Annotated in this window: 53 protein-coding genes (2 of these 53 running past the window's edge); 39 read left to right on the top strand and 14 right to left on the bottom strand. The window is 66.1% G+C overall.

Features of this window, described 5'->3' with window-relative positions:
• From tsf to EEB15_RS10325, 19 genes are all read left to right on the top strand, one after another.
• Nucleotides 1-856, top strand: partial view of a translation elongation factor Ts gene (gene tsf, locus EEB15_RS10235; protein WP_141509748.1) — the 3' portion only. It extends 68 nt beyond the left edge of the window; 856 of the gene's 924 nt are visible here — the last part of the coding sequence; the start codon falls outside the window, past its left edge; the stop codon is at nt 854-856.
• 83 nt (nt 857-939) lie between these two features.
• Nucleotides 940-1,662, top strand: a complete 723-nt coding sequence (gene pyrH, locus EEB15_RS10240) for a UMP kinase (RefSeq protein ID WP_141509749.1) — start codon at nt 940-942, stop codon at nt 1,660-1,662.
• Nucleotides 1,663-1,679: 17 nt separating this feature from the next.
• Nucleotides 1,680-2,243 carry a ribosome recycling factor gene (gene frr / locus EEB15_RS10245; protein ID WP_141509750.1) on the top strand — a complete coding sequence of 188 codons (564 nt, stop codon included), beginning with the start codon at nt 1,680-1,682 and terminating at the stop codon, nt 2,241-2,243.
• A gap of 39 nt (nt 2,244-2,282) precedes the next feature.
• A complete protein-coding gene (gene uppS / locus EEB15_RS10250; protein WP_141509751.1) occupies nt 2,283-3,008 on the top strand; it encodes a polyprenyl diphosphate synthase in 726 nt (241 codons plus the stop codon).
• A gap of 15 nt (nt 3,009-3,023) precedes the next feature.
• Nucleotides 3,024-3,875 carry a phosphatidate cytidylyltransferase gene (locus EEB15_RS10255; protein WP_141509752.1) on the top strand — a complete coding sequence of 284 codons (852 nt, stop codon included), beginning with the start codon at nt 3,024-3,026 and terminating at the stop codon, nt 3,873-3,875.
• Nucleotides 3,876-3,879: 4 nt separating this feature from the next.
• Nucleotides 3,880-5,070, top strand: a complete 1,191-nt coding sequence (gene ispC, locus EEB15_RS10260) for a 1-deoxy-D-xylulose-5-phosphate reductoisomerase (RefSeq protein WP_141509753.1) — start codon at nt 3,880-3,882, stop codon at nt 5,068-5,070.
• A gap of 14 nt (nt 5,071-5,084) precedes the next feature.
• Entirely contained in the window at nt 5,085-6,530 is a 1,446-nt protein-coding gene (gene rseP, locus EEB15_RS10265) for an RIP metalloprotease RseP (protein ID WP_141509754.1), read from the top strand.
• Between the two features lie 58 nt (nt 6,531-6,588).
• Complete coding sequence (gene bamA / locus EEB15_RS10270; protein WP_141509755.1) at nt 6,589-8,883, top strand: outer membrane protein assembly factor BamA; 2,295 nt, start codon at nt 6,589-6,591, stop codon at nt 8,881-8,883.
• Nucleotides 8,883-9,392 (top strand): OmpH family outer membrane protein, encoded by a 510-nt coding sequence (locus tag EEB15_RS10275; RefSeq protein ID WP_141509756.1) that lies wholly within the window; start codon nt 8,883-8,885, stop codon nt 9,390-9,392. The genes bamA and EEB15_RS10275 overlap by 1 nt, the downstream gene beginning before the upstream one ends.
• A gap of 10 nt (nt 9,393-9,402) precedes the next feature.
• A complete protein-coding gene (lpxD, locus tag EEB15_RS10280) occupies nt 9,403-10,380 on the top strand; it encodes a UDP-3-O-(3-hydroxymyristoyl)glucosamine N-acyltransferase (protein ID WP_141509757.1) in 978 nt (325 codons plus the stop codon).
• Complete coding sequence (gene fabZ / locus EEB15_RS10285; RefSeq protein WP_141509758.1) at nt 10,377-10,817, top strand: 3-hydroxyacyl-ACP dehydratase FabZ; 441 nt, start codon at nt 10,377-10,379, stop codon at nt 10,815-10,817. The genes lpxD and fabZ overlap by 4 nt, the downstream gene beginning before the upstream one ends.
• Nucleotides 10,818-10,827: 10 nt before the next feature.
• A complete protein-coding gene (gene lpxA, locus EEB15_RS10290; protein ID WP_141509759.1) occupies nt 10,828-11,616 on the top strand; it encodes an acyl-ACP--UDP-N-acetylglucosamine O-acyltransferase in 789 nt (262 codons plus the stop codon).
• Between the two features lie 6 nt (nt 11,617-11,622).
• The gene (gene lpxB, locus EEB15_RS10295) at nt 11,623-12,765 is read left to right on the top strand and encodes a lipid-A-disaccharide synthase (RefSeq protein WP_233259446.1); all 1,143 of its coding nucleotides are present in this window, start codon (nt 11,623-11,625) and stop codon (nt 12,763-12,765) included.
• The gene (gene rnhB / locus EEB15_RS10300; RefSeq protein ID WP_141509760.1) at nt 12,737-13,447 is read left to right on the top strand and encodes a ribonuclease HII; all 711 of its coding nucleotides are present in this window, start codon (nt 12,737-12,739) and stop codon (nt 13,445-13,447) included. Before lpxB ends, rnhB begins: the two co-directional genes overlap by 29 nt.
• Nucleotides 13,444-14,223, top strand: coding sequence for an RNA methyltransferase (locus EEB15_RS10305; protein WP_141509761.1), 780 nt, complete (start codon nt 13,444-13,446; stop codon nt 14,221-14,223). Before rnhB ends, EEB15_RS10305 begins: the two co-directional genes overlap by 4 nt.
• A gap of 183 nt (nt 14,224-14,406) precedes the next feature.
• A complete protein-coding gene (gene carA / locus EEB15_RS10310) occupies nt 14,407-15,582 on the top strand; it encodes a glutamine-hydrolyzing carbamoyl-phosphate synthase small subunit (protein WP_141509762.1) in 1,176 nt (391 codons plus the stop codon).
• Nucleotides 15,583-18,837, top strand: a complete 3,255-nt coding sequence (gene carB, locus EEB15_RS10315; protein WP_141509763.1) for a carbamoyl-phosphate synthase large subunit — start codon at nt 15,583-15,585, stop codon at nt 18,835-18,837.
• Between the two features lie 119 nt (nt 18,838-18,956).
• Nucleotides 18,957-19,433: a transcription elongation factor GreA gene (gene greA, locus EEB15_RS10320; RefSeq protein ID WP_141509764.1), complete on the top strand. Its 477-nt coding sequence runs from the start codon at nt 18,957-18,959 to the stop codon at nt 19,431-19,433.
• Between the two features lie 4 nt (nt 19,434-19,437).
• Complete coding sequence (locus EEB15_RS10325) at nt 19,438-19,935, top strand: DUF4149 domain-containing protein (RefSeq protein ID WP_141509765.1); 498 nt, start codon at nt 19,438-19,440, stop codon at nt 19,933-19,935.
• Here EEB15_RS10325 and EEB15_RS10330 read toward each other — a convergent pair.
• The gene (locus EEB15_RS10330) at nt 19,913-20,389 is read right to left on the bottom strand and encodes a YhbY family RNA-binding protein (RefSeq protein ID WP_141509766.1); all 477 of its coding nucleotides are present in this window, start codon (nt 20,387-20,389) and stop codon (nt 19,913-19,915) included. The genes EEB15_RS10325 and EEB15_RS10330 overlap by 23 nt on opposite strands.
• 58 nt (nt 20,390-20,447) lie before the next feature.
• Between EEB15_RS10330 and EEB15_RS10335 the strand changes: the two genes are divergently transcribed.
• The 6 genes from EEB15_RS10335 (at nt 20,448) to EEB15_RS10360 (ending at nt 26,596) form a co-directional block, all read left to right on the top strand.
• Nucleotides 20,448-21,110, top strand: coding sequence for an RlmE family RNA methyltransferase (locus tag EEB15_RS10335; protein WP_141509767.1), 663 nt, complete (start codon nt 20,448-20,450; stop codon nt 21,108-21,110).
• A 150-nt stretch (nt 21,111-21,260) separates the two neighbouring features.
• Nucleotides 21,261-23,177: an ATP-dependent zinc metalloprotease FtsH gene (ftsH, locus tag EEB15_RS10340; protein WP_141509768.1), complete on the top strand. Its 1,917-nt coding sequence runs from the start codon at nt 21,261-21,263 to the stop codon at nt 23,175-23,177.
• 84 nt (nt 23,178-23,261) lie between these two features.
• Nucleotides 23,262-24,119, top strand: a complete 858-nt coding sequence (gene folP, locus EEB15_RS10345) for a dihydropteroate synthase (RefSeq protein WP_141509769.1) — start codon at nt 23,262-23,264, stop codon at nt 24,117-24,119.
• Nucleotides 24,116-25,450: a phosphoglucosamine mutase gene (gene glmM / locus EEB15_RS10350; RefSeq protein WP_141509770.1), complete on the top strand. Its 1,335-nt coding sequence runs from the start codon at nt 24,116-24,118 to the stop codon at nt 25,448-25,450. The genes folP and glmM overlap by 4 nt, the downstream gene beginning before the upstream one ends.
• A 3-nt stretch (nt 25,451-25,453) precedes the next feature.
• Nucleotides 25,454-25,993, top strand: a complete 540-nt coding sequence (locus EEB15_RS10355; protein WP_305000509.1) for an MOSC domain-containing protein — start codon at nt 25,454-25,456, stop codon at nt 25,991-25,993.
• Between the two features lie 78 nt (nt 25,994-26,071).
• Nucleotides 26,072-26,596 carry a hypothetical protein gene (locus tag EEB15_RS10360; RefSeq protein ID WP_141509771.1) on the top strand — a complete coding sequence of 175 codons (525 nt, stop codon included), beginning with the start codon at nt 26,072-26,074 and terminating at the stop codon, nt 26,594-26,596.
• On the opposite strand, the gene EEB15_RS10365 is transcribed toward EEB15_RS10360, so the two are convergent.
• Genes EEB15_RS10365 through EEB15_RS10380 form a run of 4 tightly spaced genes read right to left on the bottom strand, consistent with a single transcriptional unit; the run spans nt 26,593 to nt 29,454 of the window.
• Nucleotides 26,593-27,294 (bottom strand): MIP/aquaporin family protein, encoded by a 702-nt coding sequence (locus EEB15_RS10365; RefSeq protein WP_141509772.1) that lies wholly within the window; start codon nt 27,292-27,294, stop codon nt 26,593-26,595. The genes EEB15_RS10360 and EEB15_RS10365 overlap by 4 nt on opposite strands.
• A complete protein-coding gene (locus EEB15_RS10370) occupies nt 27,291-27,791 on the bottom strand; it encodes an arsenate reductase ArsC (protein WP_141509773.1) in 501 nt (166 codons plus the stop codon). Before EEB15_RS10370 ends, EEB15_RS10365 begins: the two co-directional genes overlap by 4 nt.
• Nucleotides 27,792-27,794: 3 nt before the next feature.
• Entirely contained in the window at nt 27,795-29,093 is a 1,299-nt protein-coding gene (locus tag EEB15_RS10375) for a circularly permuted type 2 ATP-grasp protein (protein ID WP_141509774.1), read from the bottom strand.
• 13 nt (nt 29,094-29,106) lie between these two features.
• Nucleotides 29,107-29,454: a helix-turn-helix transcriptional regulator gene (locus EEB15_RS10380; protein WP_141509775.1), complete on the bottom strand. Its 348-nt coding sequence runs from the start codon at nt 29,452-29,454 to the stop codon at nt 29,107-29,109.
• Between the two features lie 172 nt (nt 29,455-29,626).
• Here EEB15_RS10380 and EEB15_RS10385 point away from each other — a divergent pair, with 172 nt between their 5' ends.
• A complete protein-coding gene (locus EEB15_RS10385) occupies nt 29,627-31,939 on the top strand; it encodes a S8 family peptidase (RefSeq protein WP_158290059.1) in 2,313 nt (770 codons plus the stop codon).
• A gap of 30 nt (nt 31,940-31,969) precedes the next feature.
• Here the strand turns inward: EEB15_RS10385 and EEB15_RS10390 are convergent, their stop codons facing one another.
• From EEB15_RS10390 to EEB15_RS10400, 3 genes are all read right to left on the bottom strand, one after another.
• Nucleotides 31,970-33,658 (bottom strand): PglL family O-oligosaccharyltransferase, encoded by a 1,689-nt coding sequence (locus tag EEB15_RS10390; protein WP_158290060.1) that lies wholly within the window; start codon nt 33,656-33,658, stop codon nt 31,970-31,972.
• A 37-nt stretch (nt 33,659-33,695) separates the two neighbouring features.
• Entirely contained in the window at nt 33,696-35,873 is a 2,178-nt protein-coding gene (locus EEB15_RS10395) for a PhoX family phosphatase (protein ID WP_141509778.1), read from the bottom strand.
• 96 nt (nt 35,874-35,969) lie between these two features.
• On the bottom strand, nt 35,970-38,171 hold the full coding sequence (locus EEB15_RS10400) for a PhoX family phosphatase (protein ID WP_233259447.1): 2,202 nt from the start codon (nt 38,169-38,171) through the stop codon (nt 35,970-35,972).
• Nucleotides 38,172-38,435: 264 nt separating this feature from the next.
• On the opposite strand from EEB15_RS10400, the gene EEB15_RS10405 reads away from it, so the two are divergent.
• The 8 genes from EEB15_RS10405 to EEB15_RS10440 all read left to right on the top strand — a co-directional run bounded on the left by EEB15_RS10405 (nt 38,436) and on the right by EEB15_RS10440 (nt 45,940).
• The gene (locus EEB15_RS10405; protein WP_370283494.1) at nt 38,436-39,362 is read left to right on the top strand and encodes a DUF2817 domain-containing protein; all 927 of its coding nucleotides are present in this window, start codon (nt 38,436-38,438) and stop codon (nt 39,360-39,362) included.
• Nucleotides 39,363-39,442: 80 nt separating this feature from the next.
• Nucleotides 39,443-40,264, top strand: coding sequence for a GNAT family N-acetyltransferase (locus EEB15_RS10410; RefSeq protein ID WP_141509780.1), 822 nt, complete (start codon nt 39,443-39,445; stop codon nt 40,262-40,264).
• A gap of 30 nt (nt 40,265-40,294) precedes the next feature.
• Nucleotides 40,295-41,161 (top strand): UDP-2,3-diacylglucosamine diphosphatase, encoded by an 867-nt coding sequence (locus tag EEB15_RS10415; protein WP_141509957.1) that lies wholly within the window; start codon nt 40,295-40,297, stop codon nt 41,159-41,161.
• Nucleotides 41,158-42,264 (top strand): glycosyltransferase family 1 protein, encoded by a 1,107-nt coding sequence (locus EEB15_RS10420; RefSeq protein ID WP_141509781.1) that lies wholly within the window; start codon nt 41,158-41,160, stop codon nt 42,262-42,264. The genes EEB15_RS10415 and EEB15_RS10420 overlap by 4 nt, the downstream gene beginning before the upstream one ends.
• A 25-nt stretch (nt 42,265-42,289) precedes the next feature.
• Nucleotides 42,290-44,377: a polyphosphate kinase 1 gene (gene ppk1, locus EEB15_RS10425; protein WP_199236502.1), complete on the top strand. Its 2,088-nt coding sequence runs from the start codon at nt 42,290-42,292 to the stop codon at nt 44,375-44,377.
• Nucleotides 44,378-44,394: 17 nt separating this feature from the next.
• Nucleotides 44,395-44,856, top strand: a complete 462-nt coding sequence (locus EEB15_RS10430; RefSeq protein ID WP_141509783.1) for a histidine phosphatase family protein — start codon at nt 44,395-44,397, stop codon at nt 44,854-44,856.
• Nucleotides 44,857-44,868: 12 nt separating this feature from the next.
• Nucleotides 44,869-45,483: a hemolysin III family protein gene (locus EEB15_RS10435; RefSeq protein WP_141509784.1), complete on the top strand. Its 615-nt coding sequence runs from the start codon at nt 44,869-44,871 to the stop codon at nt 45,481-45,483.
• A gap of 4 nt (nt 45,484-45,487) precedes the next feature.
• Nucleotides 45,488-45,940 carry a hypothetical protein gene (locus tag EEB15_RS10440; RefSeq protein ID WP_141509785.1) on the top strand — a complete coding sequence of 151 codons (453 nt, stop codon included), beginning with the start codon at nt 45,488-45,490 and terminating at the stop codon, nt 45,938-45,940.
• 5 nt (nt 45,941-45,945) lie between these two features.
• On the opposite strand, the gene EEB15_RS10445 is transcribed toward EEB15_RS10440, so the two are convergent.
• Both EEB15_RS10445 and EEB15_RS10450 read right to left on the bottom strand, forming a co-directional pair.
• Complete coding sequence (locus EEB15_RS10445) at nt 45,946-46,335, bottom strand: hypothetical protein (RefSeq protein ID WP_141509786.1); 390 nt, start codon at nt 46,333-46,335, stop codon at nt 45,946-45,948.
• A 33-nt stretch (nt 46,336-46,368) separates the two neighbouring features.
• Complete coding sequence (locus tag EEB15_RS10450; protein WP_141509787.1) at nt 46,369-46,893, bottom strand: hypothetical protein; 525 nt, start codon at nt 46,891-46,893, stop codon at nt 46,369-46,371.
• A gap of 95 nt (nt 46,894-46,988) precedes the next feature.
• Between EEB15_RS10450 and EEB15_RS10455 the strand changes: the two genes are divergently transcribed.
• Nucleotides 46,989-48,476, top strand: coding sequence for a CYTH and CHAD domain-containing protein (locus tag EEB15_RS10455; protein ID WP_141509788.1), 1,488 nt, complete (start codon nt 46,989-46,991; stop codon nt 48,474-48,476).
• 22 nt (nt 48,477-48,498) lie between these two features.
• Here EEB15_RS10455 and EEB15_RS10460 read toward each other — a convergent pair whose 3' ends face one another.
• The 4 genes from EEB15_RS10460 to EEB15_RS10475 are packed head-to-tail and all read right to left on the bottom strand — an operon-like array spanning nt 48,499 to nt 52,697.
• Nucleotides 48,499-49,533 (bottom strand): transporter, encoded by a 1,035-nt coding sequence (locus tag EEB15_RS10460; RefSeq protein WP_141509789.1) that lies wholly within the window; start codon nt 49,531-49,533, stop codon nt 48,499-48,501.
• A gap of 13 nt (nt 49,534-49,546) precedes the next feature.
• The gene (gene ppx, locus EEB15_RS10465; protein WP_141509790.1) at nt 49,547-51,031 is read right to left on the bottom strand and encodes an exopolyphosphatase; all 1,485 of its coding nucleotides are present in this window, start codon (nt 51,029-51,031) and stop codon (nt 49,547-49,549) included.
• A 43-nt stretch (nt 51,032-51,074) separates the two neighbouring features.
• Nucleotides 51,075-52,211 (bottom strand): ABC transporter substrate-binding protein, encoded by a 1,137-nt coding sequence (locus EEB15_RS10470; RefSeq protein ID WP_141509791.1) that lies wholly within the window; start codon nt 52,209-52,211, stop codon nt 51,075-51,077.
• 3 nt (nt 52,212-52,214) lie between these two features.
• Nucleotides 52,215-52,697 (bottom strand): fasciclin domain-containing protein, encoded by a 483-nt coding sequence (locus tag EEB15_RS10475; RefSeq protein ID WP_141509792.1) that lies wholly within the window; start codon nt 52,695-52,697, stop codon nt 52,215-52,217.
• A 180-nt stretch (nt 52,698-52,877) separates the two neighbouring features.
• On the opposite strand from EEB15_RS10475, the gene pstS reads away from it, so the two are divergent.
• The 4 genes from pstS to pstB form a co-directional block, all read left to right on the top strand.
• The gene (gene pstS / locus EEB15_RS10480) at nt 52,878-53,918 is read left to right on the top strand and encodes a phosphate ABC transporter substrate-binding protein PstS (protein ID WP_141509793.1); all 1,041 of its coding nucleotides are present in this window, start codon (nt 52,878-52,880) and stop codon (nt 53,916-53,918) included.
• 130 nt (nt 53,919-54,048) lie between these two features.
• Nucleotides 54,049-55,011 carry a phosphate ABC transporter permease subunit PstC gene (gene pstC / locus EEB15_RS10485; protein WP_199236509.1) on the top strand — a complete coding sequence of 321 codons (963 nt, stop codon included), beginning with the start codon at nt 54,049-54,051 and terminating at the stop codon, nt 55,009-55,011.
• The gene (pstA, locus tag EEB15_RS10490) at nt 55,008-55,898 is read left to right on the top strand and encodes a phosphate ABC transporter permease PstA (protein WP_141509795.1); all 891 of its coding nucleotides are present in this window, start codon (nt 55,008-55,010) and stop codon (nt 55,896-55,898) included. The genes pstC and pstA overlap by 4 nt, the downstream gene beginning before the upstream one ends.
• Nucleotides 55,899-55,902: 4 nt before the next feature.
• Nucleotides 55,903-56,397 carry the 5' portion of a phosphate ABC transporter ATP-binding protein PstB gene (gene pstB, locus EEB15_RS10495; protein ID WP_199236503.1) on the top strand. It continues 291 nt past the right edge of the window, so 495 of the gene's 786 nt are visible here — the first part of the coding sequence; it begins with the start codon at nt 55,903-55,905; the stop codon falls past the right edge of the window.

A 56,397-nucleotide genomic window follows, 5' to 3' on the forward strand; every position in this document is an offset into this window, starting at 1 on the left:
CAAGAAGGCCCTGACGGAGGCCGACGGCAATTTCGACAAGGCGGAAGAGCTGCTGCGCGTCAAGCTCGGCAACAAGGCCGGCAAGGCCGCGTCCCGCATCACCGCGGAAGGCGTCATTACGGCCTTCATCGACGGCACCACCGGCGCGATGCTCGAGACCAATTCCGAGACCGACTTCGTCACCAAGAATGACAGCTTCCTCGCGATGGCCCAGGCCGCCGCCGAGCTCGTCGCAAAGCACAACCCCGCCGATCTGGCGGCCCTGGGCGCCCTGCCTTACAGCCAGGACAGCTACGGCCCCACGCTGGAAGACGTTCGCAAGGGCCTGATCGGCAAGATCGGCGAGAACATGACCTTCCGCCGCTTCAAGCAATTCTCCGGCGGCAACAAGCTGGCGTCTTACCTGCACGGCACGCGCATCGGTGTTGTGGTCGAGTTCGATGGTGACGAGGCCGCAGCCAAAGACGTTGCCATGCACGTCGCCGCCATGAAGCCCGTCGCGCTGACCAGCGCCGACGTGCCGGCCGACCTGATCGCCAAGGAACGCGCCGTCGCCGCCGGCAAGGCCGAGGAAGACCGCAAGACGGCAGAAGCCGCCGGCAAGCCGGCCCAGCCGGCCGAGATCGTCGCCAAGCGCATCGAAGGTGGCGTGCAGAAGTTCCTCAAGGAGGTTTCTCTGTTCAACCAGTCGTTCGTCAAGAACGACAAGCAGACGGTCGAGCAGATGCTCAAAGAGCGCGCCACCAGCGTCAAGTCGTTCACGCTGTACGTGGTCGGCGAAGGCATCGAGAAGAAGGTCGACGACTTCGCCGCTGAAGTGGCTGCGCAAGTCGCTGCCGCCAAACAGGGCGCTTGATCCTTCCAGCCGGGCCCCGCGGCCCGGCCATTCGCCTGCGAAGGCCGCTAAACTCACCCCAATTCAAAAACAAGGAGTCCTTCATGCCCGATGCCCAGCCGGCCCACAAGCGAATCTTGTTGAAGCTGTCTGGCGAGGCGCTGATGGGCGACGACGCCTTCGGCATCAACCGCGCCACCATCGTGCGCATGGTTGAGGAGGTCGCCGAAGTCGTACACATGGGCGTGGAAGTGGCCATCGTCATCGGCGGCGGCAACATCTTCCGCGGTGTCGCTGGCGGCTCCGTCGGCATGGACCGCGCCACCGCCGACTACATGGGCATGCTCGCCACCGTGATGAACGCGCTGGCGCTGTCCGACGCGATGAACAAGCAGGGCCTCATCTCCCGCGTGATGTCCGCCATCGCCATCGAGCAGGTGGTCGAGCCCTACGTGCGGCCCAAAGCGCTCCAGTACCTGGAAGAGGGCAAGGTCGTCATCTTCGCGGCCGGCACCGGCAACCCGTTTTTCACCACCGACACCGCTGCGGCGCTGCGCGGCGCGGAGATCGGGGCCGAACTCGTGCTCAAGGCCACCAAGGTCGACGGCGTCTATTCCGCGGATCCCAAGAAGGACCCGTCCGCAACCCGTTACAACAAGCTCTCGTTCGACGAGGCCATGGCGCAAAATCTGGGCATCATGGACGCCACCGCTTTCGCGCTATGCCGCGACCAGAAGCTGCCGATCAAGGTCTTCTCCATCTTCAAGCACGGCGCGCTCAAGCGCGTGGTGATGGGCGAGGACGAAGGCACGCTCGTCTACGCTTGAAGAGGAGACCCCAAAAAATGAGCACGATCGCTGAAATCACCAAGACCATGCAGGGCAAGATGGACCAGTCCATCGCCGCGTTCAAGAACACCATGACCAAGATCCGCACCGGCCGGGCCAACCCGGCGCTGCTGGATACGGTGCATGTGGAGTATTACGGCTCGATGATGCCGCTCAGCCAGGTGGCCAACGTGTCGCTGCTGGACGCCCGCACGATCAGCGTACAGCCCTGGGAAAAGGGCATGGGCGCCAAGATCGAGAAGGCCATCCGCGAAAGCGACCTGGGCCTGAACCCGGCTTCGATGGGCGACCTGATCCGCGTGCCCATGCCGCCGATGAGCGAGGAGCGCCGCAAGGAAATGACCAAGCTGGTGCGTACCGAAGGCGAGAACGCCAAGATCGCCGTGCGCAACCTGCGCCGGGATGCCAACGACCATGTGAAGAAGCTCGTGAAGGACAAGCTGGCGTCGGAAGACGACCAGAAGCGCTCCGAAGCCGAGGTCCAGAAGATCACCGACAAGCACATTGCCGAGATCGACCAACTGGTCCATGGCAAGGAGCAGGAGATCATGGCGGTATGAAGGCCCCCGGCGGCGTTCAAGAGCCATGACCTCTGCAGCATGACCCAAGGCGCGATCCCGAACCACGTTGCCATCGTCATGGACGGCAACGGCCGCTGGGCGACACGGCGCTACATGCCGCGCGTGGCCGGCCACAAGAAGGGCATGGACGCGTTGCGGGCATGCCTGCGCCATTGCGGCGAGCGCGGCATCAAGGTGCTCACTGTCTTCGCCTTCTCCTCCGAAAACTGGAACCGCCCCGCCGAAGAGGTGTCGGGCCTGATGGAGCTGCTGGCGCTGGCGCTGGCGCGCGAAGTGCCGCAGTTGAAGACCGAGGGCGTGCGCGTGCATTTCGTCGGCGATCGCGATGCGCTCTCCGACAAGGTGCGCGCCGGCCTGGTGCAAGCCGAAGCCGACACGGCAGGCAACTCGCGGCTCGTGTTCAACGTGTGCTTCAACTACGGTGGGCGCTGGGACATCGCCCAGGCTGCGGCCCGCCTGGCGGCCAAGGGCGAAGCCATCACCGAGAGGAGCCTCGACGCGGCACTGGCGCTCGCCCACGTGGCGGCGCCTGACCTCATCATCCGCACCGGCGGCGAGCGTCGCCTCTCGAACTTCCTCTTGTGGCAGGCCGCCTATTCCGAGCTGTACTTCAGCGACAAGCTGTGGCCCGAGTTCGACGACGCCGCGCTGGACGAGGCGCTCGCGGACTACGCGGCGCGCGAGCGGCGCTTCGGCCTCACGTCCGAGCAGATTGCACCGGCCGCCGACCGCAAAGCGGCCTGAGCCGCAAAGGCATTCATGCTCAAGCAGCGCGTCATCACCGCCATCGTCATGCTGGCGATCCTCCTGCCTGCGCTGTTCTGGCCTTCCCCGGTCCCGTTCGTCGCCGTGAGCCTGTTGATGATCGCGGCGGCGGGCTGGGAGTGGGGCAAGCTCAACGGGCTCGGGCAGGGCGCCTCGCTCGCCCTCGGCGGCGTGTGCCTCGCGCTGTGTGGCGCGGCGTGGTACGCCGGGCTGCTGGCGCGGCCGCTGCCTTGGCTCTGGGCACTGGTGGGCGCACTCTGGGTTCTCGGCGGAGCTTGGCTGATTCGCGTCGGTGTGCCAGGCTGGCCGAAAGTCCCTAAGGGCGTCCGCCTTGCCGGCGGCGTCGTGATGCTTTGGGCCGCGTGGCTCGCCATGGCCCAAGCCCGGGTGATCGGCGTCAACTTCCTGCTGTCGGTGCTGGTGCTGGTCTGGGTCGCGGACATCTTCGCCTACTTCGCCGGCCGCACCTTTGGCCTCAAGTTCACCAAGCGCAAGCTTGCCCCGGCGATCAGCCCCGGCAAGAGCTGGGAAGGCGTGTGGGGCGGCATGGCCGGCGTACTCGCGCTGGCCGTGGCCTGGACGCTGGCCGACCATGCCTGGTTCGCGGCCGTGCCCAGCCTTTACTCGCGTCTGGCGGAGCGGGGTTGGTGGCTGCTGGTCATCGCCGCGCTGTTCATGGCGGCCATGAGCGTGGTGGGCGATCTCGTCGAATCGCTCATCAAGCGCAGCGCGGGCGCCAAGGATTCGAGCAATCTGCTGCCCGGTCACGGTGGCGTGCTGGACCGCGTCGATGCGCTGCTTCCCACGTTGCCCCTGGCCATGATGTTGGCCACCTTTGCAACCTAGTCTGATGAAACAGCGAATCGCGGTTCTCGGCTCCACCGGTTCGGTCGGGGCGAACACCTTGGACGTGATCGCCCGGCATCCGGAGCGCTTCGAGGTTTTTGCACTCAGTGCGGCCAGCCAGGTTGACCTGATGGTTCAGCAATGCGCGCAGTTCCGGCCGCGGATTGCCGTGATGGCCGGTGAAGAGGCCGGGCGTGAACTCGCACGCAGAATCGAGAGCAGCGGCCTGGACACTCACGTGTCGTGGGGCACGGACGCATTGGAAGAGATCGCTTCGCATGAGTCGGTCGATGCCGTGATGGCCGCGATCGTCGGCGCCGCGGGTCTCGCATCCTGCATGGCGGCGGCGCGCGCGGGCAAGCGCCTGTTGCTGGCCAACAAGGAAGCGCTGGTGGTCGGCGGCGACCTGTTCATGCAGGCCGTGAAGCAAGGCGGCGCCAAGCTGCTGCCGATCGACAGCGAGCACTCCGCCATCTTCCAGTCGCTGCCCGAAGACCCGGCCACCTGGGACGCGCGTGTCGAAAAAATCATCCTCACGGCGTCGGGCGGCCCGTTCCGTACGCGCGAGCCGGCGACGCTGCGCAGCGTCACGCCCGAACAAGCGTGCGCCCATCCCAATTGGGTGATGGGCCGCAAGATCTCGGTCGATTCCGCCACCATGATGAACAAGGCGCTCGAGGTCATCGAAGCGCGCTTCCTGTTCGGGCTGCCGCCCGAGCGTCTGGAGGTGGTGATCCATCCCCAGAGCGTGATCCACTCGATGGTGCAGTACCGCGACACGTCGGTCGTCGCGCAATTGGGCACGCCCGATATGCGTGTGCCGATCGCGTATGGCCTCGCCTGGCCCGATCGCGTTGCGTCTGGTGCACAGGCACTGGACTTTCACGCGCTGGCCGACATGAGCTTCGAGGCGATGGACAGCCGCGGGCATGCTGAGCGTTTCCCCGGGCTGGCCCTGGCGTGGGAGAGCCTGCGCGCGCCATCGGGTACCACGGCGGTGCTCAACGCGGCGAATGAAATGGCGGTGGCGGCTTTCCTCGAGCGCCGCATCCGCTTTGATCAGATCCACCAGGTAAATCTTGCAACTTTGGAGGCGGTCACCCCCTCCAAGCCCGGGTCGCTGGAAGACTTGCTGGGGCTCGACGCGCTTTCGCGCGACAGCGCCGGACAGACCATCGCCCGCCTGGGCAACTGACCTGGATTGACTCGATGTTGACACTTGTTTCGTTCATCGTCGGCCTGGGCCTCTTGATCACGGTCCACGAATACGGGCACTACCGCACGGCGGTGGCTTGCGGCGTGGCGGTGCAGCGCTTTGGCATCGCCACCTTTCCGGTGACCCCGCCCGAGCCGGGCAAATCGTCGGCGCTGCACCGCTTCTTCTACTTCATCACCAAGCCGGTGTGGGAATGGCAGCCGCGCCGCCAGCACAAAGGCCAGAACACCGTCTTCGCGGTGGGACTGTTCCCGCTCGCCGGTTATATCCAGATGCTGGGCCAGAACGGCGACAAGGACCCGCCCGCCGCCGGGGTGGCCAGCGACTTCCGCAACAAGCCGGTTCTCCAGCGCATGGCGATCGTCGCGGCCGGACCGCTGGCCAACCTGCTGCTGGCGGTGCTGCTGTACGCCGGCGTCAATTGGTATGGTGTCGAAGAGGCCCGCCCGGTGCTGGGGGCCACAGTCGCGGGCTCCTATGCGCACAAGGCCGGCCTGCTGGGTGGCGAGAAGGTGGAGAGCGGGGCCTTCGACGGCGAGGCGCTGGAGCCGATCCAGACCTTCGAGGAGGTTCGCTGGCTGCTGACGCGCGGCGCCCTGGACGGGCGCGACGTCCGCTTCGCCGTGGATCGCGACGGCAAGAAGACTGAAACCGTGCTGCGCCTTTCAACCCTGCGCGCCAGCAACGCCGATGAAAAACTGTTCCGTGAAGTGGGCATCATGGGCCCGCTGGCGCTTGCGGCCATCGGCGACGTGAAGGACGGCGGTGCCGCACAGCGCGCCGGCCTGAAAAAGGGTGACGTGGTGCTGTCGGTCGGGGGCGAAGAGGTCATCGATGGGCAGCGGCTTCGCGAATTGATCCGGTCCTCTGTAGCCGACGGCAAAGGCGTGGCCAAGCCCTGGCAGGTGCGCCGGGACGGCAAGGTGCTCACGCTGGAAGTCCAGCCCGCGCCCGCCGTCGACGCGGGCAAGACCATCGGCCGGATCGAGGCATTTGTCGGCGCGCCACCCGCCATGGTCACCGTGCGCCACGGCGTGCTGGAAGGTCTGTGGAAAGGTGTGGTGCGAACAGCGGAGATGTCGGCCTTCACGCTGCGCATGATGGGCAAGATGCTGACCGGCCAGCTTTCGCTGAAAAACCTGAGCGGCCCGATCACCATTGCGGAATACGCCGGGAAGTCGGCGGATGTGGGCCTGACTTATTACTTGTTGTATCTCGCCGTATTGAGCGTGAGCCTGGGCGTGCTGAACCTGCTCCCCGTGCCGGTGCTCGATGGCGGACACCTGATGTATTATCTTTGGGAAGGCTTGACGGGCAAGAGCGTCTCCGACGCCTGGATGGATTACCTGCAGCGCGGCGGCACCGTGGTGCTGCTGGCCATGATTTCGGTCGCGCTGTTCAACGATTTCGCTCGCCAGATTTCCCGCTTCTTTGGTTAACCTTTGTGGCTGCTTCCGCTGCGACGCCCGCCCCGGCGTCGCGGGACAACCTTGATTCATGAAAAAACAATACAAGCGCTTTCGCCTGCGTACCGTTTCGGCCATGGTGGCCATGGCGTTCGTCGCCAACGCATGGGCCGTGGACCCGTTCACCGTCCGCGACATTCGCGTCGAAGGCTTGCAGCGCGTCGAGCCCGGCACGATCTTCGCGTCGCTGCCTTTCCGCATTGGCGAGCAATACAACGATGAAAAGGGCTCGGCCGCCATCCGCGCGCTGTTCGGCCTGGGCCTGTTCAAGGACGTGCGCCTGGAGGTGAACGGCGACGTCCTGGTGGTGATCGTCGAGGAGCGGCCGACGGTGGCCGACGTCGAATTCGCCGGATCACGGGAATTCGACAAGGACGTGCTCAAGAAGGCGCTGCGGGAAATCGGCTTGACCGAAGGCCGCCCGTACGACCAGAGCCTGGCCGACCGCGCCGAGCAGGAGTTGAAGCGCCAGTACATCAACAAGAGCCTGTACGGCGCCGAAATCGTGACTACCGTTACGCCGATCGAGCGCAACCGCGTCAACCTCACGTTCACGGTGACCGAGGGCGAGCCCGCTCGCATCAAGGAAATCCGCGTCGTCGGCAACAAGGCCTTCAGCGAATCGACGCTGCGTGGCCTGTTCGACCTGGACACCGGCGGCATGTTGTCCTGGTACACCAAGTCCGACCGCTACTCGCGCGCCAAGCTCACGGCCGACATGGAAGCGCTGCGCTCCTACTACCTGAGCCGCGGCTACCTGGAATTCCGCATCGATTCGACGCAGGTCGCGATCTCGCCGAACAAGCAAGACATCACGATCACCGTCAATGTCACCGAGGGCGAGCGCTATGTCGTGTCTGCCGTGCGGCTTGACGGCAATTACCTCGGCAAGGAAGACGAGTTCAAGTCTCTCGTCACGATCAAGCCGGGCGAGGCCTACAACGCTGACAAGGTGGCGGAAACCACCAAGGCGTTCAATGACTATTTCGGAAACTTCGGCTACGCGTTCGCCAACGTGGAAGCGCGTCCCGAAATCGACCGCGCCAACAACCGCGTGGCCTTCGTGCTGGTGGCCGAGCCCTCGCGCCGCGCTTACGTGCGCCGGGTCAACATCGCCGGCAACAACCGCACCCGCGACGAAGTGATCCGCCGCGAATTCCGCCAGTTCGAAGCTTCCTGGTACGACGCCGACAAGATCAAGCGCTCCCGCGACCGCGTCGACCGCCTGGGCTACTTCAAGGAAGTGAACATCGAGACCAGCGACGTGCCCGGCGCGCCCGACCAGGTCGACCTCACCATCACCATCGTCGAGAAGCCCACGGGCAGCTTGCAGTTGGGCGCCGGTTTCTCCAGCGCGGAGAAATTGGCATTGTCGTTCTCCGTCAAGCAGGAGAACGCCTTCGGCACCGGCAATTACCTGGGCGTCGAGGTCAACACCAGCAAGTACAACCGCACCATCGCGTTCAGCTCGGTCAACCCGTATTTCACGCCGGACGGCGTTTCACGCGCGGTCGACGTCTACTACCGCACCTCGCGTCCTTACGAAGACCAGGGCGGCAACTACCAGATCGCCACGGCGGGCGCCGGCCTGCGCTTCGGCATCCCGTTCAGCGAGCTGGACACCGTGTTCTTCGGCGGCGCCCTCGAGCGCACCGAGATCAAGCCCGGCACCAATATCCCGGCCGCCTACCTCGCGTATGCCGAGCGCTTTGGCTACAAGAGCGTCTCGGTCCCCTTGTCCATCGGCTGGGGCCGCGACGACCGCGACAGCGCCATCGCACCGACGAGCGGCCGCTACCAGCGGGTGGCGGGCGAGGTCGGCGTGGCGGGCGATACCCGCTACGTGCGCAGCAATTACCAGTTGCAGCAATACATCCCGCTCAACAAGCAGTTCACCCTGGCGTTCAACGGGGAGCTCGGCTGGGGCAAGGGCCTCGGTGGCCAGGCGTTCCCGGTGTTCAAGCACTTCTATTCGGGCGGCCTGGGTTCGGTGCGCGGTTTCGACCAGGGCACGCTGGGCCCGAAGGACGTGACCGGCTCGACCATTGGCGGCCCCAAGAAGATCACGATGAATGCCGAAGTCATCACGCCGTTCCCCGGCGCGGGCAACGACCGCAGCCTGCGGATGTTCGGCTTCATCGATGCGGGTAACGTGTATGGCGAGAACGAAAAGTTCCGCCTGAGCGAACTGCGCGCCTCGGTCGGCGTGGGCCTGTCGTGGATCTCGCCGATCGGCCCGTTGCGCATCGCCGCAGCTCATCCAATCCGCAAGTTCCCTGGCGATAGAATCCAGAGAATGCAATTCCAGATCGGAACCTCTTTCTAATGAAGCATCTGTCCCGTCATTGCCTGGCCATCGTGTTCGGCGCGCTGGCCCTCTGCGCCCAGGCGCAAGCCCAGGAATTCCGGGTCGGCTTCGTGAACACCGACCGCATCTTCCGCGAAGCCAACACGGCCAAAGCCGCGCAGACCAAGCTGGAACAGGAATTCTCCAAACGCGAGAAGGAACTCAACGACCTCGGTACGTCGTTGAAGGGCCTGTCGGACAAGTTCGAGCGTGAGGCGCCGACGCTGTCGGAGAGCCAGCGAGCGCAGCGGCAAAAGCAGCTGCTGGACCAGGACCGCGACTTCCAGCGCAAGCGCCGCGAGTTCCAGGAAGACCTGAACGCGCGCAAAAACGAAGAGCTGCAGCAGGTGCTCGAGCGCGCCAACCGCGTCGTGAAGCAAGTGGCCGAGGCCGAGAAGTACGACGTGGTGCTACAGGAAGCCGTCTACATCAATCCCAAGCACGACATCACCGACAAGGTGATCAAGGCGTTGAACGCTGCTCGATGAAAGCACCGATGTGCTCCGCCTAGGCGCCATCGTTGAAGAACTGGGCGGCAAGCTTTGCGGTGATGCAGAGCGGACCATCGAAGGCCTCGCGCCGCTTGAATCTGCAACACAGGCGCAGCTGAGTTTTCTCAGCAATCCCAAATACACCCAGCAACTGGCTGCTTCGCGTGCCGGCTGCGTGATCGTGTCGCCCGCACAGCGTGACGCTGGCTTGGCGCGCGGGGACTGCATCGTCGCCGATCAGCCTTATCTTTACTACGCGCGAGTAACGCAGCTCTGGAAAAAGCAGCTGGGCGCGGCATTGGGCCCGGCGATTCATCCCAGCGCGGTGGTCGACGCGGACGCGGTCATCGACCCGACAGCCCGCATCGGTGCGCTGTGCGTGGTCGAGCGGGGTGCGCGCATCGGTGCGGGCACGACGCTCAAGCCGCGCGTGACGGTGGGCGAGGGCTGCGTGATCGGCGAGCGCTGCATCATCCATTCCGGCGCCGTGATCGGCGCCGACGGCTTTGGTTTCGCCCCGAACGGGGGCGCTTGGGAAAAGATCGAGCAGCTGGGCGCGGTGCGCATCGGCGACGACGTGGAGATCGGCGCCAACACCTGCATCGACCGTGGTGCATTGGGTGACACGGTCATCGAAGACGGCGTCAAGCTGGACAACCTGATCCAGATCGCGCACAACGTGCGCATCGGCAAGCACACGGCCATGGCCGGCTGCGTCGGCGTGGCGGGCAGCGCGACCATCGGCGCGCACTGCACGGTGGGCGGCAGCGCCGGCATCCTGGGGCATCTCACGCTTGCCGACAATGTGCACATCTCGTCGTTCACCCTGGTGACCCGTTCCATCCTCAAGCCCGGCCACTACAGCGGTATCTTTCCCATCGACGACAATGCGACCTGGGAAAAAAACGCGGCGACGCTCAAGCAGCTCCATAAGCTTCGCGACCGCGTCAAGGCGCTGGAGAAGGCGCCGGAGAACAAGACATGATGGACATCCACGAAATTCTGAAGAAACTGCCGCACCGCTACCCGTTCCTGCTGGTAGACCGGGTGCTCGAAGTCGAGCCCGGCAAGCGCATCAAGGCGCTGAAGAACGTCACGATCAACGAGCCCTTTTTCACCGGGCACTTTCCGCACCGCCCGGTGATGCCGGGCGTGCTCATGCTGGAGGCCATGGCCCAGTCGGCGGCTCTGCTGTCGTTTGCCGGTGAAGGCTCCGCGCCGGACGAAAAGTCCGTCATCTATTTCGTGGGCATCGACGGGGCGCGCTTCAAGCGGCCGGTGGAGCCCGGCGACCAACTGGTGATGGACGTGACCCTGGAGCGCGCGCGCGCCGGCATCTACAAGTTCAAGGGCGTAGGCCGTGTGGGCGCCGACGTGGCCTGCGAGGCCGAGCTCATGTGCACGATGCGTTCCATCGACTGACGCGACTTCCATGGGCCAGATTCATCCCACGGCCATCGTCGAGCCCGGCGCGCGGATCGACGGGAGCGTCATGATCGGGCCGTACGCTGTGGTGGGCCCGCACGTGACCATCGGCGCCGGCACCACCGTCGGCGCGCACTGCGTCATTGAAGGCCACACGACCATCGGGCGCGACAACCGGATCTTCCAGTTTGCGTCGCTCGGCGCCGTGCCCCAGGACAAGAAATACGCGGGTGAGCCTTGCGAGCTGGTGATCGGCGACCGCAACACCATCCGCGAGTTCGTCACTTTCAACATCGGCTCGCCCGGCGGCGGCGCGGTGACGCGCATCGGCGACGACTGCTGGATCATGGCCTATACGCACATCGCGCACGACTGCGTGGTGGGCAACCACGCCACGCTGGCCAACAACACCACGCTCGGGGGCCATGTGGAGCTCGGCGAATGGGTCACGGTCGGCGGGCTTACCGGCATCCACCAATTCGTGAAGGTGGGTGCCCACGTGATGATCGGCTTTGCCAGCGCGGTGTCGCAGGACGTGCCGCCCTTCATGCTCGTCGACGGCAATCCGCTGGCAGTACGCGGCATCAACGCCGTGGGCCTGCGCCGGCGCGATTTCGACAATGCGCGCATCGCGGCCGTGAAGCAGATGCACAAGCTGTTGTACCGCGAAGGCAAGACGCTGGAACAGGCGCGTGGCGCAATCGAGGCGCTAGCTGCCTCTACGCCCGAGGCGACCCAAGACGTGGTGTTGATGAGCGGCTTCCTCGCCGCCGCGACGCGCGGTATCGCACGCTAGCCGGCAATGAGCATGGACCCGCGTTTCGCGATGGTCGCGGGCGAGGCGTCCGGCGACCTGCTGGCCGGCCTGCTGCTGGACGGTTTGCGTACCCGCTGGCCCGAACTGCGCGCCGCGGGCATCGGTGGGCCGCAGATGGCGCGCCGCGGTTTCGAAGCGTGGTGGCCTCACGAGAAACTGGCCGTGAGCGGGTACGTCGAAGTGCTGCGCCACTACCGGGAGCTGGTCGGCATCCGCAACCAGCTGCGTGAGCGGCTGCTGCACGAAAAGCCGCAACTTTTTGTCGGCGTCGACGCGCCCGATTTCAACCTGGACCTCGAGGCCTCGCTCAAGGCGCAAGGCATCAAGACCGTGCACTTCGTTTGCCCGTCGATCTGGGCGTGGCGCGCCGAGCGCGCTGAAAAGATCCGGCGCAGTGTGGACCACGTGCTTTGCGTGTTTCCGTTCGAGCCCGAGTTGCTGAAGCAGCACGGGATCCCGGCGACGTACGTCGGCCATCCGTTGGCCAATGTCATCCCCATGGAGCCGGACAAGGCCGCGGCCAGGCGTGCCCTGGGTCTCGCGCCGGACGGCGAGCTGCTGGCCATTCTTCCGGGCAGCCGCGCTTCTGAAGTGGGCCGCCTCGCGCGGCGATTCTTCGACGCTGCAGCGTTGCTGCGGCGCGCACGTCCCGCCCTCGAGCTGGTGGTGCCGGCATTGCCGGCCCGCCGCGCGGCGATCGAAGCGGCGGCCCGCGCGGCGGGCATTACCCAAGGTTTGAAGATCGTCGACGGACAGTCGCACGCCGTGCTGGCGGCCTGCGACCTGGCGCTGGTGGCCAGCGGTACCGCGACGCTGGAGGCGGCGCTGTTCAAGCGGCCGATGGTGATCTCCTATGCCGTGAACTGGCTGACGTATCGCATCATGAAGCCCAAGCAGCTTCAGCCGTGGCTTGGGCTGCCGAACATCCTGTGCGGCGAATTCGCCGTACCTGAATTGATGCAACATGAGGCGAAACCCGAGGCGCTTGCTGCGGCGCTCTTGGAATGGCTAGCGGCTCCTGCCAGAATGGCGGCCGTGCAGGAGAAATTCAAAGCGTTGCATGCTGTCTTGCAACGCGACACGGCAACACTCGCCACCGATGCCATCGCAAAAGTCCTCGAAGCCTGAGCCCGGCGCGGTTCCCAAAGCCATCGTCACGCGGCCGAAGCGGCGCGCCGGCGCGCTTCAAGGCCAGTTGCCCTGGGACCCGGTCGGCCTGTGGGCCGGCGTGGACGAGGCGGGCCGCGGCCCTTTGGCCGGGCCGGTGGTCGCCGCCGCGGTGATCCTCGACGACACCAAGCGCATCCGCGGCCTGGCCGATTCCAAGGTGCTGACGCCGCTGCAACGGGACCGCCTGTACGACCAGATCCGCGAGAAGGCCCTGTGCTGTTCGGTGGCGCAGGCCAGTGTGGAGGAAATCGACAACCTCAACATCCTGTGGGCCACCATGCTGGCGATGAAGCGCGCAGTCGAGGGTCTGCGCCTCAAGCCGGTCAAGGTACTGGTCGACGGCAACCGCCTGCCGACCATCGACGTGCTCGCCGAGGCGGTGATCGGCGGCGACGCAACGGTCAAGTCGATCTCGGCGGCGTCCATCCTCGCCAAGGTCCATCGCGACCGGCTGTGCCGGGAACTGCACGAGGAGTTCCCGCAGTACGGCTTTGCCTCTCACAAGGGTTACGGCACGCGCGAGCACCTGGAGGCGCTGCGCGTGCATGGCGCCTGCCGGCATCACCGCAAGTTCTTCGGGCCGGTGGCTGCGACTTTCGAGAGCGAGGACGGCTACGCGGTGACCGTCACGGTCTCGTGACCACGACCGAACCGCAGTTCATCAGCTCGGCAGGCAACGCGCTGCTGAAAGACCTGAAGCGGCTGGCGCACGACCATGGCGCATATCGCAAGCAGGGCCGGGTGTGGCTGGAGGGCGACCATCTTTGCCGTGCCGCGGTGGCTCGCGGTGTCCAGCCCGAGCTGGCCGTGTTCGCCGAATCGTTCTGGCCTTTGGCCGCGACGGAGTGGTCACGCAGCGGCGGCAAGAACGTCGTTGTTGCCGACACGCTGTTTGCATCGCTGAGCGGCCTCGAATCGCCGGCGCGGATGGCGTTCGTCCTCACATTGCCGGCAGCACCGGAACTTGCGCCCGATGCCCCGGCCGTCGTCCTCGACCGCTTGCAGGACGCCGGCAATGTGGGCGCGATCTTGCGCTGCGCCGGGGCGTTCGGTTTCGGGCAGGTGCTGGCCATCAAGGGCACGGCCGGGCTGTGGAGTCCCAAGGTGCTGCGCGCCGGCATGGGGGCGCATTTCGGCTTGAGGCTGATCGAGGGGCTGGATGCCGTTGCGCTGGAGGCGCTTCGCGTGCCCGTCATCACGACGAGTTCGCACGGCGGCGAGTTCCTGCATCAGTGCAAATTGCCCTGGCCCTGCGCCTGGGCCTTCGGTCACGAAGGGCAGGGTGTGGGCGCCGAAGTCGCGGCCCGTTCGAAGCTGGCTGTGCGCATCATCCAGCCCGGCGGCGAGGAGTCGCTGAACGTCGCAACCGCGGCGGCGATTTGCCTCCATGCAAGCGCCGCGGCAGCCAGGAATTGAAGCCCTTCGGCTATAATCAAGGGCTTTCCCGCAAACCCCGTACGCCTAGCGCATTCAAGCCACTTCCCTGATGAAAGTAGCCGCATAAACGCGGCGGCTGCCTACCCGCACAAACGCGGCGGTCGCCGCGAGCGATCCGCGCACTTGATACCTGGGCGTACCCGTAACCATCCGGAGAACCCAGTGCTTTTGTCTCAACAGGGAGCCTTCCCGCCCGCCATCCTGGCGCTTGCAGACGGCACGGTCTTTATTGGCAATTCGATTGGAGTCACCGGCTCCACCACCGGCGAAGTCGTGTTCAACACGGCCATCACCGGTTACCAGGAAATCCTCACCGACCCGAGCTATTGCCAGCAGATCGTGACGCTCACGTATCCGCACATCGGCAACTACGGGGTCAACGAAGAAGACGTCGAAGCCAGCAAGGTCCATGCCGCCGGCCTCATCATCCGCGACCTGCCGCTGGTTGCATCCAACTTCCGCACCAGCCAGACGCTGTCGCAGTACCTGAACAGCCAGGGCACGGTCGCCATCGCCAACATCGACACGCGCAAGCTTACGCGCATGCTGCGCAGCAAGGGCGCGCAGAACGGCAGCATCGTCGGCCTGGCGAAGGGCGAAGAAGTGTCGCCCGCGCTCATCGAGAAGGCCATCGCCGCCGCCAAGGGCGCGCCGGCCATGAGCGGCCTGGACCTCGCCAAGGTCGTGTCCGTCGACAAGTCGTACGCCTGGACGCAGAGCGAATGGCAGCTGGGCTCGGGCTACGGCGAGCAAAGCGCGCCCAAGTACCACGTCGTCGCTTTCGACTACGGCGTCAAGAAGAACATCCTGCGCATGCTCGCCGAGCGCGGCTGCAAGGTCACGGTGGTTCCCGCCCAGACTTCGGCGGCCGACGTGAAGAAGCTGAACCCGGATGGCGTGTTCCTGTCCAACGGCCCCGGCGACCCGGAGCCTTGCGACTACGCCATCGAAGCCACGCGCGACCTGATCGAGGCGGGCTACCCCACCTTCGGCATCTGCCTGGGCCACCAGATCATGGCGCTGGCCTCCGGCGCCAAGACCTTCAAGATGAAGTTCGGCCACCACGGCGCGAATCATCCGGTGAAAGACCTGGACAACGGCCGCGTGAGCATCACGAGCCAGAACCACGGCTTCGCCGTGGACGAGAAGACGCTGCCCGCCAACCTGCGCCCCACGCATGTGAGCCTGTTCGACGGCACGCTGCAAGGCCTGGCGCGTACCGACAAGCCCGCCTTCTGCTTCCAGGGCCACCCCGAGGCGTCCCCCGGGCCGCACGACATCGGCTACCTGTTCGACCGGTTCACCGGTTTGATGGACCAGGCCGCGGAGAAGAAGTAAATGCCAAAAAGAACAGACATCAAGAGCATCCTCATCATCGGCGCCGGCCCGATCATCATCGGCCAGGCGTGCGAGTTCGACTACTCGGGTGTGCAGGCCTGCAAGGCGCTGCGCGAGGAGGGCTACAAGGTCATCCTGATCAACAGCAACCCCGCGACGATCATGACGGACCCGGCCACGGCCGACGTCACCTACATCGAGCCCATCACCTGGCAGACGGTCGAGAAAATCATCGCCAAGGAAAAGCCCGACGCGATCCTGCCGACCATGGGCGGCCAGACCGCGCTCAACTGCGCGCTGGACCTGTGGCGCCATGGCGTGCTGAACAAGTACAAGGTCGAGCTGATCGGCGCCACGCCGGAAGCGATCGACAAGGCGGAAGACCGCCTGAAGTTCAAGGATGCGATGACGCGCATCGGCCTGGGCTCGGCGCGTTCGGGCATCGCCCACACCATGGAAGAGGCCTGGGCCGTGCAGAAGTCGCTCGGCTTTCCCACAGTCATTCGCCCCAGCTTCACGCTGGGTGGCACCGGCGGCGGCATCGCCTACAACCCGGAAGAATTCGAGACCATCTGCAAGCGCGGCATTGAAGCGTCGCCTACCAGTGAGCTGCTGATCGAAGAGTCGCTCCTCGGTTGGAAAGAGTACGAGATGGAAGTGGTGCGCGACAAGGCGGACAACTGCATCATCATCTGCTCGATCGAGAACCTGGACCCGATGGGCGTGCACACCGGCGACTCGATCACCGTGGCGCCGGCGCAGACGCTGACCGACAAGGAATACCAGATCATGCGCAACGCGTCGCTCGCGGTGCTGCGCGAGATCGGCGTGGACACGGGCGGCTCCAACGTGCAGTTCTCGATCAACCCCAAGGACGGGCGGATGATCGTGATCGAGATGAACCCGCGCGTGTCGCGGTCCTCGGCGCTGGCTTCCAAGGCGACCGGCTTCCCAATCGCCAAGGTCGCGGCCAAACTGGCCGTCGGCTACACGCTGGACGAGCTGCGCAACGAGATCACCGGCGGCGCGACGCCTGCGAGCTTCGAGCCCAGCATCGACTACGTCGTCACCAAGATTCCGCGTTTCGCCTTCGAGAAATTCCCGACCGCCGATTCGCGCCTCACGACGCAGATGAAGTCGGTGGGCGAAGTGATGGCCATGGGCCGCACCTTCCAGGAGTCGTTCCAGAAGGCGCTGCGCGGCCTGGAAGTCGGCGTGGACGGCCTGAACGAGAAGACGCAGGACCGCGAAGTGCTCGAGAAGGAACTGGGCGCGCCCGGTCCCGAGCGCATCTGGTACGTGGGCGACGCGTTTGCGATGGGCCTGTCGGTCGACGAGGTGTATGACCTGACCAAGATCGACAAGTGGTTCCTGGCGCAGATCGAAGAGATCGTGAAGATCGAGCTCGAACTGGAGACCATGACGCTGGACAAGATCGACGGTCCCACGCTGCTCATGCTCAAGCAAAAGGGCTTTTCAGACCGGCGCCTGGCCAAACAGCTCAAGACCACCGACAAGGTGATCCGCGACAAGCGCCGCGCACTGGACATCCGGCCGGTCTACAAGCGCGTGGACACCTGCGCGGCCGAGTTCGCGACCGACACCGCGTACATGTATTCGACGTATGAGGCCGCGACTTATGGCGGCGTTCCTGAATGCGAGGCCGAGCCCACCAACAACAAGAAAATCATGGTGCTGGGCGGTGGGCCCAATCGCATCGGCCAGGGCATCGAATTCGACTATTGCTGCGTGCACGCGGCACTGGCGATGCGCGAAGACGGCTACGAGACGATCATGGTCAACTGCAATCCCGAGACGGTGTCCACCGACTACGACACGTCGGACCGCCTGTATTTCGAGCCGCTGACGCTGGAAGACGTGCTGGAGATCGTCGACAAGGAAAAGCCGGTCGGCGTGATCGTGCAGTACGGCGGCCAGACGCCGCTCAAGCTGGCGCTGGGCCTGGAGGCCGAGGGCGTGCCGATCATCGGCACCTCGCCCGACATGATCGACGCCGCCGAAGACCGTGAGCGCTTCCAGAAACTGTTGCACGAGCTGAAGCTGCTGCAGCCGCCGAATGCGACCGCGCGCACGGAGCCCGAAGCGCTGGAGAAGGCCGCCGCCCTGGGCTACCCGCTGGTGGTGCGCCCGAGTTACGTGCTGGGTGGCCGCGCGATGGAGATCGTGCACGAGCAGCGCGACCTGGAGCGCTACATGCGCGAAGCCGTGAAGGTGTCCAACGATTCGCCGGTGCTGCTGGACCGCTTCCTGAACGACGCGATCGAGTGCGATGTGGACTGCCTGCGCGACCCGACCGGCAAGACTTTCATCGGCGGCGTGATGGAGCACATCGAGCAGGCCGGCGTGCACTCGGGCGACTCCGCCTGTTCGCTGCCGCCGTATTCGCTTTCCAAGGAGACGGTGGACGAGATCAAGCGCCAGACCGCCGCCATGGCGCAGGCGCTGAACGTCGTCGGCCTGATGAACGTTCAGTTCGCCATCCAGAACAAGGACGGCAAGGACGTGATCTACGTGCTGGAAGTCAACCCGCGTGCTTCACGCACCGTGCCCTTCGTCAGCAAGGCCACCGGCATCCAGCTGGCCAAGGTGGCGGCGCGTTGCATGGTCGGGCAGTCGCTGGCGTCGCAGGGCATCGAGCATGAGGTGACGCCGCCGTACTTCAGCGTGAAGGAAGCCGTGTTCCCGTTCGTCAAGTTCCCGGGCGTGGACACCATCCTCGGGCCTGAGATGAAGTCCACCGGCGAAGTGATGGGCGTGGGCAAGACCTTCGGCGAAGCCTTCATCAAGAGCCAGCTCGGCGCGGGCACCAAGTTCCCGCGTGCTTCCGATGCGGTGCGCAAGGTGTTCCTCACCGTGAAGAACAGCGACAAGCCGCGCGCCGTCGCCGTGGCGCGGCAGCTGGCCGAGCAGGGCTTCGAGATCGTCGCCACCAAGGGCACGGCTGCGGCCATCGGTGAAGCGGGCATTGCCTGCGAAACCGTGAACAAGGTCACGGAAGGCCGCCCGCACGTTGTCGACATGATCAAGAACAATGAGATCGTGATGGTGATCAACACGGTGGAAGAGCGCCGCAATGCAATTGCCGACTCGCGCGCCATCCGCACCTCCGCGCTGCTGGCGCGGGTGACGACTTTCACGACCATTGCCGGGGCGGAAGCCGCCGTCGAAGGCATGAAGTACATCGACAACCTCGACGTTTACTCGCTCCAGGAGTTGCACGCCCAACTGGTGTAATACGCTCACCCCCGAAGCGCCTTTGGCGCCTCCCCCTCAAGGGGGCGCTACCAGCGGCCCGGCAAAGCCGGCTCCGCGGTAGCCCCCGCCTTGCATTCATCTAGAACATGGAGTTGTCAGTGGCCACCATCCCGATCACCAAGCGCGGCGCCGAGAAACTGAAAGCCGAGTTGCACCAGCTGAAGACCGTGCAGCGTCCCTGGGTCATCAATGCGATCGCCGAAGCGCGTGCGCAGGGTGACCTGTCCGAAAACGCCGAGTACGAAGCAGCCAAGGATCGGCAGGGCTTTATCGAAGGCCGCATCCAGGAAGTCGAAGGCAAGCTCTCGGCTGCGCAGATCATCGACCCGGCCGCGGTGGATGCCGGCGGCAAAGTCGTATTCGGCGCCACCGTGGAGCTGGAAGAAGAAGACTCCGGCGACAAGGTCCGCTACCAGATCGTTGGCGAGGACGAAGCCGACCTGAAGCAGGGCCTCATCAACATCTCCAGCCCGATCGCACGCGCGCTCATCGGAAAAGAAGAGGGCGATACCGCCGAGGTGCAGGCGCCCGGCGGCATCAAGCACTACGAGATCGTCAAGATCAGCTACCTTTGAAAAAATGACGGCCCCCCACGGGCTTCGCCCTGCCCCCGGTGGGGGCGCAACCAGCTTGGGGCGGCCCGGCGCTGGCTGGAAGCAGCGCGTCCCGGTGTTTGCCGCCGCGCTGTGGTGGGGCAGTCTCACCGCCATCGGCTTTGTCGCTGTGCCCCTGCTGTTCGCGCACTTGCCGACGGCAGCGCTGGCTGGCCAGACCGCTGCAAAACTGTTCGCCGCCCAGGCGTGGATCGCGATTGCCTGCGGGCTGGTGTTGATGTTCGCGTCGCGCTCCGGCGAACAGCCGGTGCGCATGGACTGGGCCGGCGGGGCCTTGTTTTTCATCTTCGCCGGCGTGCTGCTGGCCTTGCTGGCAGAGTTCGCGGTCGCGCCGCGGATCGTGGCGCGCGAAAACCTGAAGCTATGGCACGCCGTGGGCACCGTGATGCACCTGGTGCAGTGGCTCTGCGCCGGCACGGTCCTCTGGAAGACCGCTGCGCTCAGGTCATCCGGCCCTTCTTGATCGACTTCTGCTTGGGCTTGGCCCGTTTCACCTGACCGCCGGGCGTCAGCCGCTGGTTGCCCAGCACGCGCAGGGTCTTCACTTCCGGCCGCTGGCCGCCGCGTTTGCTGTACTTCAGCACCTTGAAGTCGCGCGGGCCGGGCATGCGGTCGTCGTCCGCCTCGGCTTTCGCCTTGGGCGGCTTCGGCCGCCACAGCACCAGCAGCTTGCCGATGTGCTGGATGGGCGCGGCGCCCAGGTCGTTGGCAAGCGTCTGGTACATCTCCTCGCGCGCGGTCCGGTCGTCGCCTTGCACGCGGACCTTGATGAGGCCGTGGGCGTTCAGGGCGGCGTCGATTTCCTTCTTCACGCCGGGGGTAAGACCGTCGTTGCCGATCATGACGACCGGGTCGAGGTGGTGGGCTTCGGCCCGATGCGCCTTGCGCTCGGCGATGGTCAACTGGATTTGGGGCATGGGGTGATTATCTCGCGCGGGGCCCGGCGCCATCGCGGACTGTCAAAATCGGAGCCTAATGAAGATCAAGACGAAAAGCAGCAAGGTCAACCGCGCGTGGATCAACGACCACGTCAATGACCCGTACGTCAAGCTGGCGAACCGGGAGGGCTACCGCGCCCGCGCCGCCTACAAGCTGAAAGAAATCGACGAAACCTTGAGCCTGGTCAAACCCGGGCACCTGGTGGTGGACCTGGGCTCGGCTCCCGGCGCCTGGAGCCAGTACCTGCGGCGGCGCCTGTCGCCGGGGGGCGCCGCAGCGGGCGAACTCAACGGCACCATCATCGCCCTGGACATCTTGCCCATGGAGCCGGTGGAGGGCGTCCAGTTCCTCCAGGGTGACTTCCGTGAGCCGGAGGTGCTGGCCCAGCTCGAAACCCTCCTGGCCGGCCGCAAGGCCGATGTGGTGGTGTCCGACATGGCGCCCAACCTGTCGGGCATAGCCTCGGCGGACACGGCGCGGATCGCCCACCTGGTCGAGCTGGCCATCGAATTCACTGTCAGCCACATGAAACCCGAGGGTGCTCTGGTCGCCAAAGTGTTCCACGGGGCGGGCTACGCCGAGCTTGTCAAGCAGTTCAAGGAAACTTTCCGGACCGTGAAGCCTCTGAAACCCAAGGCCTCGCGGGACAAGTCGTCCGAAACTTTCCTCATTGGTATCGGGTTGAAACCAGGGAAATGAGGTGCCCGTGAATTTGGTACGCCAGGGCGGCTTCCCCTATGGCCGGCGTCGCGAAAATACATCATTCCACGGCTTGAAACGCCTAGAATGGGCAGCAAGTACGCACGGTGGCCCCCGAGCCGCCGGCCCAACTCTTTCCGGAGACGCAGTTTGAACAATCAGTGGTTTTCCAAAATTGCCGTGTGGCTTGTCATAGCCCTCGTGCTGTTTACCGTTTTCAAGCAGTTCGACACGCGCGGCGCAGCCGGGGCCAGTGTGATGGGCTATTCCGACTTCCTCGAAGAAGTGCGCGGCAAGCGCATCAAGAACGCCATCATTCAGGAAGGCCAGGCCGGCAGCACCGAGATCGTCGCCATCACCACCGACGAGCGAAAGGTCCGCACCACGGCCACCTACCTCGACAAGGGCCTGATCGGCGACCTGATCAACAACAACGTCAAGTTTGATGTCAAGCCGCGTGAAGAGGGCTCGCTTCTGATGACGCTGCTGGTCAGCTGGGGCCCGATGCTTCTGCTGATCGGGGTATGGATCTACTTCATGCGCCAGATGCAGGGCGGCGGAAAAGGCGGGGCGTTCAGCTTCGGCAAGAGCAAGGCCCGCATGCTCGACGAGAACAACAACCAGGTGACGTTTGCCGACGTGGCCGGGTGTGACGAAGCGAAAGAGGAAGTGAAGGAAGTCGTGGACTTCCTGAAAGACCCCCAGAAATTCCAGAAACTCGGCGGGCGCATCCCTCGCGGCCTGCTGCTGGTCGGCCCTCCGGGCACCGGCAAAACCTTGCTGGCCAAGGGCATCGCCGGCGAGGCCAAGGTTCCGTTTTTCAGCATTTCCGGTTCCGACTTCGTCGAAATGTTCGTCGGCGTGGGCGCGGCCCGCGTGCGCGACATGTTCGAGAACGCCAAGAAGAACGCGCCGTGCATCATCTTCATCGATGAAATCGATGCCGTCGGCCGCCAGCGTGGTGCCGGCCTGGGCGGCGGCAACGACGAACGCGAGCAGACACTGAACCAGATGCTCGTCGAGATGGATGGCTTCGAAACCAACCTGGGCGTGATCGTGGTCGCGGCCACCAACCGCCCGGATATTTTGGACGCAGCTTTGCTGCGGCCTGGACGCTTCGACCGCCAGGTCTACGTGCAGCTGCCGGACATCCGCGGCCGCGAGCAGATCCTGAACGTCCACATGCGCAAGATTCCGATCGGCCAGGACGTCGCCCCCAGCATCATCGCCCGCGGCACGCCCGGCATGTCCGGCGCCGACCTGGCCAACCTCTGCAACGAAGCAGCCCTGATGGCCGCCCGCCGCAACGCGCGCGTGGTCGAGATGCAGGACTTCGAGAAGGCCAAGGACAAGATCTTCATGGGCCCCGAGCGCAAGAGCATGGTCATGCCCGAGGAAGAGCGCCGCAACACGGCCTACCACGAGTCCGGCCACGCGCTCATCGGCAAGCTGCTGCCCAAGTGCGACCCGGTGCACAAGGTCACCATCATCCCGCGCGGCCGCGCGCTGGGTGTGACGATGAGCCTGCCCGCGCAAGACCGCTACAGCTACGACAGCGAATACATGCTTAACCAGATCGCCATGCTGTTCGGCGGGCGGATCGCGGAAGAAGTGTTCATGAAGCAGATGACCACTGGCGCTTCCAACGACTTCGAGCGCGCCACCCACCTGGCCCGCGACATGGTGATGCGCTACGGCATGAGCGACGCGTTGGGCCCGATGGTCTACGCGGAGAACGAAGGCGAAGTGTTCCTGGGCCGTTCGGTGACCAAGACCACCAACATCAGCGAATCGACCATGCAGAAGGTCGACGGCGAAGTGCGCCGCATCATTGACCAGCAATACGCCCTTGCGCGCAAGCTGATCGAGGACAACCAGGACAAGATGCACGCCATGGCCAAGGCTCTGCTGGAATGGGAAACCATCGACGCCGAGCAGCTGGACGACATCATGGCCGGCAAGGATCCACGTCCGCCCAAGGACTGGACGCCGCGCACGCCTCCGTCCGGCAGCGGTGGCTCCGGCGGTTCGCCCGTGGCCGCGGATCCGGCGCCCACGGCAGCTTGAGGCGCCGCGCGAATGAGTAAACAAAGGGGCCTCGCGGCCCTTTTGTACTTCTGATCGTACTTCTGATCGGTAAGAATCCCGCTCATGCATTGGCAAACATCGCGCTACCAGATCGACCTGTCCCGCCCCAAGGTGATGGGCATCGTCAACGTCACACCGGATTCCTTTTCCGACGGGGGGCGCTACGCCAGTACCGGCGCCGCTGTGCAGCACTGCGAGAAGCTCGTGGTCGACGGCGCCCACATTCTCGACATCGGCGGTGAGTCGAGCCGCCCCGGCACACCGCCGGTTCCGCTCGAGGAAGAACTGGCGCGCGTGCTTCCCGTGCTGCGCGAAGTGGTGGCGCTGGGCATCCCCATTTCCGTGGACACCTACAAGCCCGAGGTGATGCGAGAGGTGCTCGACCTGGGCGCAGACATCATCAACGACATCTGGGCGCTGCGGCAGCCGGGCGCGCGGGACGCGATCAGCGCGCACCCCGCGTGCGGCGTGTGCCTCATGCACATGCATGGCGAGCCCCAGACCATGCAGCGCTCGCCCATGGAAGGCGATGCGGTGCCTCAGGTGCGTGCGTTTCTCGAAGAGGCGACTCGGACGCTGCGCGAAGGCGGTGTCGACGCGGCGCGGATCGCTTGGGACCCGGGCATTGGCTTCGGTAAGACCGTGGAGCAGAATTTCGCGTTGCTGGCCCGCCAGCAGGAACTGGTTGCGAGTGGCTATCCGCTGGTGGCCGGGTGGTCGCGCAAGTCTTCCCTGGGCAACGTCACCGGCTTGCCGGTGAACGAGCGGTTGGCCCCCAGCCTGGCCGCGGCGCTCCTCGCCGTGGAGCGTGGGGCGCAAGTCGTGCGCGTGCACGACGTCAAGGAAACGATTGCCGCACTCAAGGTCCACAGTGCGATGATCGCCACCGATCCTGACAACCACAGAAATTCCTCCTCATGAGCAGAACCTATTTCGGCACCGACGGCATACGCGGGACCGTGGGCCAGCCGCCCATCACCCCCGACTTCGTGCTGCGGCTCGCGCATGCCGTGGGCCGCGTTTTGAAGCGGACGCAGCAGCGCCCCACGGTGCTGATCGGCAAGGACACGCGCATTTCCGGCTACATGCTCGAAAGCGCGCTGGAATCCGGCTTCAATTCGGCGGGCGTGGACGTGGTGCTGCTCGGCCCGTTGCCGACGCCCGGCGTCGCCTACCTGACCCGTGCCCAGCGCGCGAGCCTGGGCGTGGTCATCAGCGCCAGCCACAACGCCTTCCCCGACAACGGCATCAAATTCTTCAGCGCGCAGGGTACGAAGCTGCCCGACGAATGGGAGCTCGCCGTCGAAGCAGCGCTCGAAGAGCCACCGGTGTGGGCGGACTCGGCGACCCTGGGCAAGGCGCGGCGCCTGGACGACGCCGCCGGGCGCTACATCGAGTTCTGTAAGAGCACGTTCGCCAATGACCTGACCCTGCGCGGCATGACGATCGTGGTCGACGCGGCCCACGGGGCGGCGTATCACATCGCGCCCAAGGTTTTCCACGAATTGGGCGCGGAGGTGGTGTGCATCGGCTGCTCGCCTGATGGGCTGAACATCAACGACCATGTCGGCGCGACCCATCCCGACGCGCTGGTCGAAGCCGTGAAGGCCCATCGCGCTCATCTGGGCATCGCGCTGGACGGGGACGCGGACCGGCTGCAGCTGGTGGACGGCGACGGTCGTTTGTACAACGGCGACGAACTGCTCTACCTGATGGCCGCCGACCGGCTGGGCCGCGGCGAGAAGCTGCCCGGCGTCGTGGGCACGCTCATGACGAATATGGCGGTCGAGCTGGCCCTCAAAGCGCGCGGCGTCGAGGTGGTGCGCGCCAAGGTCGGCGACCGCTACGTGCTGGAAGAACTGGGCAAGCGCGGCTGGCTGCTGGGCGGCGAAGGCTCGGGGCACCTGCTGGCCCTGGACAAGCACACCACCGGCGACGGCCTCATCAGCGCGCTGCAGGTGCTCACGGCCAGCGTTCGTGGGGGCCGCAGCGTGGCGCAGCTTCTGGAAGGGGTGACGCTTTTTCCGCAAACGCTGATCAATGTGCGCCTGCAGCCCGGGCAAGACTGGACGAAGAGCGAAGCACTTGCCGCCGAAACCCGGCGCGCCGAGGCGGAACTGGCCGGCGTCGGCCGGGTGTTGATCCGCGCGAGCGGCACCGAGCCGTTGTTGCGCGTGATGGTCGAGGCACGTGACGCCGGGCAAGCGCGGGCCATTGCCGAGCGGCTGGCTGAATCCGTCAAGGCGGCCTGACCGGTGGATCCGGTCGTCGCCGCTGTGCACCGCGGCTCGAGCCACAGCTTCAGCAAGTTCACCGAAGAATCGATCATGCTGGTCCAGGGCCTGGGCGTGCAGGGGGATGCGCACCTGGGCGAAACCGTGAAGCACCGATCCCGCGTGGCACGCGATTCCACGCAGCCGAACCTCCGCCAAGTGCACCTGCTGCACGCCGAATTGTTCGACGAACTGATGGCAGCGGGTTTCGCCGTTTGGCCAGGCGATCTGGGCGAGAACATCACGACACGCGGCCTTGATCTGCTCGGCCTTTCCGCCGGGACTTGCCTGCACATCGGCAAAGCGGTGATCGAGGTGACGGGCCTGCGCAACCCGTGCTCGCAGATCGACCGCTTCCAGAAGGGCCTGATGGCGGCGGTGCTCGACCGCGACGCGCAGGGCCAGCTGGTGCGCAAGGCGGGCGTGATGGGGGTGGTGCTGGCAGGCGGTGAAGTGCGCGCCGGGGACCCGATTCGTGCGGAACGCCTAGGACTTTTACATACGCCGCTTGCGCCTGTGTGATGACCTCCCGTCGCGCTGAAGCGACATCTCGTCGACATGAAGCTGTGCGGAATCGCCCGCAAGGTCTACATTGGACTCATGCGTTCACGTTGTCCGCCCACCTTGTTGCTGCAACTGCTGGCGGCCTCGGCTTTGTTGGGCCCGGCGGTTGCGTCAGCCCAGGGTTTCGCTGCCGACTACGGCCTGGTACGGGCGGGCGTCTCGGAAGTGGCACCGTCCGCAGGTTACCGCGGCGGAGCGCTCAATCTCGGCGGGATGCGCATAGCGCCGGTGGTGCAAGCCGATGCGCAGTTTTCGGGGGCGGGGCTGTCGCTGGCCGCAGGCGCCAACTGGTTCGCCCAGGTGTCGGTGGGCCGCAGCGTGCAGTACGACAGTGGGCTGGTCGAAGCGATGCCTGCGGAAGCGCTGCGCATCGCAGGTGGTTACCGCTGGGCCAATGGGCAGGCGCTGTCCTTGCAGGTCACGGGTGGCCGGGGCCCTGAGCGTCTGGGCCTGTCAGTGAGCTACGACTGGCCGCGCTACTTCGTGCGGCTGTCTTACGACACCGGCTTGAACCCGCTGCCGCAGGACAAGGTGCGTTTCTCCGCCGGCATGCGGTTCTAGGGCCTGTTAACGCTATTTCCAGGGGCGCACAAAGGTTCGGGAGGCGTTTCGCGCAGCAGGCGCGCCAACCCGACACCCGCCGCTGCACCCGCGCATTGCGCGAGGACGAAAGCCGGCGCGCTGGCCGGCGCGACTCCCGCAAAACTGTCGCTCAACATTCGGCCCAGCACCGCCGCGGGATTGGCAAATGAAGTGCTGGCCGTGAACCAGTACGCCGCACCGATGTAGCAGGCTACGAGTCCGGCGGCTTTGCCGGCTGGTGCGCGCAGGATCACCAGGATGAGGCCCGCCGTGGCCACGGCCTCCGCAAGCCATTGGCCGGCGCCGTCACGCGGTTTGGTACTGACCTGCAGCAGGCTCATGTCGAACATGGCATGGGCCAACCAGGCGCCCGCTACCGCGCCCAGCAATTGGCACGCGATGAAGGCCATGGCGAGGCGCACCCACGGCTCGTCCGCCGCCGCCGAGCGCGATGCCATCACCAGTGTGACCACCGGGTTGAAATGCGCGCCGCTGACCGGGCCCAGCGTTTCGATCAGCACGAACAGCGCGAACACCGTGGCGAGCGTGTTCGCCAGCAAGGCGACGCCCGTGTTGCCGCCGGAGAGGCGCTCGGCCATGATGCCCGAGCCGATCACGGCGCAGAGCAGGCCCGCGGTGCCGATGAATTCGGCAAATGCCTTGCGCGCCAGCGTCATGACGCCGCCAGTTCGCGCGCCTTTTGCTGGAGCACGAGCCTGTCGATCTGGCCTGCCGGCAAGGCCACCAGCAGGTCGAGGCGGTAGCGGATGGCGATCAGGGTGCGGCGGAATGCATCGAGCCTTTGCGCATCGGAGCCTTCCACGGCAGAAGGGTCCGCATAGCCCCAGTGCGCCGTCGCCGGATGGCCCGGCCAGAAGGGGCACTGCTCGCCGGCCGCGCTGTCGCACACGGTAATCACGAGGTCCATGTGCGGAGCTTCCGGCAGGGCGAACTCGTCCCAGGCCTTGCTACGCAGGCCTTCGGTGGCAATGCCCGCCTCGCGCAGCGCCTGCAGGCCGAGCGGATGGGGCTGCTGGTTTTCGCGCGGGCTGCTGCCCGCCGAAAACCCCTTGAAGCGTCCTTGGCCGACGTGACTGAGGGTCGCTTCGGCCAGGATGCTGCGGGCGGAGTTGTGCGTGCACAGAAAGAGGACGTTGATCGGCGGTGTAGTCATGGATCAGCAGCAGGCCTGCGGGGTGGAGTTGGAGGGCAACACGACGACCGGCGAAAAGCCGCCGCCCGGCGTGCGGAAGTTGGTGGTCTGGCCCGAGTACGTGCGGGCGGCGAGCAGCTGGATGCGGCCCGCGTACGCGTAGGCGCGGACGTCGAGCTTCAAGCGCGTTGCTTCGCCGCCGACGTCGACCATTCGCTCGCTCGGCGCCACCAACGCCTGGGCGATGTACCCGCCCGCGACGATCTCGCTCCACACGCGGCGCGTCAGCTTGTCGCCGCGGTAGGCGCCTTTGGAGCCGTACCCGCCGGCGGGCTTGAAGAACAGCTGTCGCCGCCGCGCCCAGAGCATGTCTGCGTTTTCAGCCGTTACCAAGCTGGCCGCGGGAACGGTTGCGGCGAGGAGTTCGCGGTCTTCGCAAGACACTCCCCATGAAGCGAGCAGCTCGCCGTTGCCCAGCTCGACCAGGTTGCGTTTGTCGGCGTGCAAGGCGTGGGCGCGAGGGTGCGGCGTGACGACAGCGGCGCCAGACGTGTATGCGTCGCGCAGGCCGGCGTGGCTGGATGCCGAGAAGTCGAAATCGGTCAGGCGGTTGTAGACCATGTCGACGGGCATTCCGGCAGGCAGACCGCTGTGCCACAGCCGGCCGCCGCGCCACTGCAGCTCGCCCGGGTCGGCGACGACGGCCTGGATGCCGTGGGCGAGGAACAGCTCGCGGGCCATCCGGAATTCCGGCGCCAGGTATTGCTGCGACGGCGCGTCGTCGACGATCGCGATGGAGCGCAACGGCGTGCCGCCTCGCTGCGCGTTCCATTCGGCGTGGAACATGGCGATCCAGTTCGCGTCCAGTGTGTCCAGGTCGAACGGGAACGAGAACATCTCTCCCTTCGGTTCGCAGCAAGCGCGATGGGCCCGCGCCGCCGCGGCGTGCAGCAATGCCCCACCGGCGTTGGTGTTGATCTCGATGAGGCGCGGTCCGGCTTCGCTGATGTGGAAGTCGTAGCCCATGAACACCCCTTGCGGACCGAAGCCGAGCGCGGCGATGGCCGGCGCGCGCTCCATCGCGGCCGCACGGAAGCCGGGGAGGGTGCTCGCGCGGTGCAATGCCGCGACGCTGCCTTCCAGCAAGGCGTGGTCGCGCGCCGAGATGAATACCGGCGTCGCTGAAAAGAGGTTGGGGCGTCCCGACGCCACGTCGTCCGCGAGCCCGCGCAGCGCGGGGCGCGACTCGAGTTGATCGCGCAGCAGGCCAGAGTCCAGCGTGCGGCACACGCAGCCCAGGTTCAGCGCTTCAGCCATGTTCATGTGGTCAGCTCCGTCAGCAGGGGCTGCAGCCGGAAGGCTCGTTCAGGCCACAAGCCTGGCCCTGGCAGCAATGCTCCGTGAGATAGGCCAACAGGCCGTTCATGCGTTCGAAGTTGGCGCGGTAGATGAGGTTGCGCCCGCGAGGCTCGCTGCTCACCAGCCCCGCATGCGCCAGTTCCTTGAGGTGGAAAGAAAGCCCGCTGCCCCCGATGCCCAACTGCTCGGAAAGGGCGCCGGGCGTCGTTCCTTCCGGCCCTGCGGCGATCAGGGCTCGAAATGCGCGCAGCCGCTGCACCTGGGCCAATGCCGCCAGGGCCCTGACGGCCTCGCTCTCGTGAACTACGTTGAGAGTCAATTCCATGTTTCAATAATAATTGAAATATGGAATTGTTGCAAGAGCGCTGCGGATGAGCACCGGTGGGCAATTTCCTTAATTTGGCAATTGAAAGGGAATGTTAGGATGCCCATTCGTATTAATGGCGCGATCCCGCCTGGGACAAAAAATAGCGCCGCACCCGGAGGAATTCCCAAGCATGAATCGCAGTTCTATCTTCGCCGGCGCCTTCAGCCTGATCGCTGCAGCCGCCATTCTTACGGCGTGCGGCGGAGGCGGCAGCAGTGCCGAGGCGCCCATGTCGGCCAGCACCGAGCTGAATGGCGTCCTTCTGTCCGGCTCGGGCGGCGGCACCAAGGTTTTCCTCGATCTCAACAACAATCAGGCGTTCGACGAGGGTGAGCCCGAGTCGGCCCCCGCTGCCGACGGCAGCTTCAACCTGGCCATCGGATCGCGCTCCGCAGGCGAGCTGGCCTCGGCCATGCTGGTCGCGCAAGTGCCCGACACCGCACGCGATGCCGACGACGCCGGTTTAACGTTGAAAGAAGCCGGCCGCGGCCCCTTGCACCTCATGTCTCCCTCCGCGGCGTTCGTGAAGGTGGACGGCGTCGGACGCCAAAAGGCCGGCCGGGCTGTCATCAGCCCGCTCACCACGCTGGTGGCCGCCGAAGTCGCATTCAACGGCATGACGCCGGAGCAGGCGGCCGAGACGGTGCAAAAGGATCTGGACCTGGGCGCCCGCAATCCGATGGCCGACTACAAGGCCGGTGCCGATGGCGTCCTGGGCAATATCGCGCGTGCCACCGCCATCGTTCTGGGCGAATCGCCCGTGACCGCCGGCGAGCCGGCGCGTCAACAGCTTGCCCTCGCGGTTAACGCCACCAAGAAGGCGTTGCCTTCGGTGATCAAGAGCCTCAACCTGGACCAGGACAAGCAAGCCCTCGTGACCGTGGGAGCGGTCAAGGGTGCCCTGAAGGCGGCGCCGATGTCTGCGCCAGGGGGCGACATGTCGATCGCCGCGCTGGCCGCCAGCGGTAACCGCTTCATCGTCAGGTTCCGCGACGGTGCTCCTGATCCGGCCGAGCGGGTCAACGCCCTGGCGGGCAATGGCCGGGGCCAAGTGCGCCACACATTCTCGAAGGCATTCAAGGGCTTCGCCGTCACTGTGCCGGCCGATGCCGTCCAGGCCTTCCTGGAATCGACGCTGCAAGATCCGAACGTCGACTACGTGGAGGCCGATCAGATCGTGAAGGCGACCCAGACCGTCGTGAACAACGCCATCTGGAGCCTGGACCGCACCGACCAGCGCGCGCTGCCGCTCAGCACGACGTATTCGTATTTTTCGACGGGTGCGGGTGTGCGGGCGTACATCATCGACACGGGCATCCTGACGACTCACTCCGAGTTCACCGGCCGCATGGCTCCCGGCTTCACGGCCATTCTCGACGGCCGCGGCACCAACGACTGCAACGGCCACGGCACACACGTGGCAGGCACCGTGGGAGGCAGGAGCTGGGGGATGGCCAGAGGCGTGACGCTGGTTCCCGTGCGCGTGCTCGATTGCACGGGCAGCGGTTTCATGAGCGACGTCATCGCCGGCATCGACTGGGTGGTGGCGAATGGCACCAAGCCGGCCGTCATCAACATGTCGCTGGGTGGCGGCTTCTCGGCATCGGTGAACCAGGCGGTTGCCAATGCCGTGGCGGCCGGCTTCACCGTCAGCGTGGCTGCCGGTAACAGCAGCCTGAACGCATGCAATTACTCGCCAGCCAGTGAACCATCGGCGATCACCGTCGCTGCGTCGACCCGAGTGGACGCGCGCGCCTCGTATTCCAACTACGGCACATGCGTCGACATCTTCGCACCGGGCTCCTCCGTCACTTCCGCCGCCATCACGTCCAACACCTCCATCGCAACGCTGAGCGGCACCTCCATGGCGGCGCCGCACATCGCGGGGCTGGCCGCGATGTACCTGCAGTCGAATCCGCTGGCGACGCCAGCCGCGGTGGCCGCGACCATCAAGGCAGCCGCTACGTTGGGCAAGATCACCGATGCCGGGGCCGGTTCGCCCAATGCATTGATCTATACCGAACTGAACCCGGTCACGCCGCCGCCGGACCCGGGCATCTCGGACCCGGATCCGGGCATTTCCGATCCCACCCCGGGCATCTCGGATCCCGTGCCTCCCGTGGCGCCGGCGTCGGTCTCCGTCGCCGCACTGAGCGGGAATGCGCGCTGGGAGAGCCGAGGCTGGCGCACGGCGATCACGGTGGCCGCGAAGAACCAGAAGGGCGTTCTCGTGTCCGGCGCTGTTGTGCGGGGTAACTTCTCTGTGGGCGGCAGTGCACTCACCTGCACCACGGCCCCCAATGGCACCTGTGTCATCACCAGCGGCCTGATCAGCAGCCAGTCGGGACAGACGCAGTTCGGCGTCAGTTACATCACATTGGCCGGCCACCCGTACAACCCGGCGTTGAACGCCAAGACGTCCGTCACCGTCAAGAGGCCGTGAATCTGGGGCGCCCCCGCTTGGGGCGCCCGGCTATTGCGATGAGGGCGCGCTCCGCCGCAGCCATGCGGCGTGTGCCACGGGAAACGCGGCTCGGTAGCGGGCCGCTTCCGCCGCCGCTTCGGTATCCAGCCCCAGCAACCGCGCGGCGTCGATGCGCTTTTCGATGACCCGGGGTTCGGGCGAAAAGTGCATCACTTGGCTCGCCAGTGCGTAAGCGTCCTTCGCCGTCTCCGCATGGAGCGGAATCCGCGCCAGTTGTGCGTACGCCAGTTGGTCGCGAAACAGCCAGGTCGACCGCACCTTGGCGAAGGTGTCGTCCTGATACGCCTGTGCGCGGGCTGCCGTGGGTAGATAGAGCTGCCTGACCCGGTGGTAATCCCACGCCGCATAGGCCGCGATCGCAGCGAATCCAGCCGCCGCCAAGCCGAGCCCGATGCGTGAAACGGGCAGGCCGGTGCGTGAGCCGCACAGCATGCCCAGGCAGAGGCCGAGCGCAATCTGGAAGGGCCCGTACCACAGCGGATATTCGACCAGGCTGTGCAAGCCGATCAGCGCGATGACGCCCCATGCCAGCCCGCGGGCCGGGTCGCTTTGCGCCCATGGCCGGGCGCGGACAATGGCCCAGAGGCACACTGCGCACAGCACCAACGCGGCCGGCACACCGAATTCAACGGCCACGTGCAGAGGCAGGGTGTGCGCATTGAACACCAAGGCGCAGAACCGGGGCTCGAAGTTGCCCATGTAGAACGAGTGGGCAAGTTCGCGCCAACCCCAGCCCCACCACGGGCGCTCGAGTACGAGCTGCATCATGTTCTGCCAGAGCACGGTGCGGCTTGAACACAAAGGCACATCACCGGCAAGCCGATGCACGAGGCTCGGCCCCGAACGCCCAGCGCCGTCGAAAACAAAAAACAGCGCCAGCGCCGCCGCCAGGTAGCAGAGCAGGGGGACGAACAGCCATGCTGCCCGCGACATTGCCCGCCTGTGCCACCACGCCGCCAAGCCCAGGACGGCAATCAGCTGCACCGCGCCCGTGCGCGACGCGGAAGCGGCCGTGCCGGCACACAGCAGCAACGTGGCGGCCGCCGCCAGCCAGCGCGGCAGGGCGGGCTTGCCGTGCAGTGTCAGCCACACAGCGCAAAGCAGGCCGATGTTGGCCAGTGTTGCGTAGTGGTTCTTCTGCCGCAGGTTGCCGTAGGCGTGCCGCTCCGGCGAGTAGGCCGCCAACGGCCCCAGCCAATCCGATACGCCGAAGTACTGAGCGAGCGCGATCACCGTGCTGAGGAGCGCGGCGACCAGCCAGACCCACGCGAGAAGCGATGCCGACCACGGAAAGACCTCTTCGCCCGTTCGCGCTATCGCGCCGAGCGCCGAACAGGCCAAGATGGCCGCCAGCACCAGCCACGCGGCGACGGCGGGAGGAGAGGGTGCGAAACTGCCGCTCGCGACGAAATCGGAAACCCAGATGAGGACAGCGCCCGCGGCAGCCACTGCGGGAAGCACGCGAGGGACTTCGGTGCGCGCCTCCATCGCCGACACGGCCAGCAACAGCACCACGCACAACAGCGAGACCAGCAAGGGCTCGACGGCGTACGTGGGCCCCCTGGCCGCGGGGTGCAACCAGGGATAGGCAAGGCATGCGAACGCGGCGGCCAGACGGGCCGCGCGCGCGTAGGAGGTTCGACTCTGGAGCGGCGCGGACGCTGTGCTTGCGCTCATGCCCGCATCATACGGGGGCATGAGCGGGTCAGGCCGCTCAGGTGCCGATCACGCCCCCGTCGTTGCGCGTGATCACGATCGTGGCCGAGCGTGGGCGCGCCGTCGCGCCGCCGGCGCCATAGCCGGCGTTGCCCGGCCAGTGGCTCAGGTACTTGGTCGGGTCCGCAAGGTTGGCCTTGCTGATCGCCTCGCCCGGGTGCTGGATGTTGACGAAGATGGTCTTGCCGTCCGGCGTCTCGCTGATGCCCGTGATCTCGCAGTCCTTGGGGCCGACGAGGAAGCGGCGCAGCGTCTCCGCCGTCGGCTTCGCGCCCACCCGCGTTTGTACCGCGAGCGTGCTGCCGTCGGCCTTGGTGTACGAGAGCGTGGGGGTCGTGCCGTCACCGACCGTGCCCGGCTTGCCGATGAGCATCATGCAGTTGGTGGCGTCGGTGTAGGCACCATCATCGGTCTGGATGAAGCACAGGCCGGTCTTCGGGCTGAACCACAGGCCGTCGGGGCTGGAGAAATCCTGGTCGGCCGTCAGCGCCGACAGGTTGACCTTGCCCAGGTCGGCATCCGATTGCGCGCCGAAGAGGTAGACGTCCCAGGTGAAGGCGGTGGCAGCGCTTTCGGAAGCGGTTTCCTTCAGGCGGATGATGTGGCCGTTGACGTTGCCCGGCGCATTTGCGGCCGTCGGTGCGTCGGTGTAGGAGCGCGGGTTGGCGGCGTCCACCGCCATTTGCGACGAGCCAGAAGGCTCGACCTTGCGGTTGCTGTTGTTGGTGAGTGTGTAGTACACCTCGCCGGTCACTGGATGCACGGCACACCACTCGGGGCGGTCCATCTTGGTGGCGCCCACCGCGTCGGCGGCCAGGCGTGCGTTCACCAGCACGTCGCCCTGGTCGGCAAAGTCGTACGCCGCATGGGCGGCGATCGCGCTGTTGGCGATGTTCAGTTCGATCCACTGGCCCGTGCCGTCGGCATTGAACTTCGCGACATACAGCTTGCCGCTGTCCAGGTACTTGTCGCCGGTGGTGATGCGGTTCGCGGGTGACGCATCGGCCGCGTCCCAGTTCGCTGCGGACACGAACTTGTAGATGTATTCCCCGCGCGAGTCGTCGCCCATGTAGACGGCCAGCGGCTTGCCGGCCGCAGGCTTGCCGAAGGCGGCGCTTTCGTGGGCGAACCGGCCGAGCGCCGTGCGCTTGCGGATGGCCACGTTCTTGTCGTACGGGTCGATCTCCACCATGTAGCCGAAGGTGTTGAGTTCGTTGCGGTAGTCGTCGGAGCCGTCGGTCGACGCGCCCGTTTGCGTGATGTCGAAGCGCGCGTACTTGTCTTCTGCGCCCGCGGTTTCCCAGCCGTGGCGGCTCGCGCTGTTCTTGGCCCGGCCGTAACGCGCCAGCGACACATTGCCGCGCGCCGTGGCGCCGCCGCGTGCGGCTTCATCGTCTGCGCGCTTGAAGTAGCCGGACCAGTTTTCCTCGCCGGTCAGGAAAGTGGCCCACGGCGTGTAGCCGGTGCCGCAGTTGTTGATGGTGCCGCGGCAATCGTTGCCTGAGGCCGAGAACTTCGTCTTCACGAGCGCGTTGCCGCGCGCGGGGCCGTTCAGCAGCATCGACGTCATCGGCGTGATGCGGCGATTGAAAGCCGAGTCTTTCTGGGCCGCGAACTTGCCGTTCACCTTGCGCACTTCGACGACGGACACGCCGTGTGCCGGGATTTCCTTGTCGGCCTCCGCGGCCGGGCGCGGGTTGGGCGTGGTGCCGCCGGCGTGCAGGAACTGGTCGGTCAAGGCCTCATGGTTCATCGCCAGCAGGCCGCGCTCGGAGCCGGTCGCGTCGCGCGCCGTCCCGGTGGCGTTCAGGCCGAAGTACTCCATGCCGTCGTGGTGGTCCCCGGCGCGCTGCTCGAAGCCCGTGTCGGTGCCGTCATTCTTGTAGTCAGGGGTCGCTGCCGTCAGCGGGTCGCCCAGCGCGTAGATCACGGTCGCGGTGTAGCCGGCCGGCACGGTGAGCACGTCGGCTGTGCTCTTGGCGACGGCGGGGAAGCTGAGAGGCGCCGCGGCCTCGTCGTCGCTGCCGCCGCAGGCCACGAGCGGGAGCGACCCCAGCACGGCCGCACCGGCGGTGCCCATGCTGACGCGCAGCACATTGCGGCGCGAAAGGCGCGCGTCCAGCACGTCGTTGAAGGAGGGGTTGCTACTGTTGTTGAAATCTTCGTCGTGGCTCATTTCTTCTCGATGCTTTCTGGGTTGTTGATCGGGATCAACCGCCGAGCGTAGAAAGCATTCGTGACAGCACCATGAAACGGTGTCACGCGGCCGGGATCAGGCGCCGATCAGCCCGCCGTCGTTGCGCGTGATCACTATCGTCGCCGAGCGCGGACGCGCCGTCGCGCCGCCCGGCCCATAGCCGGCGTTGCCCGGCCAGTGGCTCAGGTACCTCGAAGGGGTCGCGAGGTCTGCCTTGCTGATCGTCTCACCCGGGTGCTGGATGTTGACGAAGATGGTCTTGCCGTCCGGCGTCTCGCTGATGCCTGTGATCTCGCAGTCCTTGGGCCCGACGAGGAAGCGGCGCAGCGTATCGGCGGTCGGCTTGGCGCCCATCCGCGTGGGCACCGCAAGCGTGCTGCCGTCTTCCCTGGTGTACGACAGCGTGGGCGTCGTGCCGTCGCCGACCGCTCCGGGCTTGCCGATCAGCATCATGCAGTTGGTGGCGTCGGTGTACGCACCGTCATCGGTCTGGATGAAGCACAGGCCAGTCGTCGGGCTGAACCACAGGCCGTCGGGGCTGGAGAAATCCTGGTCCGCGGTGAGGGCGGAGAGGTTGACCTTCGCCCTGTCGGCGTCTGCTTGCGCACCGAAGAGGTAGACATCCCAGGTGAAGGCCGTCGCCGCGCTCTCGGAAGCGGTTTCCTTCAGGCGGATGATATGGCCGTTGATGTTGCCCGGCGTACTCGCTGCGGTCGGCGCGTCGGTATAGGCGCGCGGGTTGGCCGCGTCCACCCCCACATACTGAGGCGAACCCGACAGGTCGACCTTGCGGTCGGCGTTGTGGGTGAGCGTGTAGTACACCTCGCCGGTCACCGGGTGGACGGCACACCACTCGGGGCGGTCCATCTTGGTGGCACCGGCCGCGTCGGCGGCCAGGCGCGCGTTGACCAGCACGTCGCCCTGGTTCGTGAATCCGTAGTCGGGGTGGGTGGTCACCGCGCTGTTGGCAATGCTCAACTCGATCCACTGGCCGGTTCCGTCCGCATTGAATTTCGCGACATGCAGCTTGCCGCTGTCCAGGTACTTGTCGCCGGTGGCGATGCGATCGGCGGGGGACGCATCGTTCGTGTCCCAGCTCGCGGCAGAGACGAACTTGTAGATGTACTCCCCGCGCGAGTCGTCGCCCATGTAGGCGGCCAGCGGCTTGCCGGCCGTTGGCTTGCCGAACGCGGCGCTTTCGTGGGCTAAGCGGCCGAGCGCCGTGCGCTTGCGCAGCGCCGCGTTCTTGTCGTACGGGTCGATCTCCACCAGATAGCCGAACGTGTTGGCCTCGTTGCGGTAATCGTCCGTGCCGTCTGGAGAGCTGCCCGTCTGGGTGATGTCCCACCGCGCGTAGAGGTCGGTGGCGCCGGCGGTTTCCCAGCCATGAACGCTGGCGCTGTTCTTGGTCACGCCGTAGCGCCGCAGCGACACGCTGTCGCGTCCCATGGGGCCGCCGCGTGCGGCTTCGTCATCGCCGCGCTTGAAGAAGCCGGACCAGTTTTCCTCGCCGGTCAGCAAAGTGCCCCAAGGCGTGTAACCGGTGCCGCAGTTGCCGATGGTGCCGCGGCAATCGTTGCCTGAGGCCGAGAACTTCGTCTTCACAAGGGCGTGGCCGCGCACCGGGCCACTGAGCTGCATCGGCGTCATCGGCGTGATGCGGCGGTTGTAGGGCGATTCCTTCTGGACCGCGAACTTGCCGTTCACCTTGCGCACTTCGACGACCGAAACGCCGTGCGCAAGAATCTCCTTGTCAGCCTCGGCGGCCGGGCGAGGGTTTCGCGTGGCGCCGCCAACGTGCAGGAACTGGCTGGTGATGCCCTCGTGGTTGACTGCCAGCAGGCCACGCTCCGAACCGGACATGTCGCGCGCCGTGCCTGCGGCGTCGAGGCCGAAATACTGCATGCCGTCGTGATGGTCGCCCGCGCGCTGCTCGAAACCGGTGTCGGTACCGTCGTTCTTGAAGTCGGCGGTGGCGGATGTCAGCGGATCGCCCAGCGCGTAGATTACGGTCGCGGTGTAGCCGGCCGGCACGGTGACGGCGTCGGCCCGGTTCTTGGCGACTGCAGGAAAGCCGAGGGTGAGCGGCACGTCGGGCGCAGGTTCGTCGCCGCCGCTTCCGCAGCCCACGAGCGGCAGCGATCCCAGCACGGCAGCGCCGGCGGTCCCCATGCCGACACGCAGCACACCGCGGCGCGACAGGCGCGCCCCGAGCACGTCCGTGAACGAAGCATTGGTGCTCTTGTTGAAATCTTTGTCGTGGCGCACGTCGTTCAAAGCCCTATCTGTTGTCTTTCATCATTTTGCAATATTGATGCGCCACCATCGCGCGATGAACATTCGTCCGCTTCATCCGGTTCACATGCTCGCGCTGGGCGCCGCCGTGCTGCGGGGCCTCGCGGAGTTCGCGTCTCTGCAGCTCTGGCGGCTGCGTGAGCGGAGGCCCCGCTGACCGCCGGCGGGCCTCTTCCCGAACTCGCGGAACTCGAACGCGTCATTGCCCTGGCGGGCTCCGGCATCAACGTTGCCATCGCCGCGACCGTGCGTGCACACGGCGGGCACACCGTGCCGGTGTACCTGGTGACGCTGGGCCATCCCGATGCCCGCGCAAGCGTGGGTTACTTCGGCGGTGTGCATGGGCTGGAGCGCATCGGCTCGCAGGTGGTCATCGCCTGGCTGCACAGCCTCGTCATGCGGCTGCGATGGGACGAGTCCCTGCACGAACTGCTGCGCAAGGTGCGCCTGGTCTTCATGCCGATCGTCAATCCGGGCGGCATGCTGCGCGGCACGCGCGCCAACCCGAACGGCGTGGACCTGATGCGCAATGCGCCTGTCGACGCACAGGAACCCGTGCCTTTGCTGGTGGGTGGCCAACGCATCAGCGCCGGGCTGCCGTGGTACCGCGGGCGCCGCGGTGAGCCGATGGAGGCCGAGAGCGCGGCCTTGTGCGACGCCGTAGGGCGCGAAATGCACGGCCGAGCGTTCAGCCTCGCCCTCGACTGCCATTCGGGTTTCGGCATGCGCGACCGAATCTGGTTCCCGTTCGCCCATCGCCGCAGCCCCATCGCGCACCTGGCTCAACTCCACGCGCTGCATGAGATCTTCGAGCAGACCCACAACCATCATCACTACGTCTTCGAGCCGCAGAGCCGCCAGTACCTCGCTCACGGGGACTTGTGGGACCACCTCTACCTGAATGCCTGCGAATCGCCTGAACGGGTGTTCCTGCCGCTGACACTGGAGATGGGCTCCTGGCTATGGGTCAAGAAGAACCCGCGCCAACTCTTTTCGCGGGACGGCATCTTCAATCCATTGATCGCGCATCGGCAGCAGCGTGTGTTGCGCCGCCACCTGCCGCTGCTGGACTTTACCCTTCGTGCCGCCGCTGCCTCCGCGCGCTGGCTGCCCGGCGCGCAGGACCAGGAGCGGCATCGCGCAGCCGCGCATGGCCGCTGGTATGGCGCATGACAGTGTCACCAAACTGCCACCGAATTGCCACATGGGATTCACCGGGGCCGCACAAACTCCAGCCAACTACAGGAGCCGGAATGAACGAACTGCCCAATCCCACGCTGCCGCTGTCACCGGTTTCGCTTCCACGGGGGTCACTTCACCGACCTCATCAAAGCATCGCTGAAGGGCATGGCGGCATTCTGGTTTCGTGGGCCCAGCACCAGGACGAAGTCCGCCAGGCGCAGCGCCTGAGGTACCAGGTCTTCGCCAACGAAATGGGTGCGCGCCTGGACGCAGGGGTGCCCGGCCACGACATCGACTTGTTCGACGACTACTGCGAGCACCTGCTGGTACGCGACGCGCAAAGCGGCGAAGTGATCGGCACCTATCGCGTGCTGACGCCGGCGCAGGCACTGCGAGTGGGCAGCACCTACAGCGACACGGAGTTCGACATGTGGCGATTGCGCGCGATGCGGGAGCGCATGGTCGAGTTGGGGCGCAGCTGCGTGCATGCCGACCATCGCCACGGCGGCGTCATCCTCGCACTCTGGGGAGCGCTTGCCGAGTTCATGGTGCGCAACAAGCTGGACACGATGATCGGCTGCGCCAGCATCCCGATGCTTCACAACGGCACGGTGAGCGGCCACGCGGCAGCCAGCGTCTGGAGCCAGTTGAAGGAGACTCACCTCGCACCGATCGAATACCGCGTGCTTCCCCGTCTGCCGCTGCCGGTGGACGAGTTGGACTGCACGCTCGATGTCGAGGCACCCGCGCTGATCAAGGGGTACCTGCGCCTGGGCGCCAAGGTTCTGGGCCCGCCGGCCTGGGACCCGGACTTCAACAGCGCCGACCTGCCGATGATGATGCGCATCGCGGACCTGCCGCCGCGATACCGCAAGCACTTCCTGGGCGCATGAGACACCGTCATGCGCACCCCGGCCACTGAGATGCGAACCACCTTCGACGCTCTCGGGACCATTCTTCCCCAGCTCGGTGCCGCCGCCCCGCACGAAGCCGACGATGAGGCTGTCCGCCGCCGTTACCGCACCGTCTTCATCTCCGACCTGCATCTCGGCACGCCCGGCTGCCAGGCCACTGCGCTGCTGCAGTTCCTCAAAGCCCATCCGAGCGACTACCTCTATCTTGTGGGCGACATCGTCGACGGCTGGCAACTGCGCCGCCGCTGGTACTGGCCGCAGGCGCACAACGACGTCGCGCAGAAACTCCTGCGCAGTGCGCGCAAGGGCTGCCGGGTGATCTACGTGCCGGGCAACCATGACGAATTCGCGAGGCAGTTCGTCAACCACCAGTTCGGCGGCATCGAGGTGCTGGAAGAGGCGGTGCACGTGGCCGCCGACGGCCGGCAGCTCTGGGTCATCCATGGCGACTATTTCGACGGCGTAGTCCAGTGCGCCAAGTGGCTGGCCTACCTCGGCGACAACCTCTACGAGTTCACCCTCAAGCTCAACCGGCACCTCAACAACCTGCGCGGCCGCCTGGGCTTGCCGTATTGGTCGCTCTCGGCCTACCTCAAGCACAAGGTCAAGAAGGCGCTGAACTACGTCACCGATTTCGAAACGGCCGTGGCGCACGAGGCGCGGCGGCGCGGCCACCAGGGCGTGGTGTGCGGCCATATCCACCGCGCCGAGATGCGCGAGATCGATGGCGTCCTCTACTGCAACGATGGCGATTGGGTGGAAAGCCGCACAGCGCTGGTCGAACACTTCGACGGCCGGCTCGAACTCGTGCATTGGAACCCTTCGCTCGAGGGCGGCACGATGCAAGACACACATACAAAAGAGGAGATGGCATGAAGATCGCTTTGGTGACCGACGCGTGGCAACCCCAAGTCAACGGCGTGGTCACCACGCTGGTGGAACTGGTGCGCGAACTCACGCTGGCCGGGCACACCCTGGAAGTGATCCAGCCGGGGCAGTTCAAGACGCGGCCTTGCCCGGGCTACGCGGGCATCGACCTCGCAATCGCGCCGAAGGCGCAGCTCACGGCCAGGCTCGACGCGTTCCAGCCGGATGCGATCCACCTGGCGACCGAAGGGCCGCTGGGCTGGGCGGGGCGCCGCTACTGCTTGCAGCGCAAGCTGGCATTCACAACGGCCTTTCACACGAAGTTTCCGGAGATCGTCAACGCGGCGATGAGGATGCCGGTATCGTGGGGCTATGCGCTGATGCGCCACTTCCACGCGCCGTCGTCGGGCGTCATGGTGCCCACGCAGAGTGTGCTGCGGATGCTGGATGCCCGGGGATTTCGCAACCTGCGCGCCTGGACGCACGGGGTCGATACTGCACTGTTCCCATTCCATCCGAGCACACAAGCCTATCCGCCCTTGGGGTTGCTGGCGCGCCCGGTCGCGCTGTTCGTCGGACGCGTTTCGTACGAAAAAAACATCGACGCATTCCTGAAGATGGACTTCCCGGGTACCAAGGTGGTGTGCGGTGTGGGCCCGGTGGAGACGCAGCTCAAACAGAAATTTCCCCACGTGAAATGGCTCGGCCTGCTGCCGCGCGACGAGCTTTCCAAGGTCTATGCCGCCGCCGACTTGTTCGTATTCCCCAGCCACGCCGACACTTTCGGCCTCGTCATGGTGGAAGCCATGGCGACCGGGACACCGGTTGCCGCATATCCGGTGGACGGCCCGCTCGAAGTGCTGGGCCGCTACGACGACCAGGGCCGCAGCCTCGGCGGCGCGATGAACCAGGATCTGCAGCAGGCGTGTTATGCCGCGCTGGCGGTGCCGCGGCACGAGGCCCGCGCCCGTGCGCTCGACTTCAGCTGGTCCCACGCCACCGCGATCTTCGCCGGCCACCTGGTTCCGGCGCAGGGGGCGGCCGGCAAGCCTCTCGCGCAGCGCCTCGCGCCTGTCACACAACTGTCATCTGAACCCCCGACACTGTCATGACTTTGTCATGTTGCTAACTCCCCCCATGTCCGCCACCGCCGTGCCAGCGCCCACGGAGCCGACCCACAGCCTTTCGTTTCTCGACCGGGACCACAGCATCCTCGCGTTCAACGAGAGGGTCCTGGACTGGGCTCATCGTGCCGACGTGCCGCTGCTCGAGCGGCTGCGCTACCTGTGTATCGTCTCGTCCAACCTCGACGAGTTCTTCGAGGTGCGCACCGCGCCCCACCTGACGGCCGTGCAGGCGGGCGACCGCAAGGGCGAGTACACCGTACAGTCGTTCGAGGCGCTGGCCGAGGCAACCCACCAGCTCGTCGACCGGCAATACGCGCTCTACAACGATGAGCTGATGCCCGCCTTCGCCAAGGAAGGCATAGCCATCATTTCGCACGGCGAGCGCAGCACGACGCAGAAAGCGTGGGTGCACGAATACTTCGAACGCGAAGTGCGGCCGCTGCTCATCCCCGTCGGGCTCGACCCGGCGCACCCGTTCCCGCAAGTGGCCAACAAGTCGCTCAATTTCATCGTGCGGCTGGCGGGCAAGGACGCCTTTGGGCGCGAAAACGAGATCGCCATCGTCAAGGTCCCGCGCGTTCTGCCGCGGCTGATCCGCATGCCTGCCAAAGTGTCGGGCGGCAAGGCGCTGTTCGTTTCGCTTTCGAGCGTGATCCGCGCGCACCTGGAACACCTGTTCCCCGGGCGGGATGTCGGCCAGTTCTCGCAGTTTCGCGTGACGCGCCATTCCGATCTGGCCGTGGACGAGGATGATGTGCGAGACCTGCGCACGGCCCTGCGCCTGGGCCTGCAGCATCGCCACTACGGCCAGGCCGTGCGCCTGGAGGTTTCGGCGGGCTGCTCGGAGCATCTGGCCAACTTCCTCCTGCAGCAGTTCCACCTGCCCGAGCAGGCTCTTTATCGTGTGCACGGCCCGGTGAACCTGGTGCGCCTCGCGCAATTGATCGACCTCGTCGACGCGCCGCAACTGCTGTTCACCCCGCACAAGCCTTCGTATCCGGCGCAGCTGGTGCCCGGCCGCTCCTTCTTCGACCAGATCAAGCGGCGCGACATCCTGATCCACCAGCCCTACGAGAGCTTCGAGGGCGTACTGGGTTTTCTGCGCGAAGCGGTGCACGACCCGAAAGTGCTGGCGATCAAGCAGACCATCTACCGTACGGGCGTGGAGTCCGAGCTGATGGACCTGCTGCGCGAAGCCGTGCGGCGCGGCAAGGAAGTCTCGGCGGTGGTGGAGCTCAAGGCCCGCTTCGACGAGGAAGCCAACATCAACTGGGCCGAAAGCCTGGAATCGATCGGCGCCCAGGTGGTGTACGGCGTGGTCGGCCTGAAGACGCACGCCAAGATGCTGCTGGTGACTCGGCGTGAAGGCAAGCACCTGGTGCGCTATGCGCACCTTTCCACGGGCAACTACAACCCTCGCACGGCCAAGCTCTACACCGACATCAGCCACCTCACGGCGGACCCGCTTGTGACGGCGGACATCGAGAACGTCTTCGTCCACCTCGCCAGCCAGAGCCGGCTGCCGAAGTTGAACAGCCTCTGGCTCGCCCCTTTCCACCTGCACCGCAAACTGCTCGAGCGCATCGACGCCGCCGGCGAGGCGGCGGCGCAGGGGAAAGACGCCCGAATCGTGCTCAAGATGAACGCGCTCACCGACCAGGCGCTGATGCTGGCGCTGGTGCGTGCGGGCAAGCGCGGTGCGGAGATCGACCTGATCGTGCGTGGCGCCTGCATGCTGCCAGCTCGCGTGCCGGGCGTGACGGACAACATCCGGGTGCGCTCCATCATCGGCCGCTTCCTGGAGCATTCGCGCGTTTTCTATTTCCGGGTGGACGGCGAGGAGCAGCTCTACCTGTCCAGCGCCGACTGGATGAATCGCAACATGCTGCGGCGGATCGAACTCGCGTGGCCGGTCAACGACCCCAAGCTGCGGCAACGCATCGTCGACGAATGCCTGGTGGCCTGCCTGCACGACGACCGTGATGCCTGGGACCTGATGGCCGACGGCACCTACCAGCGCGTCAAGGGCGCGGGCGAGCCCAAGGGTCACGGCGCGCAGGCCGCCCTGATGGCACGCTATGCCGCGCCGCGCGGCTAGACCTCTCGAGAAGAACGATGGACCTGATCTTGTGGCGTCACGCCGAAGCCGAAGACGCTGCCGAAGGCCAGGACGACCTGAAGCGCGCCTTGACCTCTCGCGGAGAAAAACAGGCTGCCCGCGTTGCCGCGTGGCTGGACCGCCAATTGCCCGATGGCACACGCATCCTGTGCAGCCCCGCCGTGCGCTGCGAACAGACCGTGCTGGCGCTGGGGCGCAAGTACAAGACGCGCGAGGAACTGGCGCCCGACGTCCCGGTGGAAAGCGTGCTCGATGCCGCGCAGTGGCCGCAAGCCAGGCATCCCGTCCTCATCGTCGGCCACCAGCCGACGCTCGGCGACGTCATCGCGCGGCTGCTGCACCTCAAGCACGGCACCTGCGCCGTCCGCAAGGGCTCGGTCTGGTGGCTGCGTACCCGCGAACGCGACGGCCACGAGCAGACGGTGGTTGTGGCGGTGCAGTCGCCCGACGCCGTCTAGGGGCCCTGGCCCATGCACGCCGGAGAACGCTTCAACAGCTACAGCCACTTGCTGGGGCTGGTACTGGCGCTCGCCGGGACCGGGCTGCTGCTGGAACAGACGCTGCGCGGGGGCGATGCCGCCAGGATCGTGGCCGCAATCGTATTTTCGTTGTCGATGCTGGCGCTGTACGGAGCCTCCACGCTGTTTCACAGCACGCGCGGCCGCGCGAAACGGATCTGGCAGCGCGCGGATCATTGCGCCATCTATCTCTTGATCGGGGGCACCTATACGCCGCTGGCGCTCGTCACTCTCGAGGGCGCATGGGGGTGGAGCCTGCTCTGCGTGGTTTGGGCTGCAGCGATATTCGGCATTCGGCGGGAACTGCGGGCCGGGGAGGGCGCGCGGCCCTCGTTGGGAATCTACCTGGGCATGGGCTGGCTGGGGCTGCTGATGGCATTCCCGCTGGTTGCGCGCATGGAGGCGGGTGGTCTCGCATGGCTGGTGGCCGGGGCCTTGCTCTACACGGCGGGAACGATCTTCTACCGCAATCCCACCGGCCTGCGGCACGCGCATGGAACGTGGCACCTGTTCGTATTGGGAGGCACGGCCAGTCACTTTGTCGCGGTGGCGGGCTTCGTGTTGTGATCCGGTGACCACGCGCGCAACCTCCCACTTCCTCCTGGTGCTGGCACTGCTTTGCCTTTGCCGCCCCGCTGCCGCCGACCCGCAGAACTGCACGCGGACGCTGGAAGGGCTGGCCATCCTCGCGGGCGACTCGCCGTTTCCCCTGCGCTGGGAGGAAACTTCCATGACCGACGGCAAGCCGCTCGTCGTGTCCATCACGGAAAAGGACGGCGCGCTCTTCCTCGCATTCAACAAGACCCATGAAGGCCTGTGGGCCGAAGGCCCGGCCGTGGTTTGCCGGATGGGGGCGGCCCTCGAAGCCCGGATCGGACGGATCCGCATCGGCCCGGCCGCGCACTGGATACTGCGCCAGTCGATGGCGGGCGGCAGCACGTTCGCGCTGTCCCGCCGATCGGCCGGGCAGCTCCAGATCGCAACGCCCGGGTGGAAGGGCGACTTCGCGGCGAAGCCGAACTGACCGCTTCAGTCCTTGGCCGGCCGGCCCGTCTTGAGCGCAGGCACCGCAGCGAGGGCGGCGGCGAACGCCACGTCGCCCATCACCGAGAGCACCTTGATGCCGGCACGCAGCACTTCGCTCTTCTTCGCGGGCGTGCCGGATTTTGCTGCGCGCTCCTTGAGTTGTTCGAGCACGGCGTACTCGGCCTTCGGGATGGTGAAGCTGTCGCGCACGAGCTTGGGCTTCTTGGGTTTTTCCACTTTCGGGGCTTTGGCTGCGGGTGCCACGGCTGGCGCCGGCGCGGGCTTCGCAACCGGCGTCTTTGCTGCGTGGGGCGCCGGCTTAACCGATGCGGCCTTGCGGCTGGGGGCGGTGGGTTTGGCGGCCGTGGTGGGTTTCTTCTTCGCAGTTGCCATGTTTCTTTCTCCTGGTTAAACGGTGTATATAGTTTATACCGTTTCCAGGGGCAACAGCATGGCGATGCGTTCGCTGATCGAATCCGCTCGCTCGTGTCCCGCGACACGCTCGATTTCGGCAATCATTTCGCGGCCGGCCGCCAGCATCGACTCGCGGTCTTTCGCGTCGCGCAATGCTTCGCGGAACCGCTCGGCCTGTGCCGGATCGCGGCGGGCGAACATGCGCTCGCAGATGTCGAACAGGAACATGCGGGTTGTGGCGAGCGACCGCCTGCCTTCGAACCCGTCGGCGGATCCGACAGGGGCGGGTGGCGACGGCGCGGCGACCTCCGGTTCCGGGGACCGCGCGGCCCGGGGTTCGCGCGTGAGGGGCTCCAGGTAGCCCCGCTGCATCAAGTTCAGCACGATCTGTTCCCCCAGCCCGTCGAACAGCGGACGCAGATCCATCAGCGACTTCTTTCCGTCGCACAGAAGCAGCAAGCTGCGTTCGCGCTGGCCCAACGTGCGCACGCCGGGCCGCAGTTCGGTGCGTGCCCGCTCGGTTTTCTGAAGCAGCATGGCCATGTCCTCCTTCCGAAGGAGATCGAGTACACCTCGCCTTCATGACGCGCGAATGAACCTGCGGAGGAATAACATGGCGGGTGAGGCCTGCAATGACTGAGTTCGAACTCAAACTCGAGATTCCCGCGTCGCGGCTGGCGGGAGTGCTGGCCGCTGTTCGCGAAGGCGGGGCAACGGGCAAGCGCTTGCGGGCGTGCTACTTCGATACCCACGGCGATGAGCTCGCCGCCGCCGGCATCGTCGTGCGTCTGCGCAAGGAAGGGCGAGTCTGGGTACAGACCGCCAAGTGCGGCGGTGAGGGGCCGCTGGCGCGCCTGGAGCACAACGTCGCGATCGGCGTACTGCCCGCCGGCGCCGTGCCCGATGTCTCGCTGTCGCGCCACGCCGATACGGCGGTCGGTGAAAGGATTGCACGGGCGCTCAAGGCCCGGTCGCTGGACGACGCGCCGGTGTTGCAGTCCAGGTTCGAAACGGACGTGCAGCGCCTCGCGCGCAGAGTGCGATGCAAGAGTTCCGTGATCGAAATTGCGCTCGACCGCGGCAAGGTGCTCGCGGGTGACGCGCAAGCTGCGCTATGCGAGATCGAGTTTGAACTGCTGGAAGGCGATCCCGCGGACGCGGTGCGGCTTGCGCACGAGTGGCTTGTCGCGCACGGCCTGTGGCTCAGTACGACCAGCAAGTCGGCGAAGGGTCGCCGCCTGGCCGAGGGCCGGCCTTTCGGCCCGGCGGTGGAGGCTGTTACCCCGCGTTTGCGCCGAGGCGAACGCGGCTGCGCGATCATGGCCGCGGTGATCGGCGCCTGCCTCGAACAGGTGCTGGGCAACGCCAGCGAGGTCGGCGCCGGAAGTGTCGAAGCGGAGCACGTACACCAACTGCGTGTGGGTGTCCGCCGGCTGCGCAGCGCCTTGCGGGAACTGCGTGCGCTTGCGCCGTCGCTGGACCCGGCCTGGGAGGCGCCGCTGGTCGACGCGTTCCGGGTCCTTGGCCTCCATCGCGATCACGGCCGCCTGCAAGCCATCACGCAGCCGCAGCTCGAGGCACAAGGCGCGCCGGCTCTGCATGTCGGGGATTTGGCCGACCCGCCGGATCTGGAAGCCGCAGTGCGGTCCCCCGCTTTTCAGGGTGTCTTGCTGGGCCTGCTCGAATTCACGCATTCCGCGCAAATGCGGGAGGTGGCCGGGCTGCCATCGGAAAAGGCCTTGAAGATGCTGGGCGCGCGGCTGGAGAAGCTGCATGCGCAGGGCGTCCGGGACGGCCGCCGCTTCCAGCAATTGGACCCGCACCGGCAGCATCGTGTGCGCAAGCGCCTGAAGCGGCTGCGCTACCTGGCCGAGTTCGTCGCGCCGCTCTTTCCGGCAAAGAGGGCCCGCGACTTCATCGCGGCGCTCAAGCCGGTGCAGGACGCGCTGGGCCTGTACAACGATGAGCTGATGGCGCTGGAGGCCTATCGGAGCCTGGCCGAGCGGGACCCGGTGGCATGGTTCGGGGCGGGCTGGCACACCGCGCGCCGCGCGCCCAACGCGGCTCAATGCCAGCACGAACTCGAAACTTTCGCCAAGGCCAAGCCCTTCTGGGATTGAACGGTGCGGTAGTTGCCGGCGCTCAGGCGTCGCGCCGCCGGAACGCCACCCAGCCCGCCACGACGGTGAAGACCGCGACGATGGCCGCGACGACCCAGAAACCATGGTCGTTTTGCGCCAGTGGGACGCCGCCCACGTTCATGCCGAACAGGCCGGCCAGGATGTTGATCGGGAGCGCCAGCACCGTCATTACCGTCAGCACGAACAGGCTTCGGCTGTTGCGCTCGTTGACGATGGCCGCCACTTCTTCCTGCAGCAGCTTGATGCGCTCCTGCAGCGACGCCATGTCGCGCAGCGCCACCGAAAATTCCTCCGTGGCTTCGCGCAGCTGCTGCGTGTCGGACGCGCCCATCCACGCCGGTGGGTGCTGCAGCAGCCGGAACAGTGACGCGGGCTCCGGCGCCAGCAGCCGCTGCAGCCGCACCAGCAGGCGGCGCAGTGCGCCGAGCTTGGAGCGCTTGAGATCGAGCCGGTTCGACAGCAGCTCGTCTTCCACCTTGTCGACCTGGCGCGTCACGCCGCGCACGATGTCCACCAACACGTCGGCTTGCGCGCGCAGCAGGCGCTCCAGCAGCTCCACTGTCGAGCGGATCGGCTCGCCGCGCTTGATGGCGGTGCGCAGCTGGTCGATGGAGCGCAGCGGCGCCAGCCGCGCCGTCACCACGACCCGGCTGTCCAGGCTGGCCCACAGCGTGGAAATGTCCGAAGTGTCGAACGAGAAGTGGAAGTGCACGTCGTTGACGACCGCGATCAACGCGTCTTCGTCGCGTTCGATGCGGGTGGATCGCAACTCGTCCTTCAAGGCGTCGTAGAACGTGGGCGTCAGGCCGGCGTGGCGCTCCAGCCAGCGCACGGCGGAGGCGTGTGCCAAATTGAAGTGCAGCCAGAGAAAGCGGGGCGTCGCTTCGCCGTCAGCGGGCGGCGCTTGTCGAAGCAGAGCCATGCTCTCGGCCGCCGCGCGCGAATCGACGGGCACAGCGGGCGCGCCGGTCTCGAACAGGTAGCCGCAGATCAGGCCCGATTCATCCGCGCCATAGTTCGAAACCGCGTGATCCATGGGCAAACGGCGCTCACGCCAGCAGCAGCGCCCAAGGCGTCTTCTGCCAGGCGACGGTTTCCTCGCGCAGCAGGTGGGCCGACTGGGGAAAAGCTTTCGTCCATTCGGGACGAAGGCCCAACGTGACCTGTTGGCCCGCGGCGCGGATCTGCAGGCCCTTCAGGTCCGGGTCGCGCCGCGCGTGGCACAGGATCACGGCCAACCGCAGGCAGAGCAACTGATGGACGAACAGCGAGTCTTCAAAGTCCGCTTCCAGCTTGCGCAACTTGCCCCGGTGGCCCAGGACCAGCAGGCCCAGGCGGTGCAGCTCCGGCTGCGCGAAGCCCGGCGCATCGGCGTTGTCGAGGATGTAGGCGCCATGCTTGTGATAGTCGCTGTGCGAGATGGCGCTGCCGACTTCGTGCAGCTGTGCGGCCCAGCCCAGCTTGCGCACGTGGCGTGCGAGTTCGGCCGCGCTCTCGCCCGCGCGCAGCTGGCGCAGCAGCTGGCAAGCGACTTTGCCCACCCGTTGGGCCTGCGCCGGGTCGGCGCCGAACTTGGCGGCCAGGCGCTGCACGGTGGACGAGCGCACATCGGTCTCGCCCTGTTCGCGGTCCAGCAGGTCATACAGCACGCCGTGCCTCAAGGCGCCCTGGGCCGCCTGCATCTCTTCGATGCCCAGCAAGTCGAAGACGGCGCGCAGCACGCTGACCCCGCCGCCCACCACCGGGCGCCGGTCGTCCTTGAGGCCGTCCATCCGCAGGCGGTCGGCGCTGCGTGCTTCCAGCAGGCGCTCGTACAACCAATTCAATCCGTCCCGCGTGATGGTTCCTGCGGGCCCCCCGGCCGCGGCCAACACGTCCGCCACGGCGCCGATGGTGCCGGACGAGCCGTAGGCCACGTCCCAGGTCTCCGGGCGGTAGGCGTCGAGCGCTTCGTCGAGCACGGCCTTGGCGGCGATCTCGGCGGATTCGAAGGCCTGCACGGTGAACTGTCCCTGCGGGAAATACTTCATCGACCAGGCGACGCTGCCCACGCGGTAGCTCTCCGTCACCTTGGCCGCCAACGACTGGCCGAGGATGAGCTCGGTGGAGCGCCCGCCGATGTCGACCACCAACCGGCGCTCGGCCGACTGCGGCAGCAGGTGGGCCACGCCCTGGTAGATAAGGCGGGCTTCTTCGCGCCCGGAGATCACGTCGATGGGAAAGCCGAGCACCTGCCGCGCCTTGGCCAGGAACTCATCCCGGTTGCGCGCTTCCCGCAGCGTCTGCGTCGCCACCGCCCGCACCTGGGCCCGCTTGAACCCGGCCAGCCGCTCGGCGAAGCGCGCCAGGCAGTCCCAGCCGCGCTGCATGGCCTCGGGCGTGAGGTTGCGCGCTTCGTCGAGGCCGTTGCCCTGGCGCACGGTTTCCTTGATGTATTCCGTGCGCTGGATCTGGCCGTGATCGTGGCGGCCTATCTCCAGGCGATAACTGTTGGAGCCGAGGTCGACCGCGGCGAGCAGGATTCCGTTTTGCATGTTCGGGCCAGCATAGCAAACGCCGGCGCCGCGCTGGGCCTTTTCAACCCACAACGCGGCCGTCCACTGTCAACATGCTCTGCGTCACATAGGTCGCGCTGCGCCGCTGCGGGTTGAACGCGATGCGGTAGCCGCCCACGTCCGTCGCGCCACGGCGCTGGAAGGCCAGCAGCGCGCTGTGACGTGTGGGCGCCGTGTCGATGTCCGCGAGCACTTCATAGGTGTAGCGTGCGGCAATGTAGCCTGCCAGCGAGAGCGGGGTGGGCGGTTCGTCGAACAGGCGACCGAGCGTTTCCCGGTAGGACCGCACGACGGGCAGGCTCGAGTTGACCATCGGCACCGCCTGCGTCGCGATCACCGGTGTACTGCGCGATCCTCCCATCTGCATCATGGTCAGCAGGTTCACGTCGGCCAGCGCCACCACATAGCGTTGGCGCGATTGCTTGTCCAGGCCCTGGGTGAACTGCACCAGCTCCGGCGTGCCACCGACGAACAGCAGGATGGCGGGCGTGGTTTGAGTCAGCCGCTGCCCGAGGCGCGAAAGCTCCCCTTCCGCGCGGAAGCTCTGCAGCTTGACCTTGAACTCGCCGGCGATGCGCTCCAGGTCCTGGTGGTAGAGGTTGAATTCGGACGACGATGCGTAGACGGCGCCGACATCCTGAACGCCCATCACCGTGAGCGACTTCAGCGCATGGCCGATCTGTTCCTGGCGCGCGGCGAAGATGGGGAAAGTGCGGTCGTCCACTTCGAGGCTGGAGTTCTGCAGCCAGGGCGCGACGTGCGCGATGGCGATGTTTTCCTGGCGCAGCAGGCCGGCCAGCTGGGTCGCGACCGGGTCACCTGACGTGCCGGACAGGCAGACGCAATTCGGGTTGTCCTTGATGGAGGCGAGGGCGGCCTGCAAGCTCGGCAATGTTCCATCGACTTCGATCGAAAGGTGCTGTACGGGCTTGCCGCGTACACCGCCCTTGGCGTTGATGTCCTGCCAGGCGGCGCGCGACCCGATCAGGAAATCCTTCGAAACGTCCTGCTGGGCCGCCGACGTATCGACGATCTGTGCGATGGCGAGGGGGCGGCCGGTGGCACGTCCGGGCTGTGCCCAGGCGGGGGCGGCGCCGGCCAGCAATGCCCCAACCCCCGCCGCGAGAATCCGCCGGCGGGGTATGGCGTGGTGGGTCATGGGTCAGCGGCGCGGCGGCATCAGGACGCGGTCGACGGTGTGCACCACGCCGTTGGTGGCAACAATGTCCGACTGCTGGACCATGGCGTCCTCCACTGTCACGAACTCGCCGGCCTTGGACAGGGCCACATTGCCGCCCTCGGCGGTCTTGGCGTTGCCGTTCTTGATGTCGGCCGACATCATCTTGCTCGGCACGACGTGGTAGCTCAGCATGGCCTTCAGTTTGGCCGGGTTGCTTGCCAGCTCGTCCATGGTCTTGGCCGGCACGGCCTTGAAGGCGTCATTGGTCGGTGCGAACACGGTGTAGGGGCCGGTGGCCTTGAGCGTGTCGGCCAGGCCGGACTTGGCCACCAGGCCGTTCAAGGTGCTGAGGTTGGGGTTGTGGGCGATGGTGTCGGCCACCGAAACAGGGGCGGACACGGGCTGGGTGGCACAGGCGGCCAGCAGGGCCAACAGGGGAGCAGCGATCAGGATGCGGCGGTTCATGGTTCTTCCTCCAGTAAAGGGTTCGCCCGAGCGTAGGTGCGGCGCGTGACACAACCGTGACTGGTTTGTGACCAAACCATGACAAAACCTGAATCGGCCCACCGGGGAGGATGTCATTGCGCTGTCACAAAGCCTTCTTACAGTCGGCAGCATCCGATTCCAAACACGAGAGGTTTTCTCATGCACAAGAGTTTTTGCGGCCTTGCGTTCGCCGCCGCGGCGGTCAGTTTCACCGGCCTGGCGATGGCCCAGGACGGCGTCACGGGCGCCGGCGCCAGCTTCCCCGCGCCCCTGTATTCGAAGTGGGCGGCCGACTACAACAAGGCGACGGGCGTCAAGATCAACTACCAGTCGGTGGGTTCGGGTGCCGGCATCAAGCAGATCGAAGCCAAGACCGTGGATTTCGGCGCCTCCGACGCGCCCTTGAAGGACGAAGAACTCGCCAAGAAGGGCCTGCTGCAGTTCCCCACCGTGATCGGTGGCGTGATCCCCGTGGTCAACATCAAGGGCATCGCTCCCGGCCAGCTCAAGCTGAACGGCCAGGTGCTGGGCGACATCTACCTGGGCAAGATCACCAAGTGGACCGACCCGGCCATCAAGGCGCTCAATCCCTCGCTGGCGCTGCCTGACGCGGCGATCGCGGCCGTGCGGCGCGCCGACGGCTCGGGCACCAGCTTCATCTTCACCAACTACCTGTCCAAGGTGAACGCCGAGTGGAAGGCCAAGGTCGGCGAGGGCACCGCCGTGAACTGGCCCACCGGCGCGGGCGGCAAGGGCAACGAGGGCGTGGCCGCTTTCGTCGGCCGCCTGCCCAACTCGATCGGCTACGTCGAATACGCCTACGTCAAGCAGAACAAGATGACGTACGCCCAGATGCAGAACGCCAACGGCGCCTTCGTGTCCCCCGAAGACGGCGCTTTCAAGGCCGCCGCGGCCGGCGCGGACTGGTCCAAGACGTTCTACCAGATCCTCACCAACCAGCCCGGCGCACAAGCGTGGCCGATCACCGGCGCCACATTCATCATGATGCACAAGGTGCAGGACAAGCCGGCGCAGGCCGCTGCCTCGCTCAAGTTCTTCGAGTGGGCCTACAAGAACGGCGACAAGACCGCCGACGACCTGGACTACGTGCCCATGCCCGCCAGTGTGAAGACGCAGATCGAGAAGGCCTGGGGCGAGATCAAGGACGCGTCCGGCAAGCCGGTTTACGCGGTCAAGTAAGCCCCGTTTCGCCAGGGAATAACAACAGCGCGACGCGCAAACCGAGGAGGGGCTTGTGTCCTCTACACTTCCGGCCCATGAGGCCTCACTTGAAATGGCCGGCGCCATGCCGCGGCGGCGCGAGCGCGACATGACCCCGCCGCCCACTCGGCCCCGCATCGCGGCTGCCCTGGCCGACCGCCTGTTCGGCTGGGCCGCCAAGGGGGCCGCGCTGATTACGCTCGGCCTGCTGTTGGCGATCCTGGGCTCGTTGGTGCTCGGCGCCTGGCCGGCGATCGAGAAGTACGGCCTGGGCTTCCTCACCAATACGGTGTGGGATCCCGTCAACGAGGAATTCGGCGGGCTGGTGATGATCTACGGCACCATCGCCACGTCGATCATCGCACTGGTGATTGCCGTGCCGGTGAGTTTCGGCATCGCACTGTTTCTCACCGAGCTTTCGCCGGCCTGGCTCAAGCGTCCGCTGGGCACTGCCATCGAGCTGCTGGCGGCCGTGCCTTCCATCGTCTATGGCATGTGGGGCCTGCTGGTGTTTGGGCCCATCCTCGCGACCTATGTGCAGCAGCCGCTGCAAACGCTGTTTGCCGGCGTGCCTTACCTGGGCGCGCTGGTGTCGGGGCCGCCGGTGGGCATCGGCATCCTTTCGGCCGGCATCATCCTGGCGATCATGATCATTCCGTTCATCGCTTCCGTGATGCGCGACGTGTTCGACGTCACACCGCCGATGCTCAAGGAGTCGGCCTATGCGCTCGGTTCGACGACCTGGGAGGTCGTATCGCGTGTCGTCTTGCCGTACACCAAGGCCGGCGTGGTGGGCGGCATCATGCTGGGCTTGGGCCGCGCGCTCGGCGAGACCATGGCCGTGACGTTCGTCATCGGCAACTTCAACCAGCTGGATTCGCTTTCGCTGTTCCAGGCGGCCAACAGCATCACCTCGGCCCTGGCCAACGAATTCGCGGAAGCGGGCAGTGGCATGCACCAGGCGGCGCTGATCTACCTTGGTCTCGTTTTGTTCTTCATCACCTTTGTGGTGCTGTCGCTGTCGAAGCTGCTGCTCGCGCAACTGCGCAAGAGCGAAGGGGCACGTTCATGAACGCGGGCACAGGGGCTCACCTGATCGAGGCCGCGCAGCGGCAGGCCGAACGCGAACGCATGTACGCCGGCCGCAAACGCGTCAACAAGATCGCGCTCACCTTGTCGCTGGGGGCCATGGCCTTCGGCGTCTTCTGGCTGATCTGGATCCTCTGGGAGACAGTGACGCTTGGCGTGGCCGGCCTGACCTGGGCCACGCTGTCCCAGATGACGCCCGCGCCCAACGAAGCAGGCGGCCTGGCCAATGCGCTGTGGGGCTCGTTCGTGATGGTGGCGCTGGCCACGTTCGTCGGCACGCCGGTCGGCATCATGGCGGGCATCTACCTGGCCGAATACGACGTGAAGGGCTGGCTGGGCTCGCTCACGCGCTTCGTCAACGACATCCTGCTGTCGGCGCCTTCGATCGTGATCGGCCTGTTCGTCTATGCGGTCATCGTTGCCCGCTACAAGTCGTTTTCCGGCTGGGCCGGCGTCATCGCGCTGGCGCTGATCGTCATCCCCGTGGTGATCCGCACCACCGAGAACATGCTGATGCTGGTTCCCTCCGGCTTGCGCGAGGCGGCTTATGCGCTGGGCGCGCCCAAGTGGAAGGTCATCATGAGCATCACACTGCGCGCGGCCCGAGCGGGGGTCGTCACCGGCATCCTGCTCGCGGTGGCGCGCATCTCGGGTGAAACCGCGCCGCTGCTGTTCACCGCGCTGTCCAACCAGTTCTGGACGTCCGACCTGTCGCAGCCGATGGCCAGCCTGCCCGTGACCATCTTCAAGTTCGCGATGAGTCCTTACGAAAACTGGCAGCAGCTGGCCTGGGCCGGCGTGTTCCTCATCACCGTCGCCGTGCTCGGCCTCAACATCGTGGCCCGCGTGCTGACCCGCAACAGGATCTAGAAAAATGCCTTCCAACACCATGACCCTGCGCGAGAGCGCGTCCAAGATCTCGGTCAAGGACCTGAATTTCTTCTACGGCAAGTTCCACGCCCTGAAGGGCATCAACCTGGAAATCCCGGAGAAGAAGGTCACGGCCTTCATCGGCCCGTCCGGCTGCGGCAAGTCCACGCTGCTGCGCACCTTCAACCGCATGTACGAGCTCTATCCCGAGCAGCGCGCCGAAGGCGAGATCGTGCTGGACGGCGAGAACTTGCTGACCTCGAAGCAAGACGTCGCGCTGATCCGCGCCAAAGTGGGCATGGTGTTCCAGAAGCCCACGCCGTTCCCCATGTCGATCTACGACAACATTGCCTTCGGTGTGCGCCTGTTCGAAAACCTCGGCTCCGCCGACATGGACGAGCGGGTCGAATGGGCGTTGCGCAAGGCCGCGCTGTGGGGCGAGGTGAAGGACAAGCTGGGCCAGAGCGGCGCCGGCCTCTCGGGCGGCCAGCAGCAGCGC

Source organism: Ramlibacter sp. WS9 (genome assembly GCF_003797765.1).
In the GTDB taxonomy this organism is placed as follows: domain Bacteria; phylum Pseudomonadota; class Gammaproteobacteria; order Burkholderiales; family Burkholderiaceae_C; genus Ramlibacter.

Excerpts from the sequence above, each read along its gene's own strand:
- EEB15_RS10370 (WP_141509773.1), bottom strand. The coding sequence starts at position 27,791 with ATGACTACACCGCCGATCAACGTCCTCTTTCTGTGCACGCACAACTCC.
- EEB15_RS10470 (WP_141509791.1), bottom strand. The coding sequence starts at position 52,211 with ATGACCCACCACGCCATACCCCGCCGGCGGATTCTCGCGGCGGGGGTT.
- bamA (WP_141509755.1), top strand. The coding sequence starts at position 6,589 with ATGAAAAAACAATACAAGCGCTTTCGCCTGCGTACCGTTTCGGCCATG.
- lpxB (WP_233259446.1), top strand. The coding sequence starts at position 11,623 with ATGAGCATGGACCCGCGTTTCGCGATGGTCGCGGGCGAGGCGTCCGGC.
- fabZ (WP_141509758.1), top strand. The coding sequence starts at position 10,377 with ATGATGGACATCCACGAAATTCTGAAGAAACTGCCGCACCGCTACCCG.
- lpxA (WP_141509759.1), top strand. The coding sequence starts at position 10,828 with ATGGGCCAGATTCATCCCACGGCCATCGTCGAGCCCGGCGCGCGGATC.
- ppk1 (WP_199236502.1), top strand. The coding sequence starts at position 42,290 with ATGTCCGCCACCGCCGTGCCAGCGCCCACGGAGCCGACCCACAGCCTT.
- EEB15_RS10450 (WP_141509787.1), bottom strand. The coding sequence starts at position 46,893 with ATGCTGCTTCAGAAAACCGAGCGGGCACGCACCGAACTGCGGCCCGGC.
- EEB15_RS10430 (WP_141509783.1), top strand. The coding sequence starts at position 44,395 with ATGGACCTGATCTTGTGGCGTCACGCCGAAGCCGAAGACGCTGCCGAA.
- EEB15_RS10435 (WP_141509784.1), top strand. The coding sequence starts at position 44,869 with ATGCACGCCGGAGAACGCTTCAACAGCTACAGCCACTTGCTGGGGCTG.
- EEB15_RS10420 (WP_141509781.1), top strand. The coding sequence starts at position 41,158 with ATGAAGATCGCTTTGGTGACCGACGCGTGGCAACCCCAAGTCAACGGC.
- uppS (WP_141509751.1), top strand. The coding sequence starts at position 2,283 with ATGACCCAAGGCGCGATCCCGAACCACGTTGCCATCGTCATGGACGGC.
- EEB15_RS10475 (WP_141509792.1), bottom strand. The coding sequence starts at position 52,697 with ATGAACCGCCGCATCCTGATCGCTGCTCCCCTGTTGGCCCTGCTGGCC.
- frr (WP_141509750.1), top strand. The coding sequence starts at position 1,680 with ATGAGCACGATCGCTGAAATCACCAAGACCATGCAGGGCAAGATGGAC.
- EEB15_RS10325 (WP_141509765.1), top strand. The coding sequence starts at position 19,438 with ATGACGGCCCCCCACGGGCTTCGCCCTGCCCCCGGTGGGGGCGCAACC.
- glmM (WP_141509770.1), top strand. The coding sequence starts at position 24,116 with ATGAGCAGAACCTATTTCGGCACCGACGGCATACGCGGGACCGTGGGC.
- EEB15_RS10395 (WP_141509778.1), bottom strand. The coding sequence starts at position 35,873 with ATGAGCCACGACGAAGATTTCAACAACAGTAGCAACCCCTCCTTCAAC.
- pstA (WP_141509795.1), top strand. The coding sequence starts at position 55,008 with ATGAACGCGGGCACAGGGGCTCACCTGATCGAGGCCGCGCAGCGGCAG.
- pstS (WP_141509793.1), top strand. The coding sequence starts at position 52,878 with ATGCACAAGAGTTTTTGCGGCCTTGCGTTCGCCGCCGCGGCGGTCAGT.
- EEB15_RS10335 (WP_141509767.1), top strand. The coding sequence starts at position 20,448 with ATGAAGATCAAGACGAAAAGCAGCAAGGTCAACCGCGCGTGGATCAAC.
- EEB15_RS10445 (WP_141509786.1), bottom strand. The coding sequence starts at position 46,335 with ATGGCAACTGCGAAGAAGAAACCCACCACGGCCGCCAAACCCACCGCC.
- carB (WP_141509763.1), top strand. The coding sequence starts at position 15,583 with ATGCCAAAAAGAACAGACATCAAGAGCATCCTCATCATCGGCGCCGGC.
- pstC (WP_199236509.1), top strand. The coding sequence starts at position 54,049 with ATGACCCCGCCGCCCACTCGGCCCCGCATCGCGGCTGCCCTGGCCGAC.
- rnhB (WP_141509760.1), top strand. The coding sequence starts at position 12,737 with ATGCCATCGCAAAAGTCCTCGAAGCCTGAGCCCGGCGCGGTTCCCAAA.
- EEB15_RS10255 (WP_141509752.1), top strand. The coding sequence starts at position 3,024 with ATGCTCAAGCAGCGCGTCATCACCGCCATCGTCATGCTGGCGATCCTC.
- pyrH (WP_141509749.1), top strand. The coding sequence starts at position 940 with ATGCCCGATGCCCAGCCGGCCCACAAGCGAATCTTGTTGAAGCTGTCT.
- EEB15_RS10380 (WP_141509775.1), bottom strand. The coding sequence starts at position 29,454 with ATGGAATTGACTCTCAACGTAGTTCACGAGAGCGAGGCCGTCAGGGCC.
- folP (WP_141509769.1), top strand. The coding sequence starts at position 23,262 with ATGCATTGGCAAACATCGCGCTACCAGATCGACCTGTCCCGCCCCAAG.
- EEB15_RS10375 (WP_141509774.1), bottom strand. The coding sequence starts at position 29,093 with ATGAACATGGCTGAAGCGCTGAACCTGGGCTGCGTGTGCCGCACGCTG.
- EEB15_RS10275 (WP_141509756.1), top strand. The coding sequence starts at position 8,883 with ATGAAGCATCTGTCCCGTCATTGCCTGGCCATCGTGTTCGGCGCGCTG.
- EEB15_RS10330 (WP_141509766.1), bottom strand. The coding sequence starts at position 20,389 with ATGCCCCAAATCCAGTTGACCATCGCCGAGCGCAAGGCGCATCGGGCC.
- EEB15_RS10390 (WP_158290060.1), bottom strand. The coding sequence starts at position 33,658 with ATGAGCGCAAGCACAGCGTCCGCGCCGCTCCAGAGTCGAACCTCCTAC.
- rseP (WP_141509754.1), top strand. The coding sequence starts at position 5,085 with ATGTTGACACTTGTTTCGTTCATCGTCGGCCTGGGCCTCTTGATCACG.
- EEB15_RS10360 (WP_141509771.1), top strand. The coding sequence starts at position 26,072 with ATGCGTTCACGTTGTCCGCCCACCTTGTTGCTGCAACTGCTGGCGGCC.
- EEB15_RS10385 (WP_158290059.1), top strand. The coding sequence starts at position 29,627 with ATGAATCGCAGTTCTATCTTCGCCGGCGCCTTCAGCCTGATCGCTGCA.
- EEB15_RS10365 (WP_141509772.1), bottom strand. The coding sequence starts at position 27,294 with ATGACGCTGGCGCGCAAGGCATTTGCCGAATTCATCGGCACCGCGGGC.
- ispC (WP_141509753.1), top strand. The coding sequence starts at position 3,880 with ATGAAACAGCGAATCGCGGTTCTCGGCTCCACCGGTTCGGTCGGGGCG.
- ppx (WP_141509790.1), bottom strand. The coding sequence starts at position 51,031 with ATGCAAAACGGAATCCTGCTCGCCGCGGTCGACCTCGGCTCCAACAGT.
- EEB15_RS10455 (WP_141509788.1), top strand. The coding sequence starts at position 46,989 with ATGACTGAGTTCGAACTCAAACTCGAGATTCCCGCGTCGCGGCTGGCG.
- EEB15_RS10410 (WP_141509780.1), top strand. The coding sequence starts at position 39,443 with ATGAACGAACTGCCCAATCCCACGCTGCCGCTGTCACCGGTTTCGCTT.
- EEB15_RS10460 (WP_141509789.1), bottom strand. The coding sequence starts at position 49,533 with ATGGATCACGCGGTTTCGAACTATGGCGCGGATGAATCGGGCCTGATC.
- EEB15_RS10415 (WP_141509957.1), top strand. The coding sequence starts at position 40,295 with ATGCGAACCACCTTCGACGCTCTCGGGACCATTCTTCCCCAGCTCGGT.